The organism is Pseudomonas sp. MIL9, assembly GCF_016887925.1.
Classification (GTDB): Bacteria; Pseudomonadota; Gammaproteobacteria; order Pseudomonadales; family Pseudomonadaceae; genus Aquipseudomonas; species Aquipseudomonas mohnii.
Genome location: NZ_JAFEHE010000006.1, coordinates 169439 through 212702, shown reverse-complemented (window position 1 = coordinate 212702; position 43264 = coordinate 169439). Strand labels below are relative to the sequence as shown.

Annotated in this window: 37 protein-coding genes (1 of these 37 only partly in view); 12 read left to right on the top strand and 25 right to left on the bottom strand. The window is 60.5% G+C overall.

From position 1 onward, the window contains the following. Positions 1 to 152 precede the first annotated feature (152 nt). From JQF37_RS09335 to yaaA, 13 genes are all read right to left on the bottom strand, one after another. Positions 153 to 1604: a mannose-1-phosphate guanylyltransferase/mannose-6-phosphate isomerase gene (locus JQF37_RS09335; protein ID WP_130204410.1), complete on the bottom strand. Its 1452-nt coding sequence runs from the start codon at positions 1602 to 1604 to the stop codon at positions 153 to 155. A gap of 224 nt (positions 1605 to 1828) precedes the next feature. Beyond that, a complete protein-coding gene (locus JQF37_RS09330; protein WP_130204411.1) occupies positions 1829 to 2485 on the bottom strand; it encodes an alginate O-acetyltransferase AlgF in 657 nt (218 codons plus the stop codon). Positions 2486 to 2499: 14 nt separating this feature from the next. Further along, positions 2500 to 3675, bottom strand: a complete 1176-nt coding sequence (locus JQF37_RS09325; RefSeq protein WP_130204412.1) for an alginate O-acetyltransferase — start codon at positions 3673 to 3675, stop codon at positions 2500 to 2502. An 11-nt stretch (positions 3676 to 3686) separates the two neighbouring features. Continuing rightward, positions 3687 to 5252, bottom strand: coding sequence for an MBOAT family protein (locus JQF37_RS09320; RefSeq protein ID WP_130204413.1), 1566 nt, complete (start codon positions 5250 to 5252; stop codon positions 3687 to 3689). A 210-nt stretch (positions 5253 to 5462) separates the two neighbouring features. Next, on the bottom strand, positions 5463 to 6584 hold the full coding sequence (locus tag JQF37_RS09315) for a mannuronate-specific alginate lyase (protein ID WP_130204415.1): 1122 nt from the start codon (positions 6582 to 6584) through the stop codon (positions 5463 to 5465). Positions 6585 to 6592: 8 nt separating this feature from the next. Next, on the bottom strand, positions 6593 to 8044 hold the full coding sequence (locus JQF37_RS09310; protein ID WP_130204416.1) for an alginate O-acetyltransferase: 1452 nt from the start codon (positions 8042 to 8044) through the stop codon (positions 6593 to 6595). Between the two features lie 10 nt (positions 8045 to 8054). Continuing rightward, complete coding sequence (gene algG, locus JQF37_RS09305; protein ID WP_130204417.1) at positions 8055 to 9644, bottom strand: mannuronan 5-epimerase AlgG; 1590 nt, start codon at positions 9642 to 9644, stop codon at positions 8055 to 8057. A gap of 26 nt (positions 9645 to 9670) precedes the next feature. After that, positions 9671 to 11152 (bottom strand): alginate export family protein, encoded by a 1482-nt coding sequence (locus JQF37_RS09300; RefSeq protein WP_130204418.1) that lies wholly within the window; start codon positions 11150 to 11152, stop codon positions 9671 to 9673. Next, positions 11149 to 12645, bottom strand: coding sequence for an alginate biosynthesis TPR repeat lipoprotein AlgK (gene algK, locus JQF37_RS09295; protein WP_204149619.1), 1497 nt, complete (start codon positions 12643 to 12645; stop codon positions 11149 to 11151). The genes JQF37_RS09300 and algK overlap by 4 nt, the downstream gene beginning before the upstream one ends. 15 nt (positions 12646 to 12660) lie before the next feature. Beyond that, positions 12661 to 13830: an alginate biosynthesis protein Alg44 gene (locus JQF37_RS09290; protein ID WP_130204419.1), complete on the bottom strand. Its 1170-nt coding sequence runs from the start codon at positions 13828 to 13830 to the stop codon at positions 12661 to 12663. A 36-nt stretch (positions 13831 to 13866) separates the two neighbouring features. Continuing rightward, complete coding sequence (gene alg8, locus JQF37_RS09285; protein ID WP_189340260.1) at positions 13867 to 15351, bottom strand: mannuronan synthase; 1485 nt, start codon at positions 15349 to 15351, stop codon at positions 13867 to 13869. 135 nt (positions 15352 to 15486) lie between these two features. Then, positions 15487 to 16803 (bottom strand): nucleotide sugar dehydrogenase, encoded by a 1317-nt coding sequence (locus JQF37_RS09280; RefSeq protein ID WP_130204421.1) that lies wholly within the window; start codon positions 16801 to 16803, stop codon positions 15487 to 15489. Between the two features lie 823 nt (positions 16804 to 17626). Then, positions 17627 to 18406 (bottom strand): peroxide stress protein YaaA, encoded by a 780-nt coding sequence (yaaA, locus tag JQF37_RS09275; protein ID WP_047532869.1) that lies wholly within the window; start codon positions 18404 to 18406, stop codon positions 17627 to 17629. A gap of 177 nt (positions 18407 to 18583) precedes the next feature. On the opposite strand from yaaA, the gene JQF37_RS09270 reads away from it, so the two are divergent. From JQF37_RS09270 to JQF37_RS09245, 6 genes are all read left to right on the top strand, one after another. Continuing rightward, positions 18584 to 19708: a polysaccharide deacetylase family protein gene (locus tag JQF37_RS09270; protein ID WP_130204422.1), complete on the top strand. Its 1125-nt coding sequence runs from the start codon at positions 18584 to 18586 to the stop codon at positions 19706 to 19708. A 358-nt stretch (positions 19709 to 20066) separates the two neighbouring features. Then, the gene (locus JQF37_RS09265; RefSeq protein ID WP_047532864.1) at positions 20067 to 21461 is read left to right on the top strand and encodes a PhoH family protein; all 1395 of its coding nucleotides are present in this window, start codon (positions 20067 to 20069) and stop codon (positions 21459 to 21461) included. A 127-nt stretch (positions 21462 to 21588) separates the two neighbouring features. After that, positions 21589 to 22062, top strand: coding sequence for a cyclic pyranopterin monophosphate synthase MoaC (gene moaC, locus JQF37_RS09260; protein ID WP_046820460.1), 474 nt, complete (start codon positions 21589 to 21591; stop codon positions 22060 to 22062). Further along, entirely contained in the window at positions 22059 to 22301 is a 243-nt protein-coding gene (gene moaD / locus JQF37_RS09255) for a molybdopterin converting factor subunit 1 (RefSeq protein ID WP_130204423.1), read from the top strand. The genes moaC and moaD overlap by 4 nt, the downstream gene beginning before the upstream one ends. A gap of 3 nt (positions 22302 to 22304) precedes the next feature. Then, positions 22305 to 22757 (top strand): molybdopterin synthase catalytic subunit MoaE, encoded by a 453-nt coding sequence (moaE, locus tag JQF37_RS09250; protein ID WP_130204424.1) that lies wholly within the window; start codon positions 22305 to 22307, stop codon positions 22755 to 22757. Between the two features lie 287 nt (positions 22758 to 23044). Beyond that, complete coding sequence (locus JQF37_RS09245) at positions 23045 to 23821, top strand: ABC transporter substrate-binding protein (RefSeq protein ID WP_130204425.1); 777 nt, start codon at positions 23045 to 23047, stop codon at positions 23819 to 23821. 107 nt (positions 23822 to 23928) lie between these two features. Here JQF37_RS09245 and JQF37_RS09240 read toward each other — a convergent pair whose 3' ends face one another. The 5 genes from JQF37_RS09240 to JQF37_RS09220 all read right to left on the bottom strand — a co-directional run bounded on the left by JQF37_RS09240 (position 23929) and on the right by JQF37_RS09220 (position 29238). Then, on the bottom strand, positions 23929 to 24570 hold the full coding sequence (locus JQF37_RS09240) for a PAS domain-containing protein (protein ID WP_130204426.1): 642 nt from the start codon (positions 24568 to 24570) through the stop codon (positions 23929 to 23931). A gap of 91 nt (positions 24571 to 24661) precedes the next feature. Continuing rightward, positions 24662 to 25789 carry an FAD-binding oxidoreductase gene (locus JQF37_RS09235; protein ID WP_130204427.1) on the bottom strand — a complete coding sequence of 376 codons (1128 nt, stop codon included), beginning with the start codon at positions 25787 to 25789 and terminating at the stop codon, positions 24662 to 24664. Positions 25790 to 25912: 123 nt separating this feature from the next. Beyond that, the gene (locus tag JQF37_RS09230; protein ID WP_130204428.1) at positions 25913 to 26857 is read right to left on the bottom strand and encodes an ornithine cyclodeaminase family protein; all 945 of its coding nucleotides are present in this window, start codon (positions 26855 to 26857) and stop codon (positions 25913 to 25915) included. A gap of 139 nt (positions 26858 to 26996) precedes the next feature. Beyond that, positions 26997 to 28484 carry an ATP-dependent RNA helicase RhlB gene (rhlB, locus tag JQF37_RS09225; RefSeq protein ID WP_130204429.1) on the bottom strand — a complete coding sequence of 496 codons (1488 nt, stop codon included), beginning with the start codon at positions 28482 to 28484 and terminating at the stop codon, positions 26997 to 26999. A 97-nt stretch (positions 28485 to 28581) separates the two neighbouring features. After that, positions 28582 to 29238 (bottom strand): alpha/beta hydrolase, encoded by a 657-nt coding sequence (locus JQF37_RS09220; protein WP_130204623.1) that lies wholly within the window; start codon positions 29236 to 29238, stop codon positions 28582 to 28584. Between the two features lie 466 nt (positions 29239 to 29704). On the opposite strand from JQF37_RS09220, the gene JQF37_RS09215 reads away from it, so the two are divergent. The 6 genes from JQF37_RS09215 (at position 29705) to JQF37_RS09190 (ending at position 36070) form a co-directional block, all read left to right on the top strand. After that, positions 29705 to 30736, top strand: coding sequence for an amino acid ABC transporter substrate-binding protein (locus JQF37_RS09215; protein WP_090464863.1), 1032 nt, complete (start codon positions 29705 to 29707; stop codon positions 30734 to 30736). Between the two features lie 65 nt (positions 30737 to 30801). Then, the gene (locus JQF37_RS09210; protein ID WP_130204430.1) at positions 30802 to 31983 is read left to right on the top strand and encodes an amino acid ABC transporter permease; all 1182 of its coding nucleotides are present in this window, start codon (positions 30802 to 30804) and stop codon (positions 31981 to 31983) included. A gap of 10 nt (positions 31984 to 31993) precedes the next feature. After that, positions 31994 to 33091, top strand: a complete 1098-nt coding sequence (locus tag JQF37_RS09205) for an amino acid ABC transporter permease (RefSeq protein WP_130204431.1) — start codon at positions 31994 to 31996, stop codon at positions 33089 to 33091. Positions 33092 to 33101: 10 nt separating this feature from the next. Beyond that, positions 33102 to 33866 carry an amino acid ABC transporter ATP-binding protein gene (locus JQF37_RS09200; RefSeq protein ID WP_003171943.1) on the top strand — a complete coding sequence of 255 codons (765 nt, stop codon included), beginning with the start codon at positions 33102 to 33104 and terminating at the stop codon, positions 33864 to 33866. 247 nt (positions 33867 to 34113) lie between these two features. Continuing rightward, entirely contained in the window at positions 34114 to 34773 is a 660-nt protein-coding gene (locus tag JQF37_RS09195; protein ID WP_130204432.1) for a FadR/GntR family transcriptional regulator, read from the top strand. Continuing rightward, a complete protein-coding gene (locus JQF37_RS09190; protein ID WP_130204433.1) occupies positions 34763 to 36070 on the top strand; it encodes a CynX/NimT family MFS transporter in 1308 nt (435 codons plus the stop codon). Before JQF37_RS09195 ends, JQF37_RS09190 begins: the two co-directional genes overlap by 11 nt. 8 nt (positions 36071 to 36078) lie before the next feature. Here the strand turns inward: JQF37_RS09190 and JQF37_RS09185 are convergent, their stop codons facing one another. From JQF37_RS09185 to JQF37_RS09155, 7 genes are all read right to left on the bottom strand, one after another. Beyond that, positions 36079 to 36729, bottom strand: coding sequence for a DUF1120 domain-containing protein (locus JQF37_RS09185; protein WP_130204434.1), 651 nt, complete (start codon positions 36727 to 36729; stop codon positions 36079 to 36081). 79 nt (positions 36730 to 36808) lie between these two features. Further along, positions 36809 to 37435 carry a DUF1120 domain-containing protein gene (locus JQF37_RS09180; RefSeq protein ID WP_223272639.1) on the bottom strand — a complete coding sequence of 209 codons (627 nt, stop codon included), beginning with the start codon at positions 37433 to 37435 and terminating at the stop codon, positions 36809 to 36811. Between the two features lie 200 nt (positions 37436 to 37635). Beyond that, entirely contained in the window at positions 37636 to 38253 is a 618-nt protein-coding gene (locus JQF37_RS09175) for a DUF1120 domain-containing protein (RefSeq protein WP_130204435.1), read from the bottom strand. 115 nt (positions 38254 to 38368) lie between these two features. Next, positions 38369 to 38986: a DUF1120 domain-containing protein gene (locus JQF37_RS09170; protein ID WP_130204436.1), complete on the bottom strand. Its 618-nt coding sequence runs from the start codon at positions 38984 to 38986 to the stop codon at positions 38369 to 38371. An 81-nt stretch (positions 38987 to 39067) separates the two neighbouring features. Further along, the gene (locus JQF37_RS09165) at positions 39068 to 40210 is read right to left on the bottom strand and encodes a DUF1120 domain-containing protein (protein ID WP_130204437.1); all 1143 of its coding nucleotides are present in this window, start codon (positions 40208 to 40210) and stop codon (positions 39068 to 39070) included. Positions 40211 to 40219: 9 nt separating this feature from the next. Beyond that, positions 40220 to 42697: a fimbria/pilus outer membrane usher protein gene (locus JQF37_RS09160; RefSeq protein ID WP_130204438.1), complete on the bottom strand. Its 2478-nt coding sequence runs from the start codon at positions 42695 to 42697 to the stop codon at positions 40220 to 40222. A gap of 135 nt (positions 42698 to 42832) precedes the next feature. Continuing rightward, positions 42833 to 43264, bottom strand: partial view of a fimbria/pilus chaperone family protein gene (locus tag JQF37_RS09155; RefSeq protein ID WP_130204439.1) — the 3' portion only. The gene runs 285 nt beyond the window's last position; 432 of the gene's 717 nt are visible here — the last part of the coding sequence; its start codon lies off the right edge, out of view; it ends in the stop codon at positions 42833 to 42835.

Sequence of the window (43264 nt, the reverse complement as noted above, 5' to 3'; positions counted from 1 at the left end):
TGGCGTACGGTTACCGGGATAGCGAATTCTTTTTCATGAAGATCAAGAGCGTCTTTCCCGGTAATCCGTGAAGAACCAAAAAAAAGCCCCCGCCCAACCCGCTGCGGATAGGGAACGCAGCGAGCCGGTCGGGGGCTTAAGTCAGCAAATGCTTATTGCGCGATGGTCTTCACCGACACGCCACGCTCGATCGGGGTGGAGCGACCGTAGATATCTTCAAACCGCTCGATATCGTCTTCGCCCAGATAACTGCCCGATTGCACTTCGATGATCTCCAGTGGAATCTTGCCCGGGTTGCGCAGACGGTGAACCGAGGCAATCGGAATGTAGGTCGACTGGTTCTCGGTGAGCAGGAACACGTTCTCGTCGCAAGTCACTTCAGCGGTGCCGCTGACCACGATCCAGTGCTCGGCGCGGTGGTGGTGCATTTGCAGCGACAGGCACGCGCCCGGCTTGACCGAGATGTGCTTGACCTGGAACCGACCGCCCATGTCCACCGAGTCGTAGGAGCCCCACGGACGATAGACCTCGCAGTGGTTCTGGGTTTCGCTGCGACCCTGTTCGTTGAGGGTGTTGACCATCTGTTTCACGCCTTGGACCTTGTCCTTGTGGGCGATCATCATGGCGTCCTTGGTTTCGACGACCACGATGTTTTCCAGGCCGATCACCGACACCAGTTTGCCGTTGCCGTGGATCATGCAGTTGCGGCTGTCCTGGATGACCACGTCGCCTTTGGTGACGTTGCCGTTGGCGTCCTTTTCGTTCACTTCCCACAACGACGACCAGCAGCCGACATCGCTCCAGCCTGCGGTCAACGGTACGACGCAGGCGCGCTGGGTTTTTTCCATCACCGAGTAGTCGATGGAGTTGTCCGGGCAGCAGGCGAAGGTGGCGGCGTCGATGTCGACAGCGTCGGCATCCTGCTTGCTGCGTTCCAGGGTCAGCAGGCAGGTGTCGTAGATGTCCGGATCGTGCTTTTTCAGCTCTTCGAGGAAACGGCTGGCGCGGAACAGGAACATGCCGCTGTTCCAGAAATAACCGCCGGACTGGACGAACTCGGTGGCGCGTTTCACGTCGGGTTTTTCGACGAAGTGCGAGACGCGGCTGACGCCTTCTGGCAGCAGCGAGTCGTTGGTTGACTTGATGTAGCCGTAGCCGGTTTCCGGTTTGGTGGCCGGCACGCCGAACAGCACCATTTCGCCGTTTTCGGCGGCGACCGTGGCCAGCGCCAGGGCGCGTTGCAGGGCTTTCTGGTCTTCCAGTACATGGTCCGCCGGCAGCACCAGCATCAACTCGTCGCGGCCTTCATTGACCAGCATCATCGCAGTCAGGGCCACGGCCGGCGCAGTGTTGCGACCGAACGGTTCCATCAGGATGCGCTGGGTTTCCAGTTTGCGCGCGGTCAGTTGCTCGTTGACGATGAAACGGTGGTCCTTGTTGCAGACCACGATCGGCGTGTCCATGCCTTCGAACACCAGGCGCTCCAGGGTTTGCTGGAACAGCGTGTGCTCGCCGGTCAGGGCCAGGAACTGTTTGGGGAATTGCTTACGGGAAAGCGGCCAAAGACGTGAGCCGCTACCACCTGACAAGATCACCGGAATCATGTTGTTACTCCTTGAAAATCGTTTGGTTAGAGCTACGAACGCTGTGTCGTTTCACTCTTGTTCTTGTTCCGTGTCCCGGCTGACACCTCGATCCCTTGTAGGAGCGAGCCTTGCTCGCGATGGACGTCAACGAAAACGCGTGCTGTCTGGATGAATGCGTTGTTCTTGAGTTCATCGCGAGCAGGCTCGCTCCTACAGGGTTCCTGGTCAGCCGGAAAAATGTATTAGCGCGTCGATACCGGGCGTTTCACCCAGACCGGCGACAGGCTGCTGCCATTGCCGGTGACGTACAGCACGGCGGCCTCACCGCGTTCCAGGGCAACCGGTTTCACGTCGCCGACTTTGGTGGCGCCGTCATACAGTGCCAGGCTGACTTTCACCGGGTTGATTTCACGTTCGCCACGACCTTTGGGCGCAACGTTGGGCACCACGTCGGTCTTGCCGTCGGCGGTCTTCAGGGTCAGTGCCTTGTCGCTGAGGTTCTGCACCCGTACCAGGGATTTTTGCTTGTTCTTGAACGGCGGCTCTTCGATCAGTTGCGGTGCGCCACTGGCGTTGTTGACCAGGGTGTAATAGTGATCGCCGGCCAGTTTCACCGGCAGGCTCTGGCTGCCGACCTTGGCGCTGTAGTCACCGCCCGGCATGAAGCTGAAGTCACTGCTGGACAGCGGTGCGACATCGCTCAGGTGGGTGCTGCCGACGGTGGCGCTGACTTCGGCATTGCTGGCGTTGTAGATCCGTACGAAGGTCGAGCCTTTCGGTGCGGTCGGGCCGTAGAGTGCGGCGTCGCCACCGGCGAAAGCGTGCATCGACAGAACGCTCATGCCAGCGACAAGAGCAAAAGTCTTAGCGAGACGGCGAGGAGTAGTAGTGAAAGTCATGGTGTACCTCTCTTTCAGTTTTGCGCCCGGTCGGGCGTCTCGGATTTAGTGTTGATTGCTACGTTTTGTTGGCGCGCGCCGGCTTGTTTAAGCTCTGCGACCCACTGCGGGTCGGCGTCGCCGATTTCGTTGTTCACAGGCAGATATCGTTCGGGAAATTCCCAGATCAGCACTTGTGGCGGGCTGTTCTTGAAAGCGTCGCTTTTGAGGTAGCTGAGCATCGGCAGGATCGGGCCGTGGCCGTCCTCGGCGTAATTGACCACGTCGCTGCGCAACGCTTGTTTCAGCGCGCCCACGAAGTTCCAGTTGGGGTTGGCGCTGTAGCTGGTGCCGATCAGTGCCACCGGCACTTCGGTGTTGGCGAACAGGGCGTCGTCACCGGCTGGCTGGTCGGAAGCGGCGACGGTGTTGCGCTTCTGCAAAGGCTCTTGCGCCGGCATCAGGTTTTCGAACAGCGGGTCCAGCGGCAGGAACAGACGCAGATCGCCCTTGTGCGTGACTTTCTCCGCTGGCTCGGTGACGAAGTTCTGCGGCTCGCCGCTCAGCGGGAACTTGTCGGCAATGGTCCTGGCCAGCTTGTTTGCCGCGATTTCGGCGCCTTCCGGGGTCCAGTGGGTGTCGGTGCGCAGGAACACTTGCTTGCCGTCACGTTTGGCCGCCAGCAGCGGGCCCAACAAGTCAGGTGCCGGAATCCGGTCGGCCGCCAGGCGCTGGTGGAAGTCCTTGTAGAGGTTGGTGTGGATGCTCGCCGGTTTCACCTCACCGAGGTGTTCCGGGTAGAGGCGCACCTTGGCTGGCACCACTGCCATCACCAGCTGCACACCTTTGGCTTTCAGGGTCTGGCGCACGCCTTCGACCAGCGCGTAGTTGCCTTGCAGGTTCAGCTCTTCGTTGACGATCGGGTGGAATTCTTCATCGCTGTACAGCCACTGGTCGCGACCGAGCACCACACCCGGACGACCTTCGTTGAACAGCTTGAAGTCCAGCGCCGCCCAGAGGTTGGTGCCCAGGCGCTTGATCGGAAACTCTTCGTCGTAGTGCGTCTCTACCGCCTTGGTCCAGCGACCGTTCAGTACCGTGGCGTCGGCGTTGGTGCTGAAACCGAAGAAGCTGCGCGTGGACCACAGGCCCAGGGCCAACAGGGTCACCAGGAACAGGGCGATGTAGAAGATGCGTAATGAGCGGGTCATGGTCAGATCCCTCAGAACTGGAAGTAAAGGAACGGCGAGAAGCTTTGTGCCGAGAGTTTGAGAATCGAGGCGATGAACAGCAGCAGTACCAGCGCGCGCATCACGTAGCGCGACCAGTCAGCGGTCCAGTAGGCCGGTTGCACCTGGGCGTCGACGCCGACGGTGTAGCCAGGCTGATGGATGCTCGCCGGGTTATCCCCAGGCGCGGCCTTGATCAGGCCTGGTTCGGCGGCGGCCGGGCCGTCGCTGTCGACGTTCACCGCAGGCTTGGTCTTGACCGGTGGCTGGTTGGTGTAGAAGTCGCGCAGGCCGAAGAACGCCAGGGTCACGTACGCCACGATCAGCGTTGCCACTTGCAGGCCGGTGAGGCTGGCCTGGTTGAGTTCCGACAGCGACCAGTCGCCGAAGCTGAACATCGCGCCGTACATGCGGCCGGCGACGTGCAGGTTTTCCGCACGGAAAATCACCCAGCCCATCACCACCAGCAGGAAAGTCAGTGCCCAGCGGATCGGGTTGAAACTGCGTGGCGAAGTGTTCAGGCCAATGGCTTTTTCAATCGCCAGCCACATGCCGTGCCACGCGCCCCAGACGATGTAGGTGATGTTCGCGCCGTGCCACAGACCACCGAGCAGCATGGTCAGGAACAGGTTGCGATAGGTCATCAACGTGCCTTTGCGGTTGCCGCCCAGGGTGATGTACAGGTAGTCGCGCAGCCAGGTCGACAGGCTGATGTGCCAGCGCCGCCAGAACTCGGTGATCGACTGGCTGACGTAAGGCTGCTTGAAGTTTTCCATGAAGCGGAAACCCATCATCAAGCCCAGGCCGATGGCCATGTCGCTGTAGCCGGAGAAATCGAAATACAGTTGCGCGGTGTAGGCCAGCGCGCCGAGCCAGGCATCACCGGTGGTCGGGTTTTGCAGGGCGAAGCAATGGTCAGCCACCACCGCGAGGGTGTCGGCGATGAACACCTTCTTGATGAAACCCTGCATGAAGCGCGTGCAGCCCTCGGAGAATTTGTCGAGGGTGTGGGTGCGGTTGTTGAACTGATCGGCCAGGTCACGGAAGCGCAACACGGGGCCGGCGATCAGGTGCGGGAAGATCGCCACGAATGCCGCGAAGTCGATCAGGTTGCGGGTTGCCGGGGTGTCGCCACGGTAGACGTCGATGATGTAGCTGATGGACTCGAAGATGTAGAACGAGATCCCGATCGGCAACAGCACGTGGGTCAGGATGAACGGCTCCAGGCCCACCGACGTCATCATCGCGTTGATGCTGTCGACGCCGAAGTTGGCGTATTTGAAGTAGCCGAGGATGCACAGGTCAACGGCCACGCCGAGCAACAGCCAGCGCTGCGCCGGTTGGGTCCGCACGCCGGCGGCGCCGACTTTCAGGCCGATCCAGTAGTTCCACAGCGTGACTGCGGCGAACAGCGCGAGGAAGTCCACCCGCCACCAGGCGTAGAACACGTAGCTGGCGATCAGCAGCAGCAAGTTGCGATAGCGTTGCCCGCTCAGGTAGTACAAGCCGAGAAAGATCGGCAAGAACAAAAACAGGAACACGTTGGACGAAAAAACCATCCCGATCTCTCCTTGTTTGAACCAACATTCAAGGGCCAACGGCCCCCCCAAACCCCCCATGAAAATGGGGGGCATAACTCACATTTCACAGCTGACAACTAACCCTGTGGGAGCGAGCTTGCTCGCGATGAGGGAGTGTCAGTCGACATCAATGCTGAATGTCAGACCGCTATCGCGAGCAGGCTCGCTCCCACAGGGTTTTGGGTTTGCCTAAGAGCCTTTGCCCTTCTCATTGGCCGGGTCATAGACCCTGGTCAGGTCGCCGCCGAGGCGGAAGGTCTTGAACGGTTGCATGCCGTGCTTTTTCTCCAGCACATCGGGCGTGCAGGTGTAGAGGGTGCAGAACGGTTCGAGCCAGGCGAATTTCATGTCCTCTTTCAAGTCGGTCATGTCCTGTTCCTTGCCGTTCTTTTTCTCGAATGCGTCCGGGTCTTTCACCCCGGCGAGGACGCGATCAGCCAGGCGTTTGAGCGCGCCGTTGTTTTCCTGGCGCAAATCCACACCGTTGACCTGGGCGAAACTGGCGATCATCGCCAGCGGCGGCAGGGCGTAGTTGTGGTACGCCAGCGCCCGTTGCTGGCGCTTGAGTTCGTTGGGCAGGAAGCCGTCGGCGTCGACCTGGTTGGCGCCGACCTTGTATTCCTTGACCGCCCAATCGAACAGGTCGCGGCGGTTGGTGGCGATGGAGGTGGCCATCACCGACCAGGCGGCCCAGTACGAGTGGTTGTTGGTTTTGTCCAGCGGCAGGTTGTCCCAGTCGCTGACCACCTGATCGGCCATCTTGCTGAACCAGGCTTCGATCAGCTGCGACTCCTGCTGATGGTTGGCCAGCGGATGGGAGTCGGAAAACTTCAGGCGAATGTAGGCGGACGCCATGCTGCCCAGCGCCCATTTGCGCATCGACTTGCCGGTATGGTTGAAGTCCTTGGACATCAACGCATCGGCCTTGGCCCAGGCCGTCAGCCAGTTGAGTGTGCATTCCAGCTGTTCCGGACGACCGTCACGCATGAACTGCATCACCCGTTTGCTGGTGCCGCGCTCCAGTTTGGTGATGTCGGCGGTGCTGTCGCGGAAAGCTTTTTCCGATTGCACGTTCAACGTGGCGCGGGCCTTGTCCGAACCTTCGTACTTGCTGCGAAACTGCAGCGAACCGGTGTACGGCGTCGGCATCGCTTCGCAGCCTTCGCCCTTGTCGCCGGTCTTGAGTTTTTCGATCGGTGCGAAATAGCCCTGGGGCGGGCGCAATGGCGCCGCAGCCTGAGTAGCGCCGGCGAACATCGCCAGGCTCAAAAGCGTGGGTGCCAACAGGCTTTTCAGTTTCGGATTTCGCATGGCAGACCTCATTGCCCGGCCTGAGCGGTACGTTGCTCAGCGCTCGGGAATACGTTGCGTTTGCAGATTTTCGCTTCGACTTTCTGTGGCGCGGCATCCGTTTTTTCAGGACCCTGGATTTCGACGGCCAGCAGGTTCTGCGAGGCCCAGTCTTCGTCCGTGCGCAACTCGAAGGCGAAACGCCCGTCAGTGTCGGAGGTTTCCGGTTTGTCGATCTTGATGTCCTCGTGGCGCCCGTTCATGTACCAGAGGGTGGCTTGCAGGGTTTTCACCGAGGTGTCGGCGAAGCGGATATCGACCTGATGACTGCTGTTTTGCAGGTTCAGGTTTTTGCTGTTGACCATCAGTTCGTTCTTGCCCGGCTTCAGGGTGGTGCTGCCGGACATCTGCGCTTCCTTGCCTTCGCAACCGTTATCCAGCAGCGCCATCATCTGGCGGTAGATGGTTTCCTGGTCGAGGCGATACAGCGGCGAGAATTCCCAGATGAGAATTTTCGGCGGGTTCTTCTGGAACTCTTCGCTGCCCAGGTACTGCAGCATCGAACCTTCCAGGCCGCCGCCGGGGAAGGCCACGTTGAGAATGTCGGCGCCGATGGCCTCTTCGAGGAAACCGGCGAAGTTGTAGTTCTTGCCACTGTGACTGGTGCCGACCAGGGTGATCTGCGGGTTACCCGAGTCGCCGAACAGATCGCCATCGCCCGCTTCGCCTTTGGGCTCGGTGGTGAACTGATCCATGTACTGGATCGCGTAGCTGGTGCCACAGAGTTGACCGGCCATGTTGTGCAATGTTCCGGTCTTGCCCATGCGACCCGACTTATGGGTCTCGAACTCACGCTTGGGAATGTCGGCGTACTCAGGCAATTGCTTGATTTTCTCGGCGACGATTTTCGCCGTGCGCTGGGCACCGTACGGCGTCCAGTGCTGGTCGCCACGGAAGTAGAAGTCGTGGGCGGGCAGGGTGTCGGGCAACGATTCGTTGGTCAGTGGCGACAGGTCCGGCACCACGTAGCCCATGGCGGCGAAACGGCCGAGCATGGTCTTGTAGTTTCTCAGTGCCTTGTCGAAATCGAAGCTGGCTTTTTCCGCCGGGTTCAATTTGTTGCGGTTCACCAGGCCACGGGTCGGCTGGTAGACGACCACCAGTTCCACGCCTTTGCTCTTGAACGCATCGTGCAGTTGCTTCATGCGTTTGTAGCCGGCGGGCGTGGTGTCGAATTCGGTGCGCAGGTCTTCCTGGGTACGGAACAACCAGTCGCCCTGGGCCTGTACCAGCGTGGTGAAGTTCTGCTGATAGCGCGTGGTGTAGTTCTTCGCGTCGTGGGCAGCCGGGCACAGGCTGCAGCACGGTTCGGCGGTGAAAACGGGCGCCTTGACTTCGTCGGCACGGGCACCGCTGGCGGCCGCCAGAATCCCGAGTGTCAGGCCCGACAGGCTGAGTAATTTGATCAAGTGTGGGTGCATAAAATTATCCTCAGTCCTGCATTTCGGTCTGGCGTTCGACAGGGTCGATCAGCACGGCTTTCTGCTGGCGCACCAGCAGGTCGAGAATTTCATCCTGGCGCTCGCCGAGAATCCCCGAGAAGCTGATGCCGCTGGATTTGGTCGGTGCGAGCATGGACACGCGGTACAACTCGACGCTCAGCGGCGAGTCGATGGACAGCGGCCCGCTGCCATTGCCCGCCAGTTCACCGCCGACCACGATCAGCGACACCTGGGCGTCGAACGGGTCGAGCTTGATGTCGCGGTCGGTGTTGGTCAGGTCCTTGATGTGGCCATAGACGCCGGTCAGGCCGTTGGCCATGGCGATGTTTTCGTAGAGGCGGATGTTCACGCTGTTACGAATGCGGATGCCGTGGCGCCGGTTGCTGATGACCTTGTTGCCCCACAACAGGTTGTCGGCACTCTCGTAGAGGGTGATGCCGTCGGTGTGGTTCTGGTAGATCTCGTTGTGGGCGATCAGGTTGTTCACGCTGTTACGGTCGATCACCAGCCCCGAGAGGTGGTTGTCGTAGCTGCGGTTGTTGAAGATGAAGCTGTCGTTGACCTCACGGGAAATAATGATCCCGTGCTTCTTCTTGGTCCCGTACACCGTGTTGTCGGCGATGATCAGGCCGTGGGATCGGTCGTGCGGGTCGATGCCGTAGACGATGTTGTCTTTGTAGGTGTTGCCCTTGACCACGAAGTCGCGGGTCTCGTAGCAGTAGAAGCCGTACCACATGTCCGAGAACTCGGAGCCGACGATCCAGCCCGTCGGTTCGGGACGCTTGAGCACCTTGGCCATGTTCGGCGTGTACTGGGAAATACTCACGCCGTAGGACTTACTGTTGGCATAACCGAAACTGGCGATCTTGCTGTTGGCGATGTAGGTCTCGGTGCCGCCCCAGGACAGCAGGAACGGACGGAATTCCTTCGGCGAAGTGAACGTCGCCGGGCCGTTGTCCTTCTCGCGCCAGCCAGTGATTTTGGTATCACGCACGAACAACTGGCCGTCGTTGACCAGGAACGAACCGGCCTCCTGGGACAGGCGCAGCTCCTGGGTCTGCTTGTCGATTTCCAGGATGCCGTGGTGACCGACCACGATCGGCAGTTTCGCCAGGAACACACCCGGCGCGGTTTCGATGACGTACTTGGGCAGTTTTTTCGCCACGTCCTTGAGGTTCATGTAGCCGTCGTCGACGAAGATCGCTTGCGGGATGCCGTGCTGACGCACCACCCATTCGGCCATCTTGTTGTCACCGCCGATGAAGTCCTTCAGGGCGTCTTCCTGCATCATCCGGCGCACGCTGATCTTGCCGGCCTTGCTGCGCACGATTTTCGCGGCGACGGCTTCGGCGGTGTAGCCGGAAATGTCCGGCAATTTCGGCGTGGCCAGTTCCAGCGGCGCGGTCGGTGCGCTGCTGACGGTGTAGGTCTTGGCTTGTTGCAGTTCCTTGGCCATGGTGGCCGGCTTGGCTGCCGGCTCCACACTGGCCGACTCTGCATTGGCGAACCCAGTCGCACTGGCCAGCAGCAATGCGCCGGCCAACAGGCTGATCGAGCCTTTTCGGGCTTGATGATTCATCTGGGGAACTCCCTTCGCGGTGTGCATCAGAAGCGCCAGATCACGTCGATGAACGCGCGGTGCATGTACGAATCAACCTGGCTACCGTAGGCATCGCCGGGCTTGAACACGCCGCCACGGAAACGCACCAGGGCCGAAGGCTCATCGATCTTCTGGCTCAGTGCCGCTGGCAACAGGCCCTGCTTGAAGTACTTGGTGACCACCAGGTCCATTTCCTGACCCATGTCTTTTTCGCCATCGTTCAGCGGCAGGGAGGTGGTGGAGAGCACCGCGCCGGTGACGTCGTCGGTGTTGTTCTGCACCGCATCGATGCCGTTGCTGCCGACCGGCTTGTTGCCGTCGACACGCCAGAACTTGTGGTAGATCAGGCTGGCGTCGTACTCGTCGTTGAGCATCCACGAACCGAACAGCGTGGCGGTTTGCAGGTTGTTCATTTCGCCACGGAAGGCCTCGCCGAAACGGTGGACCCGCGAGCGGGTGCCGGTGTAGTTCGAGCGGTTGCTTTCCAGGCCGTTCTGTTCGTAATCGGCGCTGGCCCGGGCGTAGGCCGCACCGACTTGCCATTGCGGATCGAGGCGCAGGCGCACGCCCAGATCGGTGGCCCAGCCGTTGACGTCGCCGCTGTGCTTGGCTTGCGCGGGTGGAGTGCCATCGGCGTTCAGCGGGTTGACCGTGTCGCGGTCGCCGCTCATGCCGGTGACGCTGCCCCAGTAGTTGACCGTGTTGGTGTTGCGCCAGTTGTAGGCGTCGCTGTTGGCCTGCAGGCCGATCCAGCTGATGTCGCCGTTCTGTTTCTTGTCCAGTGAATCGCTGGGCACGCCCGGTTGTGCATAGTCGAGCTTGCCGTCGTCATGGGTGTGATGACCGCGAATGCCGACCCACTGACCTGGTGTCCACTGGTATTCGGCCTCGGCGTAAGCGTGCAGGCGATCCTTGTCCTTGGGCGCCAGCTCTTTCAAGTCGGTGCGGTATTCGCTGAAGCGTTCGGCGACGCCGGCGTTGGCGCGCAACAGGGTGGTGTCGAAGGTCCAGTTCACGGCTTCGATGTTGGTGTCGCGCCATTGTCCGTCGTCATTGTGCAGGCGCTGGCGACCGACTTTCAGGATCTCGCCGGGGTAGGGCGTGAAGCCGCTGTAGCCGACCCAGAACTCGCGCATCGCCAGGTAGTTCTTCTTGGTCTGGCGATCATTGTTGCTGGTGTTCTCGGTGCCTTCGGACTGTTGCAGGGTGTCGGTTTCAATGATGTCGGTGGACGTCACGGCTTGACCCATGGCGTAGGCGCTCCACGCGCCGCTTTCGCCATAGACCCAGGGACGCAGGTCCAGACCGACGCCGTTGACGTCGCCGCCGGGCTGTGTGCCGAGGTCACGGTCGTCTTCGGACTGGCCGGTGATCTTCACTTCGAGGCCGAAGTTCTTGGTTTCGGTGATCGCCGCCAGTGTCGGGCAGGACCAGATCAGCGCGAATGTCAGGCCAATACCGGCCTTGACGAATGGATTCAACTTCATAGGGATTCCTCGCCGTCTTCTTGCAGGGCGTGCAGTTGCAGCGTGTTCTGGCTCAAGGCACCACGAACGGACTGTTCTTGTTTCAACAGGCGTTGGGCCTCGGCAAGCTGCGCAGGCGGCAGTTGGGCTTCGAGTGTTTGCGCAAGCTCGGTGGCTTGGGGGGTGTTCTGGACCTTGGCCAATTGGCTGAAGACATACGCGTTGAGCGGGTCAGGCTTGGTGCCCTTGCCCTGGGAAAACAATTGGGCGATGGCGAAGTCGGCGCTGTTCTGGCCGTTGCGCGCCGCGGTCAACAGATGGTCGAGGGCCTTCTGTGGATACACCTTGCCCAGGTAGCCACGGCGGTAGATCTGGCCGAGGTAATAATCGGCGGCGACTTCGCGGCCGACGGCTTTCTGGAAGTGTTCTTCGGCGACCTTGGCATCGACCGGAACCCTCTTGCCTTCGTAGTAGAGCTTGCCCAGCAACAGTTCGGCGCGCGGCTGGTCGGCGGCGCGGCCGTTATCCAGGTACTTCATCATCTGGTCGACGTCGCCCAGTTCGGGGAAGTCGTAGAGCAGCTGCGCGAGGGTGACCCACGATGCCGGGTAACCCGGAGCGATGGGTTCGAGCAGCGACTGCGCGGTTTTTTCATCGGGCGTGCCGAGGGTCGAATCCGCCAGCACACGGGCAACGCTGTCGACCCGTTGCGCGGAAACCGTGCCGCGAGCGTGAGCCGCTTGCAGTTGCTTGATCAGTTCGGCCTGTTGTTCGGGCTTGGCCTGTTTCTGATAGACCGTGGCCAGCTCGACGTAGCAGATGTCGGTGGTGTTCAACGCGGCTTTGCAGATCGTTGCCACTTCGTCCAGGTGCTGGTCGTAAGTGCCCTGGGTGCGATAGAGCAGCACCTGCGCCAGACCCGCTTCCGGTTTGCCTTCGGCGCGCCATTGGCTGATCTGCTGCTGGGCATTGATGTTCGGGAAGCTGTGCGGGTATTGCAGGTACAGCATGGCCAACGGGATCAATGTGTTGCCTTCGCCATTGGCGGCGGCTTTTTTCAACAGGCCTTCGGCTTCGTGCTGTTCGGCTTCGGTGGAGCCGGGTTTGGCCACCAGCAGACGACCCAGGCGTGCTTGCGCTCGCGGCGAAACGCTGGCGGCGGCGCGGTAAGTTGCCTCGGCCTGTTTCATCTGCGCCGGGTCACGGCTGTCGACCTGAATGTCAGCCAGGCCGACTTGCGCCTCGCTGTAGCCCAGGTCGGCCAGTTGCTGGTAATTCGCCGCCGCGGTGGCGGTATCGCCACGCTTGAGCGCTTCGTTGGCCAGGCGCTGGTCGGGCAGGCCGGCGCAGCCGGCGAGGCTGACTGCCAGTGCGACGGCACACAGTGAGCCCATGTGGGAGCGAGCCTGCTCGCGAAGCAGGCGCCCCGGTGCATCAGCCAAACCGCGTCGATCCTTTCGCGAGCAGGCTCGCTCCCACAGGGTCGGCGGAGTGTTCAAGGTAGGAGTGGTCACAGGCATGTCCTCCGCTTAAAGACCAGCGGCCATGGCTTTGTCGATCAGCCAGTTCAGGTTCGGGCCACGGTCGCTGCTCACTTCCACCGGGCGGCCGGCGAGGGTGGTGTCCAGGGCTTCGTCCGGCTGGATCAGGACGCGAATGTCGGACGACAGGTCGGCGCTTTTCAGGCTGGTGCTGCTGACGATCTTGCCGGTGCGGGATTTGTCTTCGCCGGCGATCTGGAAGCGCACCGCGGTGCCTGGCAGCACGTCGCTGAACTGGCGATAGGAGAAACGCGCTTCAACGTTGGCTTCGCTGTTGCGCGGTACCAGTTGGAAGATCACGTCGCCTTTGCTGGCGTACTGACCGTTGGCGACCATTTGCTGGGCCACGGTGCAATCGCACGGCGAAGTGAGGGTGCCGGTCATTTGCTTGCCGAACAGCTCTTCGACCTTGGCCGGTGTCAGTTGATCGTCTTCCAGATGGCCCTTGAGCACGTCGAGCATGCTGGTGCTGAAGGTCGCCAGCGGCGCGCCTTTGGCGGCCACGCCATCGGGTTTCAACAGACTCTGCACGGTACCGTCGCGGGGCATGGTGATGCTCACGCCGGGCACGCTGACCAGTCCGGCCTGGGCGTGGCTGACGAAGTACATGCCGTACACCGACTTGAAGATGAACCCGAACGCTGCCAGGCCAACCACGAAGATCCCCAGGCTGAAGGTCACGGCTTTCATGCGTCCGAACGCGGACATGCCGTGGCCGCCGTCCTTGACCTTGCGGGCCTTGGTGAAGTTGTCGCGCTGCAGCGTCGCCAGCACTTCGCCGATGCTGACGATGTCGCCGGCCAGGTGCGAGGTGATCAGGTGACGCAGGGTCGAGATGTCTTGTTGTTCCAGGTTCTGGAACTGGCAACCGGTGCGACCGCTCTGGCGATCGAAGGAGCGAACCTGCAACTCGACGTCCATGGCCAGGCCGAGGTTGTCGATCACGAATTGCAGGCGCGCCTTGTACACGTCGCCGATCTTCAGCGGCAACTGGCCGGCATTGAAGGCCAGGCCACCGGCGGAGAGGTCGAGCACTCGTGCTTCGACCGGCGTGCGGTCGGGACCGTAGAAGCGCAGCTTGGCCGGGATTTTCACGCGGGCGTGTTGGCGCTGGGCTTCGGATTCATGCACTACGTTGGCGTTGACGGCGGTATTCATAGGGGCGGTTTCCTGGTTAATTCAATAAGGGGGCGGTCAGACCATCATCAGCAGCACGGCGACGAAAATGCTGCCGGCGGAGAAGGTCATGGTCCGAGACGACCAGGTGTTGAACCAACGTTGAAAGCTGGCGAGATCACGGGTCAGGGAAGTGGGCTGGCGAGTCCAGGACTGTTGGTCGAGGCGGAAGAACACGTAGATCTTCACCAGCGCACCGACGATCTGGTTGTAATAGAGAATCGCCGGGTAGGCCGGGCCGATCCGGTGACCGGAGCAGGACAGCAGCAGGGTCAGGATCAGGCGGGTGATACCGATCCACAGCAGGTAAACCAGGATGAACGCGGTGCCGTACTTGAAGCTGGCGATCATGGCGACGGTCAGGCCGAGCAACGAGGTCCACATCGACACGCGCTGGTCGAACAACACCACGGACGTGAACACACCGAGACGTTTGATCCCCAGGCCCAGGGCGCGGGAATTCTGGCGCAGGTTGTTGCCGTACCAGCGGAACATCAGTTTGCGGCTGGCCTTGATGAAGCTCTTCTCGGGCGGGTGCTCCACGGTGTGGATCGCCGCGTCCGGCACGTAGAAGGTGTCGTAGCCCAGGCGCATCAGGCTGAACCAGCTCGACTTGTCGTCACCGGTGAGGAATTTGAAACGACCCAGGCGCCAGTGTTGCAGCGAGTCGCTTTCCACGTCGGCGATGAAGTCCGGGTTGGTCACGACGCTGGCGCGGAACACCGACATGCGGCCGGTCATGGTCAGCACGCGCTTGGACAGGGCCATCGAGCACATGTTGATGTGACGCTGGGCAAAGCGCAGCTTGTGCCATTCGCTCATGATGTAGCCGCCGCGCACTTCGCAGAACTCGTTGGTGGTCAGGCCGCCGACGTTGCCGAACAGCTGGAACCACGGCACGGTCTTGAGCACCACGCCCTCGGCGAGCACGGTGTCGCCATCGATCACGGCCACTACGGCGCGGTCATCCGGCAGGTGACGGGAGATGGCGCGGAAGCCGTAGGCCAGGCCATCACGTTTGCCGGTGCCGGGAATGCGCACGAAATCGAGCTTGACCCGGGCCGGTGGATTCATCCGGTTCCACAGGCTTTTCACCAGCAGCTCATCGGACATTTCCACGATGGAGCAGACCACGGTGGTCGGCAGGCCGCAGTCGATGGCTTCACGAATCACCGAGCTGTAGACCTGTGCGGTGGTCAGGGCGTCGATGCGGAAACTGGTGACCATCAGAAATACATGGGACGGGTCTGCCGCTTTACCCAGCTTGCGCACTTTGCGCCGCAGGTGCGGGTAGACCACGTACAGAAACAGCATGCCGCGCAGAAAGTGCGTGGCCCCCATCGAGTAGCGCCAGATGCCGACGATACCGATCAGGAAAATGAAGTCCTTCGACTCGGAGTCGAACGTGGACACAGGCAACGCCATGGCGATGCCCATCAATAAACTTAGATAAAACAGCCAACCGGCGGCCTGGAGTAGGCCGTGCTTTAGCCTGTGCATAATCTGCATCCGTCTAGATCTCGGGTTAACGCAGGCGTACAAACCTGAAGGAGCGAGCTTGCTCGCGATGACGCTGGGTATCTGATACCCAGCGGTGTTCTCAGGTGCATCGCGAGCCAGCTCGCTCCTACAGGGGGCTTACCAGCAAATGCCTTCGGTGCGGCCGCTGACGCTGGTGGCCTTGGACATGAAGCCGACCAGGTCGATCACCTGCTTGCCGTGAGGAACGTTCTGCACCAGAGTGCGGAATTTCTCGTCGCGGTTGCCGAGGATGATCACGTCGGAGTTGTTGATCACGTCGTCGAAGTCGGCGTTGAGCAAGGACGAGACGTGAGGGATCTTCGACTCGATGTAGTCCTTGTTCGCGCCGTGGACACGGGCGTATTCGACGTTGCTGTCGTAGATCTTCAGGTCGAAACCTTTGCCGATCAGCATTTCCGCCAGGTCCACCAGCGGACTCTCGCGCAGGTCGTCGGTGCCGGCCTTGAAGCTCAGTCCCAGCAGGGCGACTTTGCGTTTGTCGTGGCTTTCGACGATGTCGAAGGCGTTTTGCACCTGGGACTCGTTACTGCGCATCAGCGAGTTGAGCAGCGGGGCTTCCACATCCAGCGAGCTGGCGCGGTAGGTCAGGGCGCGAACGTCCTTGGGCAGGCAGGAGCCGCCGAACGCAAAGCCCGGGCGCATGTAGTACTGGGACAGGTTCAGGGTCTTGTCCTGGCAGACCACGTCCATCACTTCGCGGCCGTCGACGCCGACGGCCTTGGCGATGTTGCCGATCTCGTTGGCGAAGGTCACCTTGGTGGCGTGCCAGACGTTGCAGGTGTACTTGATCATCTCGGCGACGGCGATGTCCTTGCGGATGATCGGCGCGTCGAGCTCTTCGTACAGCGATTGCAGAACGTCGCCCGAGGCCTTGTCGAACTCGCCGATGACGGTCATTGGCGGCTGGTCGTAGTCGGCGATGGCGGTGCTTTCGCGCAGGAACTCAGGGTTCACGGCGACACCGAAATCGACACCGGCCTTCTTGCCGGAGCAATCTTCGAGGATCGGGATGACCACGTTGGCCACGGTGCCTGGCAGCACGGTGCTGCGGACCACGATGGTGTGGCGGGTGCTCTTGTCGCGCAGGACAAAACCGATTTCGCGGCACACCGCTTCGATGTAATTCAGTTCCAGATCGCCGTTCTTCTTGCTCGGCGTGCCGACGCAGATCATCGACAGGTCGGTGTCACGAATCGCCTCGGCGAAGTTGGTCGTGCCACGCAGACGGCCAGTCTGGATACCTTGCGCCAGAAGTTCGCCCAGGCCCGGTTCAACGATCGGCGATTTGCCGGCATTGATCATATCGATCTTGTCTTTGGCAACATCGACGCCGACAACGTCATGGCCCCGTGCAGACAGGCATCCGGCACAGACTGCGCCGACGTAACCCAAACCAAATATGCTGATGCGCATCGCAATTACCTCTCTATTATCAAGCCTGTATTCATTAAGCCATTAGATGGCTGGAGTTAAGGGTGTTTCAGCGGTCATAGTGCATTCGCAAGTGCGGCTTACAGGCGCAACAATGCCGTGTTCTGGCATATGAATGACGAGTGTCTAAATAAGTGCACTCAAGATGTGCGCAATCGGGCCTTATTGTTATGACGTGCCCTGTTATGCAGCCAATCCTCTATTCAGAGGATGTCCGTGCAATCGTCTTGCGCGCTCGATGTCAGGCCATAAGCCCGTAAATCAAGCGCTTGGGTGCTCCATTGAGCACGCTTATAGGGGCGCTGCCATGGCCTTGTAGGGGATAGTCATAAAACGTTATCTCCTGTCCGTTGTGTATTGCCCAAATCAGGGATTATTCAGCACAAGTTGATGTGACAACTTTGCTACATGGATCTCTGTTCTGCGTAAGTTATCTCGTACAAGCATTGTGAGGATCGTTACCGGTGGTATGAGCGGTGCATTCGGACATAGTTCCGACCCGCTGATCACGAATTCTGAAATTTCTTGAAATATTGAGAAAGATGGCACTGCTTTCATATTGATAGCACTTGCCGTTTCGCCCTTTATATATAGGCGATTTATTGGGAGGGATAGTTTTTTGCCACTACCGATAAAAATTTTCAGTGCCACTACTGAAAAAAATCATCAAAGTCGAGTGAAACTAAAGTTATAAATCGGAGTGATGTATTTTTGGCGCCATGAAAATGGCGATAGTGGCGGGAGAATTGTGGGGGCTCAATGGGGGCGCATGACGGATCTGAGCCTCATGCGCCACCCCGGCGTTTCAGTCTGGAGCGTGATCGCGCAGGAACACCAGATTGTCCGGTTTAGACTGCTCGGCGCTGTACCGATAGCCTTGCACGTCGAACTGTTTGAGGGCGGCCGGGTCGTTGATGCGTTCTTCGATCACGAAGCGACTCATCATGCCGCGGGCCTTTTTCGCGTAGAAGCTGATGATTTTGTACTGGCCGTTCTTCAGGTCCTTGAACTCGGTGTTGATGATGCGCGCCTTCAAGGCGTTGCGTTTGACCGCCGAGAAGTACTCGTTGGAGGCCAGGTTCAGCAGCACGTCATCACCCTGGTCAGCCAGGGCTTCGTTCAACCATTCGCTGATCCGCGTGCCCCAGAACGCATACAGATCCTTGCCACGGGCATTGGCCAGCTTGGTGCCCATTTCCAGGCGGTACGGTTGCATCAGGTCCAGCGGGCGCAGCAAGCCATACAGGCCGGAAAGCATGCGCAAGTGTTGCTGGGCGTAATCGAAATCGGCTTCGCTGAAGGTTTGTGCATTGAGGCCGGTATAAACGTCGCCCTTGAACGCCAGCAAGGCCTGTTTGGCGTTTTCAGGGGTGAACGCGGGCGTCCAGCTGCCGAAACGCGCGGCGTTGAGCCCGCCGATCTTGTCGGAGACATGCATCAGCTCGCTGATCTGCGCCGGTGTCAGTTCGCGCAATTGCAGGATCAGCTCCTGGGAATGGTCCAGGTATTGCGGCTGGGTAAAGCGCTGGGTCGCCGGCGGTGTTTCGTAATCGAGGGTCTTGGCGGGTGAAATCACCATCAGCATGAAGTCGTCTCCTTTAATCGTGGGGGCGATTCTAGGGGGTTGTCCTGGTTGACTCCAGCTATCAAGGCCATAGGTGATGATCGGTGGCTTTGCACAAAACCCTGTGGGAGCGGTGCTGCGAGTGTTTGGACTGGATCGGCTATAGTGCCGCGCGGGTTTTGTTATGGAGACATCTCATTGCGCATCGTTTTTCTATTTTCGGCCTGGCTCTTGAGCTTCGGGGCCATGGCGGCGCCGGGTGATGTGGCGACCCTTGATCGCAGCACCTGGCCTGAACAACTCGGCAACCCGACGCTGTTCGATGTCGCGTCACGCGCCGAAATCCTGATGTTTGCCCGCGTGCTGCTGGCCAGCGAAGCCCTGGACGAGCCCGCACTGGCCCAGCGCCTGGGTTTGCGCACGGTCAACATGGCGTCGGTCAACCATGTTCGCCAGCGCCTGTGGCTGCGTCTGTTGAGCAGCTACAACTTCGCCCAGCAGAGCTGCGACCAGGATGCGTCTTTCTGTTTCCTGGTCGAGGACATGCCCACCCTGCGCGAGCAAGCCGCCAAGTTCCAGATCAGCGAGGACAGCTACTACATCAAGTGGGCCGAACCGAGTCGCCTGTTTCATGCCCAGTACCTGGACGAGCAATTGCGCAAGGCCGCGCTGTTTCCGCAAACCAGTAGCGAAGTCGATCGTTTCGGCGACTTTGAGCGCAATGGCGACGAGATGCACGACCGGCTGTTTCTGCTGACCTTCGACAGTGCCGCCAATGCCCTGCCGGACAACACGGACTGGGTCACCGAGTACCTGCGCAAGTCGAACATGAGCGGCACGTTCTTCGTCCTCGGCAAGGATATCCAGACGCGTCTGGCCGAGCGTTCGGTGGCGAGCCTGCAATCGACCTACTCGATGCAGTGCGTCGGCGTACAGGGTTGGGAGTTCCGCTCCCACAGCCATTGGCAGGACTGGCAGGATTCGGTGCGGCGTAGCGCCGAGCTGGTCAAAAGCAAATTGCCGGAGAACTACGTGCCGCTGTTTCGCCCGCCCGATGGTCAGCGCCGTTCCGACGCGCAAGGCTTCTTCAAGTCTCAGGGGTTGCAGGTGGCGTTATGGGACATCGATGCCCAGGACGGCGCCGGCAAGCTCAAAGCCGGCCAGAGCGCGCAACGGGTGCTGACCCTGATGCTGCTGTGGCGTCATGGCGTGATCAATTTCAATGTGAAACAGGATGGGGTGAAAACGGCGATGCCCTGGCTGATTACGCAAACGGCGCAAAGCGGGATCGGTTGGGAGGACTGCCAGAACGGGTTCCGGTGAAAAGCCGGAGCGCGTTTCGCCGGGAAGGGCGAAAGCCCGTAAACATTGGGCAAAGGGCGATTTCGGGAGGGATTTCGATGCAGGCGGACTTCCGACTTTAACGGGGTGATGGCAGTCCGCCAAGTGCTATTGGTCATTCTGAAAAATAAACTTCAAAAAAACGTCAAAGTGCTTTTTTCTGTCATGTGTTTTGGAGTATTACGAAGACAGACCGCCGAAACCTGCAACACAGGTGGCGTCTTCCAAGACCCGTTTGTTTGCAGTCACTTGGATCTCCGCAGGTGAGATTCGGCGGCCACTTCGAGGCGCAGCACCGCCAAGGTATTGCGTCGACTGGCTCCCACAAAGGTGACCGAGTATGGATGATCACGGACGTAGCTCTTCTTCCAACCAGCCAATCCTTTATGTACTCGATACCAATGTATTGATTCACGATCCAAACGCGCTCCTCAATTTCGAAGAACACCACGTCGCCATCCCGATGACCGTGCTGGAAGAGCTCGACAAGCTCAAGAGCGGGCATCACAGCGTCGCGGCCGAATGCCGCCAGGCCATTCGCCTGATCGACAAGACCCTGGGCGATGCCTCCCCCGAGGACGTCGAACAGGGTGTGCCGATCCAGCGGGGCAAGAGCGGGCCGAAGGGATTGCTGTCAATTCTGATGAGCAAGCGTGCCGAGCCGAACCTGATTCTGCCCGAGCATCTGAACGACAACAAAATCATCAACCAACTGATCGACCTGCACGCGCGCGATCCGAAACTGCCCGTGGTGCTGGTCACCAAAGACATCAACATGCGCCTCAAGGCCCGCGCTTGCGGGATCGCGGCCGAGGACTACAGCACCGACCAACTGGTTGACGACGTATCGCTGCTGCCCAATGGTTATCACAACATGACCGGTTCCTTCTGGGACCGTGTGAGCAAGGTCGAAACCCGTCAGGACCATGGCCGCACCTGGCATCAGGTGCAACTGATCGACAACTTGCCGGCCGTGCACATCAACGAGTTCATCATCGATGAGCAGGGCTTTGTCGGCTGGATCAAGGAGATCGAAGAAGACAAGCTGCTGATTCTGGACCTGCACCAGGAACCCCTGCTGCATCAGGAAGCCTGGGGCCTGAAGCCACGGGACATTTATCAGAGCCTGGCGCTCTACGCCTTGCTGGATCCAGACATCCACCTGGTCAACCTGTCCGGTGCGGCCGGCTCCGGTAAAACCATCCTGGCGCTGGCGGCAGCCATCGAGCAAACCATGGTCAGCAAGCGCTACCGCCGGATCATTGCCACCCGTAGCGTGCAGGGCCTGGACCAGGAAATCGGCTTCCTGCCCGGTACCGAAGCGGAAAAAATGGAGCCATGGCTGGGCGCCATCACCGACAACCTCGAAGCCTTGCACATGGATGACGAAAGCACCCATGGCAGCGTCGATTACATCCTCAGCAAAGTGCCGTTGCAGTTCAAATCCCTCAACTACATACGGGGCCGCAGCTTCCAGCAGAGTCTGATCCTGATCGACGAGTGCCAAAACCTCACGCCGCACCAGATGAAAACCATCATCACCCGTGCCGGCGCCGGTTCCAAAGTGGTGTGCCTGGGTAACCTGGCGCAGATCGACACCCCCTACCTGTCCGCGACCAGCTCCGGGCTGACCTACCTGACGGAACGCTTCAAGGACTTCCCGAACGGGGTGCACATCACCCTGCAAGGAGTGCCACGTTCGATCCTGGCCGAATACGCCGAATCGCATCTGTAACCGTTCAACCAAAACCGGGCGGCCGCCAAAGCCGCCCGGTTTTTTTATGCCCGACGGGCCGATAATCGTGCGTGCGGAAATCTGACCCGCAGGTTTACAATCGACGCTCCTGATCAGGAGTAACCCCGTGCTGACTCATCTCGATTCCCAAGGTCGCGCCAACATGGTCGACGTCACCGAAAAAGCCGTGACGTTCCGTGAGGCGACGGCCCAAGCGCTGGTGCGCATGCTGCCCGAAACCCTGCAGATGATCGTCAGCGGCGGTCACCCCAAGGGTGATGTCTTCGCCGTGGCGCGCATTGCCGGCATTCAAGCGGCGAAGAAAACCAGCGACCTGATTCCCCTGTGCCACCCGCTGATGCTGACCGGCGTGAAAGTCGAGCTCAGTGCCGAGGGCGAGGACAGCGTACGTATCGTGGCGCGCTGCAAACTGTCCGGGCAGACCGGCGTCGAGATGGAAGCCCTGACCGCCGCCAGTGTGGCAGCGCTGACCATTTACGACATGTGCAAGGCCGTCGATCGCGGTATGACCATCGAAAGCGTGCGTCTGCTGGAAAAAGTCGGCGGCAAGAGCGGGCATTTCCAGGCAGATCAGCCATGAACGTCACGGTGAAATTTTTTGCCCGTTATCGCGAGGCGATTGGCGTGGACTCGGTACAGGTTCAGGGTGATTTCGCCACTGTCGACGACGTCCGGGCATTGCTGGCCCAGCGCGACGGCGCCGAGGTGCTGAGCGAGCAGAACCTGATGTGCGCGCGCAACGAAGACCTCTGCCAGCTCGACGAGCCGGTGAACGAGGGCGACGAAGTGGCGTTTTTTCCGACCGTGACCGGGGGCTGATCCATGGCGATTCGCGTGCAGTCCACGGCGTTCGATCCGGGAGCCGAAGTCAACGCCATGCACGATGCCAATGTCGGCGTCGGCGCAGTGGTGAGTTTTGTCGGCTACGTGCGCGACTTCAATGACGGGCTCGACGTGGCCGGAATGTTCCTCGAGCACTATCCGGGCATGACCGAAAAAGCCCTCGCCAGGATTGCCAGCGAGGCCGAACAGCGCTGGCCGCTGCTCAAGCTGGAAGTGCTGCATCGCATTGGCGCGCTGGAGCCGGGCGAGCCCATCGTCTTTGTCGGCACCGCCAGTGCGCACCGTCAGGCCGCGTTCGACGCCTGCGCCTTTGTCATGGACTACCTGAAAACCCGCGCACCGTTCTGGAAGAAAGAAAACACCAGCGACGGCCCGCGTTGGGTCGAAGGGCGCGACAGCGATCATGCGGCGGCGGATCGCTGGAAGCAGTAAGTTCTGCGGCGTTTCCAGGTAAGCCATCGCGAGCAGGCTCGCTCCCACATTGCAACGGCAAACACAGGCCCACTGTGGGGGCGAGCCTGCTCGCGATGGCGTCATCCGCACCACCAACACTTTTACTGACTCCCCTCCCGACCACCGGCCGATACGGGCTGCATTTGTCTGATTGACGAATAATACGTAAAAGTCCAGTATGGAATTCTAAGTACAAAAACGGCTTTCCCTGTTTCAACTCTTTCTTCTGTCTTGCCAAACCAACAACAACCCGCGAGAGAACGAACATGAAGAAGTTTCCCCTCATCACCGGTCTGGCCCTGAGCCTGTTGGCGTGCAGTAGTCTGTTTGCCGCCGAGAAAACCTTGCGCATCGGTATCGAGGCCGCTTACCCGCCGTTCGCTTCCAAAACCGATAAAGGCGAAATCGTCGGTTTCGACTACGACATCGGGAATGCTCTGTGCGCCCAGATGAAGGTCAAGTGTGTGTGGGTTGAAGGCGAGTTCGACGGTCTGATTCCTTCCCTGAAAGTGAAGAAGATCGACATGGCGCTGTCGTCCATGACCATCAACGACGACCGCAAGAAGTCGGTGGATTTCAGCCACAAGTACTACTTCACTTCATCGCGCCTGGTGATGAAGGAAGGCGCGGTGGTGGATGACCAGTACGCCAGCCTCAAAGGCAAGACGATCGGCGTGCAGCGCGCCACCACCACTGACCGTTATGCCACCGAGGTGTTCGAGCCCGAAGGTATCAACGTCAAGCGTTACAGCAACAACGAAGAGATCTACATGGACCTGGCGGCCGGTCGCCTCGACGCCATTTTTGCCGACACCATTCCGCTCAATGACTTCCTGTCGATGCCGCGCGGTAAGGGCTACGCGTTTGTCGGGCCTGAGTTGAAGGACCCGAAATATGTTGGCGAGGGCGCCGGGATTGCCGTGCGCAAGGGTAATGCCGAGTTGGTCAGCGAGCTGAACACCGCCATCGACGGCATTCGCGCCAATGGCGAATATCAGAAGATTTCCGATAAGTACTTCAAGTCCGACATCTACGGCGACTGATCTACCGCCATCGCCAGCAGGCTAGCTCCCACAGGTTTTGTGTACGCCGCAAATCCCCTGTAGGAGCCAGCCTGCTGGCGATGGGGCCAGACCAATCAACACAGCCGCTAGGCTTTCAATTCCTTCAAATGCTTGTACACCGTCGCCCGTCCCATGTTCAGCACATTGGCCACATAGTTCGAAGCGCTTTTGCCTTTGAAGGCCCCTTCGGCGTGCAGCGCCAGCACCAGTTCGCGTTTGTGGTCGCGGGTCAGCAGGTTCAGGCTCAGTTGCCGCTCGCGCAGCCAATTGTGCAGGAAGGTGTTGATGCGCTCCTGCCAGTCATCGCGAAACAGTGAGTCCGGTTGCGGAATCAGTTTGGTCGGCGACAGAAACAGGTCCAGCGCCGCCTTGGCGTTTTCAAACAGCGAAATATTCAGATTGATGCACAGCACCGCCACAGGATGACCGTCGCGGTCGCGCAGGACGGTGCTCAGGCTGCGAATTTTCTGACCATCCCAGTTGAGCTTTTCATACGGCCCGATATTTCGTTCGGTGACATCGTCGCTGAGCATGTCTTCGAGCGCCGAGTCGTCGCCTATCTCCCTTTTCGACAGGTTGTTGGCGATGTAGTCGACCTTCTGCGTGCGCAAGTCGTGCAGCACCACTTCGGCGTGGGGAAAGAACAACGTGGCGATGGCGTCGGCAATCGCCCGGAAGTTATCCAGGGAGGCGTCGTTCAGGGCCGGGTCTTTTTCGGGGGCGTTCATCACATGGGGCTCCGGGCAGCTTCAGCGCCCCGAAAAACGGGGCTCTGAAAGTGTGCCGCAATCGTGTCGGCGCGTCACCTGAGGGTGAGGATCAGCCCAGGCGGGCAGGGGAGAGCATGGCGGCGTTCAGGCCGAAGCGCGTGAGTGGCTCGGGCAATGCTTCACCGCGCACCAGGGCGGCGCTGGCCTGGCCCATGGCAGGCGAGGTCTGGATGCCATAGCCGCCCTGTGCCGCCACCCAGAACAGGCCTGGCACCTGTGGATCGAAACCGGACAACAGGTCGCCGTCACTGACGAAGCTGCGCAGGCCGGCCCAGGTGCGGGTCGGACGGCGGATGGTCAGGGTCGTGGCTTCTTCGATCTGGTAAATGCCCATGGCGATGTCCAGCTCCTCAGGCTGCACATCGTGGGGTTCTACCGGATCGGCGTTGGCCGGTGAGCCGAGGAACATCCCGGCATCGGGTTTCATGTAGAAGGACTCGTCGAGGCTGACCAGCATCGGCCAGTGATGAATGTCCACGCCCTCGGGGCCGGCGAAAATGAACGCCGCGCGCCGCTTGGGTTGCAGGCCCAGGGGTTTGGCGCCGGCCAGTTCACCGATCTTGTCGGCCCAGGCGCCAGCGGCGTTGATGATGACCGGCGCGCTGAAGGTGCCGGCGTGGGTCTGTACCTGCCACACGCCTTCGGCGTCGCGGCTCAGGCCCAGTACTTCGCAGTCTGTATGGACTTCGCCTTTGTGGCGGCGGATGCCGCGCAGATAGCCCTGGTGCAGCGCGTCGGTGTCGATGTCGCTGGCGGTCGGGTCGTAGATCGCGCCGTGGACTTTTTCCTGGCGCAGGATTGGCAGGCGGGCGCAGGCCTCTTCGGCGCTGAGCAATTGCATCTCGGGCACCGTGGCCTTGGCGCTCAGGTATTGATTGTTCAGTTCGGCCGGGTCGCCGGTGAAGTCCACGGTCATTTCGCCGCGCGGGGCGAGCAACGGGTGCTCGCAGAAGCCGGTGGGTGGCGTGTCGAAAAACGCGCGGCTGGCCTGGGTCAAGGCGCGAACCTGCGGCGTGCCATAAGCGGCGGTGTACAGCGCCGCCGAGCGACCGGTGGAGTGATAGGCCGGATGGGATTCGCGTTCGAGCACGATCACGCGCCCGTGCTGCGACAGCCAGAAACCGGTGGAAGCGCCGGCAATCCCGCCGCCGATGATGATGAAATCTGCGTGGCTCATGAACGTCTCCTGTTATCGGTCATCCCTGTAGGAGCCGGCTTGCTGGCGATCGCATCGCCGCGGTGTAAATGATGGACCGTGGCGTCTGCATCGCTGGCAAGCCAGCTCCCGCAGGGTGGGGTGTTATGGTTGTAGGCGGTAGATGGCATTGGCCAGCGCGATGTCTTCCAGGCCCAGGCCGATGGAGCGGAAGAACACATGGCGATGGTAGTCAGGGCGCTGCACTTTCTCGCTCAGCAGATCGGCCAGGTCGCCGACAATCGCATCGTTATTCCAGCCATGTTGTTCGCCGGCAATCAGCATCTCGCCGGCCGAGCCGGGGGTGGTCAGACGATAGTCACAGAATACCTGCATGTCATTGAGGCTTTGTGGCGGCACTTCGTGGGCGCGTGGGGCGTTGGTGCTGATGGAGGTGATCAACGCCGGTTTGCGCAGGCTGGACGGGTCGATCACCGGGCCGGCGGATGAGGTGCAGAGCATGATCACCTGCGCGTCGACGACAGCGGCTTCGCGGCTGTCGACGATGGTCAGGCGTGGCTCGATGCTTTTCAGCAGGGCCACGGTTTCAACGTCGTCGCTCAGGTTTGGCGAGTACAGGCTGATGCTCTGCCAGTCGCGCAGGTGCTTCACGTAGCGCAAATGCGCCTGGGCGACCTTGCCGCTGCCGATGATTGCCAGGCGAGTCGCTTTGAGCGGTGCGAGTGCATCGACCGCCACGGCGGTCGTCGCGGCGGTGCGCGCCGTGGTCAGTTCGCCCGCATCGCACAACAGCAGCGGCTGACCGGTCTGCATCGACATCAGCAAGGTCCAGGCGGTCACCAGCGGGCCTTGTTCGCGCACGATGTACGGCGACGTCTTGACCCCGTAAACGCCTTCTTTGGCCAGCACACCCAGATAGTTGATGAAGTCGCCGGCGCCCTGGGGAAACTCCACCAGTTGCTGCGCCGGTTGCACCGCCTGGCCGGCGGCGAGGTCGCGGAACAGGTTGCGCATGATCTGCGGTACGTCGACCTGGGCCAGCCACTCACGGGCCTGCGGTTGGGTGATCACATGGGGGCTGTTGGTCATGGTGGCTCCGGGTATCGGGATAAACTAATTTGTCCATTATGGACATTTAAATATCGCGAGCAAGCGCCTGTTGAAAAAAAGCCGGGCGAAAAAAAGGCGCAGTCCGTTTCCGGCTGCGCCTCTTTCTATGCGTCGTCCGTTACGGACGCTTGCGCTCAACCGCACGCAGCAGGTGCGTCGGTGGCGTTTCACAGCTGATCTTGCGACCCAGCTTCTCTTCGATGGATGGCAGCTGGTAGGAGTCGTCTTCACCGGCAAAACTGATGGAGACACCGTCGGCACCAGCACGACCGGTACGCCCGATGCGGTGCACGTAGTCGTCCGGGACTTCCGGCAGGGTGAAGTTGATCACGTGGCTGATGCCGTCGATGTGGATGCCGCGCCCGGCCACGTCGGTGGCGACCAACACACGGATCTTGCCTTCGCGGAAACCTTCCAGGGTCTTGATGCGCTTGTGCTGCGGCACGTCGCCGGACAGCTGCGCCGCATTGATGCCATCACGCACCAGGCGTTCTTCGATGCGCCGCACTTCATCCTTGCGGTTGGCGAACACGATCACCCGCTCCCAGCCGTTATCGTTGACCAGGTTGTAGAGCAGTTTGTACTTGTCGGCAGCGGCCACCGCGTAGATGTGCTGCTCGACGTTTTCGTTGGCAACGTTGGTGATTTCGATTTCGACGATGGCCGGGTCGGTGGTCCACTGCTTGGCGAGGTTCATCACGTCTTCGGTGAAGGTCGCGGAGAACAGCAACGTCTGACGCTCGCTCTTGGGCGGGGTCTGGCGAATGATCTGGCGCACTTGCGGGATGAAACCCATGTCGAGCATGCGGTCGGCTTCGTCGAGCACCATGACTTCGACCATGTCCAGGTGCACGTCGCCGCGCTGGTTGAAGTCCAGCAGACGGCCCGGCGTGGCGACGAGGATGTCGCAGTGACGGGCCTCGAGGTGCTTGAGCTGCTTGTCGAAGTCCATGCCGCCGACGAAGGTCATGACGTTGAGGCCGGTGTACTTGGTCAGGTCGGCGGCGTCCTTGGCGATCTGCACCACCAGCTCGCGGGTCGGCGCGATGATCAGTGCCCGTGGCTCACCCATGTAGCGCTCTTTCGGCGGCGGGGTTTGCAGCAGTTGGGTGATGATCGAGATCAGGAACGCAGCGGTCTTGCCGGTGCCGGTCTGGGCGCGGCCGATGGCATCTTTGCCCGCGAGGGTGAAGCCCAGCACCTGTGCCTGGATCGGCGTGCAATACGGGAAACCCAGGTCCTGGATGGCGTGCATCAGTTCCGGGGCGAGTTTGAAATCGTGGAAGCGGGTTTTGCCTTCCTGCGGCTCGACGACGAAATCTTCGAGTTTCCAAGGGATTACCGGGGCCTTTGGCTTCGGTTCGCGGCGCGGTTTGGCGGGTTTCGGTGTTTCGTTGCGAGGTTGTTCGGAAGTGATTGGCGCCGCAGGTTCGACGGCCGGAGCGGGCTTGGGCTCGTGTTTCGGTGCCGCTACGGTAGCGGCCCGACCAGACGGATGACCGTCGGCGCGGTGGCTGGGCGTGTGAGACGGAGCGCTGGGGACTGGCGCGAGTTGCTCAGTCTCGCTTTTACCGAACATTTTCTTGAGTGCTTTGAGCACGGTCATCTCATCAATTGGTTAAGGAATGTACGCCGGCCAGTGTAATGCAAGAATCGGGCGCGGCGTAGTGGGATGGATCAAAGGGTGTTTTTAAACATTCGGTTTAACGCAAGCGCTCGGTGAGCCAGACGCCTATGTCGCGAATTTCCTCGGGTAACACTTCGTGACCCATTGGGTATTCCTGCCATGTCACGGTGACACCACGCTGTTTCAAATGCTCGTAGGCGGTTCGGCCCATCGAGTTTTGCACGACATCGTCGTACTGACCGTGCAGCGACAGCACCGGAATGCGCTGCTGGCTGGCGGACAGTTCCAGGGCGTCGCTGAACGTCGGTGCATAGGTCGAGAGGGCAAGTACGCCGCCCAATGCTCCCTGCCATTTCAGGAACGCGGTGTGCAGTACCACGGCACCGCCCTGGGAAAAACCGGCCAGAAAAATCCGCGAGGCGTCTATTCCGGCTGCTCGTTGCACATCGATCAGCTGGATGACCCGTTGTGCCGATTCCTCCAGTTGTTCACGGTTGATCGCGCGCGCCGGACTCATGGCCAATATGTCGTACCAGCTCGGCATCTTGTAACCACCATTGATAGTGACAGCACAGGTGGGCGCCTGGGGGAGTACGAAGCGGGTGGTCAGCAAGGTTTCCTGCAGCGCTTCGGCGACCGGCAGGAAGTCGTAGCGATCGGCGCCAAGGCCGTGCAGCCAGATGACGCAGGCGTCTGCGGGCTTGACGGGTTCTAGAATCAAGGGCTCGGTCATGGCTGCTCCAATGTTGTGCATGCGCGCTCATTAAGTGCGAGGTCTGAGTGCGCGTCCGGTTGATCAGTTAAGTAGATGTCGCAAGGCTGAAAGTTTTGCTCTTGACCTGCGCCTGAAACGATTTTGCAAGCGGTGTGGTACGGGGTTTGCTATGCACATGCTCGTACGAAAGATCCTACGCCTGTCGGTAACACTATCAGTGTACCGCTGACCGTGGGAGAGCAAAAAATCCGGTGATGGATGTTCGCCAGTGGCCGCTACGGGCTTCGCGAACGTGAAGGGCTACAGCCCGTTCGGCCGACTGGTGAGAAGTGAGTTGTCCCTGATGTGGATTTTCTCCTACTAGACTCATAGCTACGGTCCTACGTCGCTTGACCCTAAAAAAAGCCAACAAGGGTCAACAATGCCTCAAAAGGGTGCGATTGGACCACGCTCCGACACAACAAGAGCAAAACTGGAGGTTTGAATGAAGATGTTGAAATCCACCCTGGCAGTCGTGACTGCAGCCGCAGTACTCGGCGTCAGTGGGTTCGCTCAGGCGGGCGCGACCCTGGATGCAGTGCAGAAGAAAGGTTTCGTACAGTGCGGCGTCAGCGATGGCCTGCCTGGTTTCTCGGTTCCAGACTCCACCGGCAAGATCGTGGGCATCGACGCGGACTACTGCCGCGCGGTGGCTGCAGCTGTTTTCGGCGACGCGACCAAGGTCAAGTTCAGTCAGTTGAACGCCAAGGAGCGCTTCACCGCGCTGCAGTCCGGCGAAATCGACATCCTGTCGCGCAACACCACCATGACCAGTTCCCGTGACGCAGGCATGGGTCTGAAATTCCCCGGCTTCATCACTTACTACGACGGCATCGGTTTCCTGGTTAACAACAAGCTGGGCGTCAAGAGTGCCAAAGAGCTGGACGGCGCGACCATCTGCATCCAGGCCGGTACCACCACCGAGCTGAACGTTTCCGACTACTTCCGTGGCAACAACCTGAAGTACACCCCGATCACGTTCGACACCTCCGACGAAAGCGCCAAGTCGCTGGAATCCGGTCGTTGCGACGTACTGACTTCCGACAAGTCCCAGCTGTTTGCCCAGCGCAGCAAGCTGGCTTCGCCTAAGGACTACGTGGTTCTGCCGGAAACCATCTCCAAGGAGCCATTGGGCCCGGTCGTGCGTAACGGCGACGACGAGTGGCTGGCCATCGTGCGCTGGACTGGCTACGCCATGCTCAACGCTGAAGAGGCCGGCATCACTTCGAAGAACGTCGAAGCTGAAGCCAAGTCCACCAAGAACCCGGACGTTGCCCGTCTGCTGGGTACCGACGGTGAATACGGCAAAGACCTGAAAGTGAAAAAGGACTGGGTTGTCCAGATCGTCAAGCAAGTCGGCAACTACGGCGAAGTGTTCGAGAAAAACCTCGGCAAGAGCACTCCGCTGGAAATCGACCGCGGGCTGAACGCCTTGTGGAACGCTGGCGGCATTCAATACGCACCACCAGTGCGCTGATGGTTCTATCACCCGGTGGGCCAACCACCGGGTGATGTTCTGTTCCATTATTTGCGGGGCACTTCATGCAAAATTCAATCGGCGCACCAAAGCAGAGGCTCAGCCTCAGCGATCCGAAAGTGCGTGCGTGGCTATTCCAGATCATCACCATTGTCGCGGTGGTCTCGATGGGCTGGTATCTGTTCGATAACACACAGACCAACCTTCAGCACCGGGGCATTACCTCGGGCTTCAGCTTTCTGGAGCGCAGTGCCGGGTTCGGCATCGCTCAACACCTGATCGACTACACCGAATCGGACACATACGCCCGGGTGTTTGTCATCGGTCTGCTCAACACCCTGTTGGTGACTTTCATTGGCGTGATCCTGGCGACGATCCTCGGTTTCATCGTCGGTGTGGCGCGGCTGTCGAAAAACTGGATCATCGCCAAGCTGGCGACGGTGTACGTGGAAGTTTTCCGTAACATTCCGCCGCTGCTGCAGATCCTGTTCTGGTACTTCGCGGTGTTCCTGACCATGCCGGGGCCGCGTAACAGCCATAACTTCGGCGACACCTTCTTCGTCAGCAGCCGTGGCCTGAACATGCCGGCCGCGCTGACGGCAGACGGTTTCTGGCCGTTCGTGGCCAGCGTGGTCGTGGCTATCGTCGCCATCGTGCTGATGTGCCGCTGGGCCAACAAACGCTTCGAAGCCACCGGTGTGCCGTTCCACAAGTTCTGGACCGGCCTGGCGCTGTTCCTGGTGATTCCGGCGCTGTGCGCGCTGATCTTCGGCGCGCCGCTGCATTGGGAAATGCCGAAGCTGCAAGGCTTCAACTTCGTCGGTGGCTGGGTGCTGATCCCGGAACTGCTGGCCTTGACCCTGGCCCTGACGGTGTACACCGCGGCGTTCATCGCCGAGATCGTGCGCTCGGGGATCAAGTCGGTCAGCCATGGCCAGACCGAAGCGGCGCATTCGCTCGGCCTGCGCAACGGCCCGACCCTGCGCAAGGTGATCATCCCGCAAGCCCTGCGCGTGATCATTCCGCCGCTGACCAGCCAATACCTGAACCTGGCGAAGAACTCGTCGCTGGCGGCCGGTATCGGTTACCCGGAAATGGTCTCGCTGTTTGCCGGTACGGTGCTGAACCAGACCGGGCAGGCGATCGAAGTGATTGCGATCACCATGAGCGTGTACCTGGCGATCAGTATCAGCATTTCCTTGCTGATGAACTGGTACAACAAGCGCATTGCGCTGATCGAGCGGTAAGGAAAAGCGCATGAGTACTCATACTTTCAAACCCGACATGCCACCTCCGAGCAGCAGCATCGGTGTGGTGGCGTGGATGCGCGCGAACATGTTCTCCAGCTGGCTCAATACCCTGCTGACCCTGTTTGCGTTCTACCTGATCTACCTGGTGGTGCCGCCGATCCTGCATTGGGCGATCCTCGACGCCAACTGGGTCGGCACCACTCGCGCCGACTGCACGAAGGAGGGCGCCTGCTGGGTGTTCATCCAGCAGCGCTTCGGCCAGTTCATGTACGGCTACTACCCGCCGGAACTGCGCTGGCGCGTGGACCTGACGGTGTGGCTGGCGGTCATCGGTGTGGCACCGCTGTTCATCTCGCGCTTTCCCCGTAAAGCAGTGTATGGCCTGAGCTTCCTGGTGCTGTACCCGATCATTGCCTACTTCCTGTTGCATGGTGGTCTCTTCGGACTGACCAACGTGGCGACCAGCCAATGGGGCGGCTTGATGCTGACCCTGGTGATCGCCACCGTCGGTATTGCCGGTGCGTTGCCGCTGGGGATTGTCCTGGCCCTGGGCCGTCGTTCGAACATGCCGGCGATTCGTGTGGTCTGCGTGACTTTCATTGAGTTCTGGCGCGGCGTGCCGTTGATCACGGTGCTGTTCATGTCCTCGGTGATGCTGCCGTTGTTCCTGCCCGAGGGCATGAACTTCGACAAACTGCTGCGGGCCCTGATCGGTGTGATCCTGTTCCAGTCAGCCTACGTGGCTGAAGTGGTGCGCGGTGGGCTGCAAGCGATTCCCAAGGGGCAGTACGAAGCCGCTGCGGCGATGGGCCTGGGATACTGGCGCAGCATGGGCCTGGTGATTCTGCCGCAAGCCCTGAAGCTGGTGATCCCCGGCATCGTCAACACCTTCATTGCCCTGTTCAAGGACACCAGCCTGGTGATCATCATCGGCCTGTTCGACTTGCTCAACAGCGTCAAACAAGCCGCCGCCGACCCGAAATGGCTGGGCATGGCCACCGAAGGCTATGTATTCGCAGCCCTGGTGTTCTGGATTTTCTGTTTTGGTATGTCCCGCTACTCCATGCATTTGGAACGTAAGCTCGACACTGGCCACAAGCGTTAGGAGTTCTTTTATGAGCGAAGCAATCAAACAGCCTGTGAGCCCTGAAGGCATTATTCAGATGCAGGGCGTAAACAAGTGGTACGGCCAGTTTCACGTACTCAAGGACATCAACCTCAACGTCAAGCAGGGCGAGCGTATCGTTCTGTGTGGTCCGTCGGGTTCCGGCAAGTCCACCACCATCCGCTGCCTCAACCGTCTGGAAGAGCACCAGCAGGGCCGCATCGTGGTCGATGGCGTGGAGTTGACCAACGACCTCAAGCAGATCGAAGCGATCCGCCGCGAAGTCGGCATGGTGTTCCAGCACTTCAACCTGTTTCCGCACCTGACCATTTTGCAGAACTGCACCCTGGCACCGATGTGGGTGCGCAAGATGCCCAAGCGCAAGGCCGAGGAAATCGCCATGCACTACCTGGAGCGCGTACGCATTCCGGAGCAGGCGCATAAATTCCCGGGGCAACTGTCCGGCGGTCAGCAGCAGCGTGTGGCGATTGCCCGTGCGCTGTGCATGAAACCGAAAATCATGTTGTTCGACGAACCGACTTCGGCACTCGACCCCGAGATGGTGAAAGAGGTGCTGGACACCATGATTGGCCTGGCCGAAGACGGCATGACCATGCTCTGCGTAACCCACGAAATGGGCTTCGCCCGTACCGTGGCCAACCGCGTGATCTTCATGGACAAGGGCGAAATCGTCGAACAGGCTGCGCCGAACGACTTCTTCGACAACCCGCAGAACGACCGCACCAAGCTGTTCCTGAGCCAGATCCTGCATTGATCGACCCTCGGCAGTGAAATAAACCCGGACTGAGTTCCGGGTTTATTTTTGCCCGAAGAAATCCCGACCCCTGTTGGAGCGAGCCTGCTCGCGATGGACGTTAACGTTAACGCTGATTTCCTGATGCCCCGCGGCGTTCTCTCGTCCATCGCGAGCAGGCTCGCTCCTACAGGTGGTTGCCGTTGCGGAACAAGCTGACTAACATGCCAGGAAATTCATCCTATGATTGGATGACAGGGCGAATCCAATGTCTGAAATCTCTCCATTAGTTAAACGATCCCTGGTCGATCAGGCCCTGGATCAGTTGCGCCTGCGTATCAACCAGGGTGTCTGGGTGGTGGGTCAGCGCTTGCCCACCGAACCCGAGTTGTCCACCGAGCTGGGCATCAGCCGCAACACCGTGCGTGAAGCCATGCGGGTGCTGGCGTTTTCCGGGCTGATCGAGATCCGCCAGGGCGACGGCAGTTATTTGCGGGCGGTGGTCGATCCACTGGACACGCTCAAGGCGTTGTCCCGTTGCTCCCTCGAGCAGGCCCGGGAAACCCGGCACATCCTCGAAGTCGAGGCCATCGGCTTGGCCGCCTTGCGTCGTACCGATGAAGACCTGCTGGCGTTGCGCGAGGCGCTGGGGGTGAGCGGCAGTCACTATCACGGCGATCTCGATACTTACATCGCCTGCGATCTGGTGTTCCACCGCCGTCTGGTGGACGCCGCGCACAACCCGACCCTCAGCGAGCTGTATCGCTACTTCTCCAGCGTGGTCGGCGCGCAGTTGCGTCAGACCCTGAACATCGTCCCGCGCCGACAGGAAGTGTTCGACCTGCACATCGCGTTGCTCGATGCGGTCGAGCAACGCGACCCGGAGCGGGCCAAAGCCTTGTCGAGGCAGTTGATCAATGAACCTTGAAACCGGGAGCACCATGACCAGCGATCCAGGCAACACCGCTCAACCCAAACGCACGGCGGAGCTGGAAGAGCTGCTGATCGACGCCGAAGCCGATGATGAACAAGTCCAGCAAACCCGACCGGTCTTGCGCCGGCCATGGCTGTTGCTGTTGGGCCTGATTCTGGTGGCGCTGAACCTGCGCCCGGCACTGTCGAGCATGGCGCCGATGCTCAGCGACGTGTCGAAAAGTCTCGGGTTGTCGGCGGCCCAGGCCGGTTTGCTGACCACCTTGCCGGTCCTCTGCCTGGGGCTGTTCGCGCCGCTGGCGCCGCTGCTGGCGCGACGTTTTGGCGCCGAGCGGGTGGTGCTGGGCATCCTCCTGACCCTGGCCGGGGGGATCATTCTGCGCAGTTCCATTGGCGAGATCGGCCTGTTCGCCGGCAGTGTGCTGGCCGGTGCCAGCATCGGTGTGATCGGCGTGCTGCTGCCGGGTATCGTCAAGCGTGACTTCGCCAAACAGGCCGGGACCATGACCGGCGTCTACACCATGGCCCTGTGCCTGGGCGCCGCCATGGCCGCAGGTTCCACCGTGCCGCTGAGCGAGCATTTCGACAAGAGCTGGGCAATGGGGCTCGGTTTCTGGGTGATCCCGGCACTGGTTGCCGCCGTGTTCTGGTTGCCGCAAGTCGGCCAGAAACACGGTGCGCACAACGTCGCCTACCGCGTTCGCGGACTGCTGCGTGACCCGTTGGCCTGGCAAGTGACCTTGTACATGGGCCTGCAATCGTCCCTGGCCTACATCGTGTTCGGCTGGTTGCCGTCGATACTTATCGGCCGTGGCCTGACGCCGACCCAGGCCGGTCTGGTGCTGTCGGGTTCAGTGATCGTGCAACTGGTCAGCTCGCTGGCTGCACCGTGGCTGGCCACTCGCGGCAAGGATCAGCGCGTGGCCATCGTGATCGTCATGGCGCTGACCCTGGGCGGATTGTTCGGTTGCCTGTACGCGCCGATCGAAGGTTTGTGGGGCTGGGCGATCGTACTGGGGCTGGGGCAGGGCGCCACGTTCAGCCTGGCATTGACCTTGATCGTACTGCGCTCGCGGGATTCCCATGTGGCGGCGAACCTGTCGAGCATGGCCCAGGGATTCGGCTACACCCTGGCCTCCATGGGGCCGTTCGCGGTGGGCATCGTGCATGACTGGACCGGCGGCTGGAATGCCGTGGGCTGGATCTTCGGGGTCATCGGCCTGGGGGCGATCATCGCTGGCCTGGGGGCCGGTCGTGCGCTGTATGTGCAGGTCGAAAGCGAAAAAGTCTGAGGGCGGCGCTACAGATAAAGCACTTCCAGGCTTGCCGCTCCATCGAGAAGGACATCGCTGCTCAGGTCGAGCGCTGAGGTGGGCGCGATGACGGTTTCGAGGGTCACGCGACTGCTCAGGTTCTGAATGGCGACGGGGCCCGCGGTGCTGCCCGCTATCTCGGTAAAACCGAGATAGCTTCTGGCGCCAATCGGTATCGGCTCGCTGCGCGACGGGCTCCAGGCCCGGCCTTCGGTGGTGGAGTCGGTCCGATAGACCCGAGGCAGTGCATCCACCACGGTTTGAGCCGGATCGAAGTGCAGGGCGTACAGACCGATCCTGTTGCCACTGCGATCAAGATTCAGGCCGTAATGGATTTCGCTGTTAACGATGGCCGTACCGCTACGATCGTCGCGCATGCGCAAGGCGAATCGCGTGGGTGATTGGCAACTGATGGCGAAGGCGAGGGACTTGTCTGGTAGGCGCGTTCGTTTATCGCTGTTCAGATCCTGCCGGGAAATTTTTCCGTAATCGACCAGGCCGTTGGGAAACAACGATGGCGTGCAGGCGGCGGGGGTAAGGAGACCTTTGACGGTCAAGTCCGTTGTTGATGCTGCCAGTACGCCATGAGTCGGGTTGATCAATAGAACAGCTGCAACGGGCGCAAGAAAGTGTTTCAACGATCAGTTCCTCTTCCAGGTTGAGGCGAGTGAGGCTGAACCACGCGTGATTTCGCACGGCGAGTGATTCAGCGGGTACTTACAGGTACATCACTTCGATGCTTGCCTCTCCGTTGATGCTTTCCTCGTCAGTCAGTGTCAAACCGTTTGCCGGGGCAATGGCGGTCCTTACATATAGCTGTGTGTCGAGATATTTCACCGGGATCGGAGAGCCGAGATCAGAGTGATGAGCGACCGATACGAGATTGCTCGGACTCAAGTCGTCGTAATCCTCCCAGCTTGCTCCGCCATCGTACGAGGCAATGGTGGTGACCCGCTGCCCGTCCGCCAGTGGATTTCTTACACTAAGCCAGATCGCACCCAGTTTTTCGCCGGCCTTGGTGAGTCCTATACCAAAGTAACCCGGTTCATATTCAGTACCCGCCATGTGATCGATTGCATTCAGTGCGAGCAGGGTCGGCGCGTCACACGCTACGGTCAATTGCAATGTGTGGGTGCTTACTAATGTGCTGGTGTTTGGATAAAGGGTATGCGAAGGGATTTTCCCTATGTCAATCTGCCCGCCTTCGGACAGGCTCGGCGAGCAGGCGGCCGGCGTGATGACCCCGGTAACGGTCAGGTCGGTCGACGACGCCAGGGCATAGGGCGCAATGCTCATCAGGGCGGTGGCGGAGAGTGCTGCGAAGTATTTTTTCATGTCGGTCATTGCTTCATCCTGGTGGTTGTTTACCGCACCCGGTCCCCGAGGATCGGGTTGGGTATTGATGCAAAACCACTCGCCCGAACGCTGCGAGCGGCTCAGCGTCGGGTCTTACTGGTAGGTCATTTCCAAAGGCGCGGCGCCATCCATTACGACCTCATCGGTCAAGGTCACGCCGTCGGCGCGAACGGTTCGGCGTCATGCGCTTAGAGGTACTTCACTTCGATGGTGGCCGAACCATCCAGCGTGACTTCATCGGTCAGGGTCAGGCTGTCGGCGCGAGCGATATACGTCTGAACATCCAGGTCCATCGCCAGATCCTTGATGGGGGTGGGAGTGATGGGGCCGCTGGCAGCGGCGAATGCGCTCAGTGACTCGGGGATTAACCAGTTTCTGAGCTCCCAACTTGCGCCGTCGTCTTCCGATTCGATCATCCGCACAGCATTGCCGTCCGCGACGGGGTTCTGGCCGGCCAGGTATACAAAGCCGATTTTTTCGCCGGCGTCGGTCAAGCCCAAACCAAACCAGCCATTGGATGATGTACCTGCCTTGTTGTCCGTTGAGTCCAGGGCAAACAACGTCGGGGCATCACAGGCGATGGTCATTTGCAGCGTTTGAGGTGGGAGTATGGTTTCTTTGTCTTGATTGAGGTCTTTTGCCGAGATCTTGCCGTTGTCCACCATGCCACCGCCGGACAGGCTCGGTGTGCAAGCCTGTGGCGTAATGACGCCAGTGACCGTCAGGTCGGTACTGGAGGTCGCGAGGGCAAAGGGCGCGACGCTGATCAGAGCGGTGCTGGAAAGTGCCGCGAGATACTTCTTCATATTGGCTAATGCTTCTTTTCAGTGGTTGTTTCCATCCCCTTGCCAAAGGTGCCGAGGAAGGAAGTGTGAGCCGAACCACTCGCCCAGACGCCGCGAGTGGTTCGGCATCGGGGGGTTAGATGTAAGTCATTTCAAATGTCACGGCACCGTCCATGACCACTTCGTCGGTCAGGGTCAGGCTGTCGGCGCGGGTGATGTTGGTGTTGACCTCGAGATCCATGGTGAGGTCTTTCACAAACAGCGGGGTGCTCAGGTCGGTGGTGGAACCGACTGACAGGAGGTATCCGGGGCTTGTTACCCAGGTTGCCTTCCAGGTTTTACCCTCGTCGTCGGAGTCGATGGCCTGTGCCGCCACGCCGTCTGCCAGGGCATTTTTGACATCGACGCGAACCCAGCCCAGTTTCTCGCCTGCGTCGGTCAGGCCCAGGCCGAACCAGCTTGCCATAGAGGCCGTGCCGGCCTGGCGATCGATGGGCTTTAATGCAAACTGAGTCGGCCCATCGCATGACACCGCCAGTTGCAGCGGATGGGTGCCGACCAACGTATCCTGCACTGGGTCCAGATCCTTCGCCGAGATCTTGCCGTTATCCACGACACCGCCGTTGGACAGGATCGGTGTGCAGGCAGCCGGGGTGATGACACCTGTGACCGTCAGGTCGGTTGACGACGCGAGGGCATAAGGTGCAACGCTGACCAGAGCGGCAGTCGACAGGGCCACGAAGTACTTTTTCATTTTTTTCCTTTTTGCTGGTTGATTCCTTGATTCGCCCAAGGCGCTCCATTGCGCCCCGGGGTCAACAAGGTGGGTTGGGTGTTACAGGTAAATAATCTCGATCGTTCCCGAGCCATCGAGCTGGACGGCGGTGCTCAGGTCCAGGGTTGAGGTGGGCGCAATGACGGCCTCGACGGTGACGCCGGTTGTCAGGTTCTGAATCGCGACCGGGCCTGCGGTGCTGCCGGCGATGTCGGTAAAGCCCAGGTAGCTTTTCTGGCCGACGGGGATCGGGCTTGTACTGGCCGTGCTCCAGGCCGCGCCTGTGGTGGTGGAGTCGGTTCGGTACAGGCGCGCAAAGCTGTCGGCGCTGGCATCGGCCGGATCGACATTCAGCGAATACAGGCCGATCTTGTTGCCACGGTTATCGAAGGCCAGGCCGTAATAAATCTCACTGTTGACCGTCGCCGAGCCTGCGCGGTTGTCGTGCATCACCAGGGCAAAGTGGGTCGGCGCATCACAATCGACCCGCAGCGTCAGGGTCTTGGGCGGCAGTCGAGTGCCCTGGTCGGTATTCAGATCGCTCTTGGACAACCTGCCAAAATCGACCAGGCCGGCGTTGGACAGCACCGGCTCGCAAGCCCCCGGCGCGAAGCGGGCACGCAGGATGGCTTCCCGGGAGCGGCCTGCCGCGACTGCGTCGAATACCCCCGTGGTTTCCCAGGTCACGGCGTCACGCACCCGCATCGCTTGTTCCTGAGCCCAGGCGGTCACCTCGATCTGCGCGGAGAAGCTCCGACCCTGCACCGTTGTACCGGCGCTTACTGGCACGATGCCGTGTTCCGGGCGCCAGATCAGGGTCGATGCGGTTTCCACAGGTGACTGGCCGACATTGGAAATCAGTCCCAAATCGACTGATTGCCCATCGAGTACGCCATCGCGTACACGCATTTCATAGCTGCCGCGCTCCGCGAAGTAATAGCGTTCGGCGGTCGCGGCCATGGCGCGGTAGAACACGCTCATGTCGGTGGGCTGCGAACAACTCAGGTTGAGGCCCAGGCGACGTTCGCCCAAGGTACGTACCGGTGTTGTATCGATGCGTATCGCACGGTTCATCAAGCCGTAGTCGAGCACGGGCTGGCTGAGGCTGAGCTGACAGTCCTGCGGCAACGCCCAGGCGTGAGATGAGAAGGCGCCCAGCGTCAGGGGGGCGAGGAATGGCAGCAGGTAACGGGACAGGTTCATCAATTATCCTCAGAGGGCTCGGCACTGGGCAACGGCGGTTTCGTAGTACGCCTCGGCGTCGGCTTTGGCCGGCAGCTCGAAATCCAGTCGGCAGCGCTCAAGCCCCGGCGCGGTTATCCACAGAGGGCGCAAGTCGAGAACGTTGGGCAAGAACACTTGGCCGGCGTCCTGAACCAGCGTCACGAACTCGCCGTCCTCGGTATTCACCGTCGCGCCTCGGGGCAGTGGTGTGCCCTGGCTCGTGGTGACCTTGAGCAAGGCGCGGCGGGTCATCGTGACCCCGAACTCGACGCGGTCGACCGCACCACGACCGGCCGATATCACGGCCATGCCGTTGTTGATATCGATGTTGCGCGGTAGCGAACGGGTATCGATTTCCACCGCACTGCGGCCATAGGCAGCGACTTGCGGGACCACCGCCTGACCTTGCCCGTCGGTCCAGACCGGGCCGCTGGGGGTGTTGACCCTGATGGCGTCCATCTCACCGACGGACAGCAGGGCGAAGGTGTCGCGCACCGGATAAGGCGACAGCGTCAAGCCACCGCCATGCAGCACGGCGCCGCCGCGGGCGCCGGCCTGATAGCTCGAGCGCTCGGCGTCGGAACGGGTGTAACTGAGGTCCAGCTGGCTGGAGCGCGGCAGCAACGAAACGCCGGCAGTGGACTGCATCTGTTTGTCGCGGGTGTCGTGTTCGACGCCGATCCGATAGCCGAATCGGTCGTTGACCCGTTCGTTCAGGCCGACACCGCTGCGGTACTCGCCAGCGGCACTGCGCACCCAGGTTCGTGCCCGGCGACTTTCGCCCAGGGGAATGCTGAGATTCAGGTAAAGACTGTTATCACTGCGGCTCGCCCCGCTGAGTTGCCATTCAGCGCTTGCCGAAACGGACACCCCGCCGATGCTGGTGCCCCAGGACGCCAGCGCACGACTGTTGCTTTGACCGTCGAATGAAGACGAGCGACTCATGCCGCCGCTGAAGGTGCCCAGGGCCGGGTGTGACCAGGCCAGCGCGACGCTTTGCCGATCGCGGTAACGGGACTTGTCGTTGTCTGAAGCGACGCTGAAAACGGCATCCTCAAGTTCGCGGTAGCCGAAGGTCCGGTACGAGCTGCCGGCGTTGATCGACCACTGGTCATCGAATCGATGGGATGCGCTCAGGTCGCCTTGGAGGCCGCGGGATGGGGCGCGTCCAACGGCATGGGCACTCAAAAGGCCGGCCTGAATCTGCGTCTCGGTCGAGGGCAGCAGGCCGAGACTGAAGCCAGTCGCACGATAATCGGCAGCGCCGGTCATGCCCGCGCTGAACTGCAATCGAGGATCCAGCGCTGCGCTCCAGCCACCGCTGATCACCCATGGATCGCCATCCTGAGCCTCACTTGTACTGCGTACCTGGCCGGCTCCCAGCGAGAAGCCGGGCGCGGGCAGGCCGATACCGAGCATGGCGGCCGGCACGGTAAAGCTGCGCTCACTGCCGTCCGCCTCTTTGACCGTGACTTCCACATCGGAGCGATTGTTGAGCCGACGCACGTCATTCAAGGAAAACGGACCGGCGGGCACCACCGTCGTATGAATCAGCGAACCGTTCTGTCTGACTTCGACCTGCGCCTGGCTGTGCGCGATGCCTTCGATCACCGCGTTTTGGCCTTCGACCCGCAGCGCCTGTTCGGTCATGACTTGCACACCGGTTATCTGCGCACCGGCGAGCACCGGGTTATAGAGATTGATCTGTCCGGCCTGCAGCACCGCTTGCTGACTGGCGAAGGTGCGCTGGGCATAGGCCGCCAAATGGCTGGTGCGCGACACGTCATCCTGCCGGGTCTGCACCTGACGACTGCGTACGATCCAGTCGCCGGCGTTGAAACCCAGTTCGGTATTGGCCGACAGATAACGGCTCGACTGATCGCCGAAGTGGCTGTGCAGGCTGTTGACGTCGTAATTGAGCAGACCGGCGAAGCCACCGGTTTGGTAGCCGGTAAAGTCCCGGGTTGTCGGGCGGATCGAGTCAGTGGGCACGATCAATGACAGGCCCAGGCTGGCCGGGTCCGGGTCGATCACGGTTTGTGGCCAGGCGCCGAGGAAGTCGTGACAAGGCTGATCATCCTGCGTGCCAGCAGGAACCTTCAGATTTGCTGTGTCGAGCAGGGCCTGGTCAAAGCACAAGTCACCCTGGCGACTGAACGCGGCATCCACCCGCCCACGGCGCTGACCGTTGACCGTGAGCGTGACCGGATGCCGGCCCGCGGTGAAGCGTGGCGCTCGTAGCAGCAGCGTCGCCAGTGCCGGGTCGATACCACGTTGCTCCAGCGTTCTCTTGTCGAACGAGGTCAGCAGCGGCGAGTCGGCCAAGGCGTCGGCACCGACATCGGTCAGCACCAGTGCATTGGCCAACCCCAGCCCCACCCAGGCTCGGGATCGCGGAAGGCGAGCGTTCGCCACTCGAATCGCGGGCATGGCTTCGCCATCACGGTAGGTCGATACGGTGTTCATGGAGTTCACTTGTCTTAGGCCAGCGTGCTGCTCGACACGCTGTGGTTCAGGCACACGTTCGGCGACGGTCAACGGGTCGTCGTCTCTGTTTCTTGTCGGCACCCACATTGCCTTGGGGCGCCAGGGTGATGCGTATCAGGATTCGACGGGTGCGTCGTAGTGCGGCACCGCAAAACCGTAGACGGTGGCGGGCAGGAAGCGCACCTGCGTCGCGGTTGTGGCCGTTGCCGGCACACTGATGCTCTCGCCGGGCAGCACATAGGTTCGCGGCAACAAAGCACCGCTCCTGGACGGCAACAATTGCAGCTCCTGCGCCAGGCGCACCACATAAGGTGTGTCGTTGCGCACGGTCAGTTGGCCGTCCCGCAATGACCATTGCAGATCGGTCCACGGCGTGCGATTGGGCGCCAGGCCCTTGGGGTGCAGAATCAGCGGCAGGTTCTGGCGCACCGTCACACCGACGCGGGCATGCCCGGCGTCGGCGGCAGGTCTGCCCTGGGGGATGCCTTCAAAGATCACGCGCTTCAAGCGTTGAGTGAGCAAGGGCTTTTCCGATTGCAGGATGAA

Coding starts and splice junctions, on each gene's coding strand:
- JQF37_RS09335 (WP_130204410.1), bottom strand. CDS start 1,604: ATGATTCCGGTGATCTTGTCAGGTGGTAGCGGCTCACGTCTTTGGCCG.
- JQF37_RS09330 (WP_130204411.1), bottom strand. CDS start 2,485: ATGACTTTCACTACTACTCCTCGCCGTCTCGCTAAGACTTTTGCTCTT.
- JQF37_RS09325 (WP_130204412.1), bottom strand. CDS start 3,675: ATGACCCGCTCATTACGCATCTTCTACATCGCCCTGTTCCTGGTGACC.
- JQF37_RS09320 (WP_130204413.1), bottom strand. CDS start 5,252: ATGGTTTTTTCGTCCAACGTGTTCCTGTTTTTGTTCTTGCCGATCTTT.
- JQF37_RS09315 (WP_130204415.1), bottom strand. CDS start 6,584: ATGCGAAATCCGAAACTGAAAAGCCTGTTGGCACCCACGCTTTTGAGC.
- JQF37_RS09310 (WP_130204416.1), bottom strand. CDS start 8,044: ATGCACCCACACTTGATCAAATTACTCAGCCTGTCGGGCCTGACACTC.
- algG (WP_130204417.1), bottom strand. CDS start 9,644: ATGAATCATCAAGCCCGAAAAGGCTCGATCAGCCTGTTGGCCGGCGCA.
- JQF37_RS09300 (WP_130204418.1), bottom strand. CDS start 11,152: ATGAAGTTGAATCCATTCGTCAAGGCCGGTATTGGCCTGACATTCGCG.
- JQF37_RS09290 (WP_130204419.1), bottom strand. CDS start 13,830: ATGAATACCGCCGTCAACGCCAACGTAGTGCATGAATCCGAAGCCCAG.
- JQF37_RS09280 (WP_130204421.1), bottom strand. CDS start 16,803: ATGCGCATCAGCATATTTGGTTTGGGTTACGTCGGCGCAGTCTGTGCC.
- yaaA (WP_047532869.1), bottom strand. CDS start 18,406: ATGCTGATGGTGATTTCACCCGCCAAGACCCTCGATTACGAAACACCG.
- JQF37_RS09265 (WP_047532864.1), top strand. CDS start 20,067: ATGGATGATCACGGACGTAGCTCTTCTTCCAACCAGCCAATCCTTTAT.
- moaD (WP_130204423.1), top strand. CDS start 22,059: ATGAACGTCACGGTGAAATTTTTTGCCCGTTATCGCGAGGCGATTGGC.
- moaE (WP_130204424.1), top strand. CDS start 22,305: ATGGCGATTCGCGTGCAGTCCACGGCGTTCGATCCGGGAGCCGAAGTC.
- JQF37_RS09245 (WP_130204425.1), top strand. CDS start 23,045: ATGAAGAAGTTTCCCCTCATCACCGGTCTGGCCCTGAGCCTGTTGGCG.
- JQF37_RS09240 (WP_130204426.1), bottom strand. CDS start 24,570: ATGAACGCCCCCGAAAAAGACCCGGCCCTGAACGACGCCTCCCTGGAT.
- JQF37_RS09235 (WP_130204427.1), bottom strand. CDS start 25,789: ATGAGCCACGCAGATTTCATCATCATCGGCGGCGGGATTGCCGGCGCT.
- JQF37_RS09230 (WP_130204428.1), bottom strand. CDS start 26,857: ATGACCAACAGCCCCCATGTGATCACCCAACCGCAGGCCCGTGAGTGG.
- rhlB (WP_130204429.1), bottom strand. CDS start 28,484: ATGACCGTGCTCAAAGCACTCAAGAAAATGTTCGGTAAAAGCGAGACT.
- JQF37_RS09220 (WP_130204623.1), bottom strand. CDS start 29,238: ATGACCGAGCCCTTGATTCTAGAACCCGTCAAGCCCGCAGACGCCTGC.
- JQF37_RS09215 (WP_090464863.1), top strand. CDS start 29,705: ATGAAGATGTTGAAATCCACCCTGGCAGTCGTGACTGCAGCCGCAGTA.
- JQF37_RS09210 (WP_130204430.1), top strand. CDS start 30,802: ATGCAAAATTCAATCGGCGCACCAAAGCAGAGGCTCAGCCTCAGCGAT.
- JQF37_RS09205 (WP_130204431.1), top strand. CDS start 31,994: ATGAGTACTCATACTTTCAAACCCGACATGCCACCTCCGAGCAGCAGC.
- JQF37_RS09200 (WP_003171943.1), top strand. CDS start 33,102: ATGAGCGAAGCAATCAAACAGCCTGTGAGCCCTGAAGGCATTATTCAG.
- JQF37_RS09195 (WP_130204432.1), top strand. CDS start 34,114: ATGTCTGAAATCTCTCCATTAGTTAAACGATCCCTGGTCGATCAGGCC.
- JQF37_RS09190 (WP_130204433.1), top strand. CDS start 34,763: ATGAACCTTGAAACCGGGAGCACCATGACCAGCGATCCAGGCAACACC.
- JQF37_RS09180 (WP_223272639.1), bottom strand. CDS start 37,435: ATGACCGACATGAAAAAATACTTCGCAGCACTCTCCGCCACCGCCCTG.
- JQF37_RS09175 (WP_130204435.1), bottom strand. CDS start 38,253: ATGAAGAAGTATCTCGCGGCACTTTCCAGCACCGCTCTGATCAGCGTC.
- JQF37_RS09170 (WP_130204436.1), bottom strand. CDS start 38,986: ATGAAAAAGTACTTCGTGGCCCTGTCGACTGCCGCTCTGGTCAGCGTT.
- JQF37_RS09165 (WP_130204437.1), bottom strand. CDS start 40,210: ATGAACCTGTCCCGTTACCTGCTGCCATTCCTCGCCCCCCTGACGCTG.
- JQF37_RS09160 (WP_130204438.1), bottom strand. CDS start 42,697: ATGAACACCGTATCGACCTACCGTGATGGCGAAGCCATGCCCGCGATT.